Below are 57,671 nucleotides of genomic sequence, written 5' to 3' on the forward strand. Positions count from 1 at the left end.
GAAGTCAACAAAGGCACCACATTTACGATAACATTCAAAAACTAACTCATATGCTCGAGCAAATTTTATGTATTGACGATGACCCAATCACGTTGATGTTATGCAAAAAAGTAATTTCGAAGGCCTCCTTCTCCAATGAAATTATCACAGCTCAAAATGGCGAGGAAGCATTACACCACTTCAACACACTTAAATACACAAACAACAAAAACAAAGCAAACAAAAAACCGGAACTGATTTTTTTAGACTTAAACATGCCCGTAATGGGCGGTTGGGAGTTTCTGGATCACTTTACCTCTCCGGCTTACAAAGAATTCAATACCGCAAGTGTAATTGTACTCTCTTCCACTATCGACCCCGATGATCTGGCCAAAGCTAAAAAATACCCCATTATAATCGATTTCCTCTCAAAACCCATTACCCAGCCTATGCTGGAGTATCTTAAAAAGAAGATAGGAATCTAAATACTTTAAATCTCAAATTCCAAACTCCAATAACCAATCAAGTAACATTGGAATTTGGAATTTAAGATTTGGAATTTTTAAGACAAAGAGTATCCAAAATAGTATAAACAAAAAAAAAAGTCCTCAAAGAGGACTTTTATATTTTTTAGGAAATTGTAATTAATTACAATTTAGCAACATGTTTAGTTAATTTAGACTTCAAGTTAGAAGCTTTATTATCATGAATGATGTTCTTTTTAGCTAATTTATCAATCATAGAGATTACAGTTGATAATTTAGAAGCTGCATCAGTTTTATCAGTAGCTAATCTTAACGCTTTGATAGCATTACGAGTAGTTTTATGCTGATATCTGTTAAGAACTCTTCTTTTTTCGTTACTTCTGATTCTTTTTAATGCTGACTTATGATTTGCCATTTTCTTTTAATTTTAGATGTAATAATTATTATAGATACTAGTTAAAAAAGAAAAACCTCCCACAATTGCTAAGCAATCACTTTGGTTTTAACTAATAAAATAAAAATCGAGACACCAATTTTTATTTTATAAAACTTATTCACAACTAATTTTGTAGTCTGTAAGGGAATCGAACCCCTGTTACCAGGACGAAAGCCTGGAGTCCTAACCCCTAGACGAACAGACCATCATCGTTCTAAGTTTTCTTCAATTTAAATAAAATTGAAATTTGTAGTCCGTGGGGGAATCGAACCCCCCTTACCAGGATGAAAACCTGGCGTCCTAACCGATAGACGAACGGACCATTACATCAAGTTAAATAACTTTGCTCGCAGAAAAAAAAAGTAGTCCGTGGGGGAATCGAACCCCCCTTACCAGGATGAAAACCTGGCGTCCTAACCGATAGACGAACGGACCGTGTATTTCTCTAATGCGGATGCAAAGATACATCTATTTTTTAGTTGCACAATAGCTGATGCAATTTTTTTTATTTTTTTTTAATATGCCTTCGCAAAAAGCACTCTTTTGGTAGATGGATTCCCAGTAAACACGCAGGTTCCCGCCTCCTCAACAGCATCCAAAGGTATACAACGAATCGTTGCTTTTGTCAGGTCTTTTATCTTCTCTTCAGTAGCTGCTGTACCATCCCAATGAGCCGACACAAAACCACCTTTTCCGTCTAAAATTTGCTTAAATTCCTCAAAACTATTTACTTCCGTAATATGAGTATCTCGGTAGTTTAAGGCACGATTGTATAAATCAGTCTGAATCTGCTCTAAAAGATCATTTACATAAGTCACAATTCCTTCAGCAGAAACCACCTCTTTAGTCAGCGTATCACGTCTGGCAACTTCAAAAGTTCCATTTTCTAAATCTTTTGGACCAACAGCAATTCTAACCGGCACCCCTTTCAATTCCCATTCAGCAAATTTGAATCCTGGTTTTTGAGTGGTACGGTCGTCATACTTAACGGAGATTTTTAACTTTCTTAATTTAGCTGTTAGCTCATTAACCGCAGCGGTAATTTCAGCCAATTGCTCATCTGTTTTATAGATTGGAACAATCACAACTTGTATTGGCGCCAAATTTGGAGGCAATACCAATCCCTGATCATCTGAATGCGTCATAATCAACGCTCCCATCAAACGGGTCGAAACTCCCCAGGAAGTTCCCCAAACATGCTCTTGTTTTCCCTCAGCATTCGCAAACTTAACATCAAATGCTTTTGCAAAGTTCTGACCTAAAAAGTGAGACGTTCCAGCCTGTAACGCTTTTCCATCCTGCATTAAAGCCTCAATACAATAGGTTTCATCAGCACCTGCAAAACGCTCCGTTTCGGTTTTAAAACCTTTCACAACCGGAATGGCCATAAAGTTCTGTGCAAAATCAGCATAAACATGCATCATTTTTTCAGACTCTTCTAATGCTTCTGCTTTTGTTGCATGCGCGGTATGCCCTTCCTGCCATAAAAACTCAGCAGTTCTTAAAAACAAACGCGTACGCATTTCCCAGCGCACCACATTGGCCCACTGATTAATTAACAAAGGTAAATCTCTATAAGACTGAACCCATCCTTTATAAGTAGACCAAATAATCGCCTCACTTGTTGGACGAACAATAAGCTCCTCCTCTAATTTAGCATTTGGATCCACCATTAACTTTCCGGGTTTGTCCGGATCATTCTTTAATCTATAATGCGTTACAATCGCACATTCTTTTGCAAATCCTTCAGCATTTTTTTCTTCCGCTTCAAACATGCTCTTAGGCACAAATAAAGGGAAGTACGCATTTTGATGTCCTGTTTCTTTAAACATTCGATCCAATTCCGCCTGCATTTTTTCCCAAATAGCATATCCGTACGGTTTAATAACCATACATCCTCTAACTCCTGAATTTTCGGCTAGATCTGCCTTTACAACCAGCTCGTTATACCATTTTGAATAATCTTCTGATCTTGTAGTGAGGTTCTTACTCATATCGAATAGTTTGGCACAAATTTTGTTTTAATAATTTTAACTAAATAGTTTGACAAAACTAACTATTTTTGTAATGTGCAACAATAAAAAACACCACAGATATGAAAACTTCTATTTATCTCCGCCAAAACTCAAGTCATTTTTACTTAATTGGATTATTGAGTTTTCTACTGGCATCGTGTGGTTCTTACCAAAACACTTCTTATCATGATAATGATGGAATTTACGGAGGTTCACCAAGAACGTATGCTCAAACAAACAGCACAAATAATCAATATAAAGACTATTTCAGATCGTTACAAGACGATAATCAGTCAACTGAAATCTTCACAGATGTTGACAACTACGGAAATTATGCCGTAAACGACAGCACACAAGCTACTAACTCTTACCCTGCTTGGGGAAGTGCCAATACAGAAGTTGCCGTAAACGTTTATTCTGACCCTTCCTGGTCACTTGGATTCGGACTTGGTTTCGGATATCCTTATTATGGATGGGGTTACGGATGGGGTTATGGAGGAGGATACTGGGGCTACCCAAATTATTGGGGATCAGGTTGGGGTTACCCAGGATGGGGATATCCGGGATGGGGTTACCCTGGTTACTGGGGATCTGGTTACCGATACAACAACTACTCTTACAACTACGGAAGAAGAGGATCTGCTGCTTATTATGGAGGAAGAACTTATTCTTCTAACAGAAACTATGCTACAAACAGAGGTTATAACAATACCAACAGAAGCTACAGCACCAACAGAGATTACACAAGTACCAACAGAAGCTTTAACTCAAACAGAACTTATAGCACCAACAGAAGCGATTTCTCTGATACAAGAAGAAATTCATCTGCAAACGGAAGAAACTACAACAACTCTTCAAGCCCAACATTTACAAACAGAGGAAACGCAAGCCAATACAACGGTGCTGATTACAGCAACAGAAGATCAAGCAGCAATACTACACGAAGCTACAATTATAACAATAATAATTCGGCACCATCCAGAAACTACTCTCCTAGCCCATCCCGTTCTATGAATAGCGGCGGAGGCGGAAGCATGAGATCATCTGGCGGCGGAGGTGGCGGCGGCGGAAGATCATACAGCGGCGGTGGAGGCGGTAGAAGATAACCGCTTCTTTCGCTAATCAAAAAAAATCATACTTAAAACTATCCAAATGAAAAAAATATTATTCCTATTTATTACAGGACTAACTGTCAGCGTCTCACATTCTCAGGAAGTATCTGACGCGGTACGTTATGCGCAAGACAATTTAACCGGAACTGCAAGATTCAGAGCCATGAGTGGTGCCTTTGGAGCCGTTGGCGGAGATTTATCTGCAATAAGCGTCAACCCTGCAGGGTCGGCAATATTCTCTAATAATCAGGTTGGAATAAGTTTTAGCAATCAAAGCATCAAAAACAACTCTAATTATTTTGGATCAGAAATTAGCGATAATAAAAATGCTTTTTTAATAAATCAGGCGGGAGCTGTTTTTGTTTTTCACGATCACAACCCAAGCAACAACTGGAAAAAGATTGCTATTGGAGCTTCTTACGAAAACACCAACAATTTTGACAACCGCATTGTTTCAGCCGGAACAAATCCAACAAATTCTATTGACAAATATTTTCTAAAATTTGCAAACGGAATACCTTTAAACGTTATAGACGGCCTTAATTACAAAGACCTTTTTTACAACGAACAACAAGCCTATATGGGATACTGGGGACATGTAATTGACCCTGTAAGCAACAACGGCGACAATACTCAATACATCAGCAACGTTCCTGCAGGTGGCAAGTACTATCAGGAGAATGAAATATTTACCAGTGGCTACAACAGCAAACTGAGTTTTAACCTTGCAACGTCTTACAAAGACAAAATCTATTTTGGAGCCAACCTGAATGTTCACGTTACCGACTTCAGAAGATCAACAAGTTTTTACGAAGACAACGACAATCCGTTAGAAGCAAGAGAAACAATTTCCAGCTTGCGTTTTAATAACGAGTTATATACGTATGGTAACGGTTTCTCTTTCCAACTTGGAGCTATTGCCAAAGTTACTGAGTCATTCCGATTGGGTCTGGCCTACGAATCTAACACCTGGTACGAACTTAACGATGAAACCTCACAAAGCTTATACAGTACACGAAAAGCACAGGGAGGACAAGACATTAATGAAACTGTAAATCCAAAAATTGTAAACGTTTACGATTCTTACACTTTACAAACACCAGGGAAAACAACTTTTAGTGCTGCTTATGTGTTTGGAAAATCAGGATTAATTAGTATTGATTATGCTATTAAAGATTACGGAAACACCAAATACAAACCAACAAACGATGCCGGTTTCAAAGGAGTAAACAGTGACCTTAGCAATCAATTGACAAATGCCGGTGAATTAAGAGTGGGTGCCGAATACAAAATAAAACAATTGAGTTTACGCGGTGGATATCGTTTTGAGCAAAGCCCATACAAAAACGGAACTACAATTGGAGATTTAAACAGCTACTCAGGAGGTCTGGGCTATAATTTTGGTGGTACCAAAGTCGATTTAGCTTATTCTTATTTGGAAAGAAAATCAAATCAGGGATTTTTCGCAACCGGATTCACAGACGGAGCAAACATCACCTCAAAACTAAATAATGTAACACTTACTTTATTATTTGAGTTGTAATAAATACGAAACAGAACAAATTAAAACTTCCGTCAGACCTTTAACTGACGGATTTTTTTTTACCCCGATCGCCGCAATTGCCTCCTCACTATTTTATTAGCAGGAAAAAACAACAAATAACAAAGCTTCACCCCATAAAAAACACCTAAAAAAAAGGGAAACAAGCGGTGTTTGAATAAAAAAGTGTAATTTTGCACTCCAATTTATAAAAGTATGAGAACCAAGTCTTTAAAAAAGAACAAAATTAACGTAATCACTCTTGGGTGTTCGAAAAATGTATATGACAGTGAAGTGTTGATGGGTCAACTTCGTGCTAATGGCAAAGAAGTACAACACGAAGCACCAGCTAAAGAAGAAGGAAACATTATCGTAATCAACACTTGCGGTTTTATCGACAATGCAAAAGCAGAGTCTGTAAACATGATTTTGGAATATGCTGATAAAAAAGACAAAGGATTAGTAGATAAAGTATTTGTGACCGGATGTTTATCTGAACGTTACAGACCGGATTTGGAAAAAGAAATCCCAAATGTAGATCAATACTTTGGAACTACAGAACTACCACAATTATTGAAAGCTCTTGGAGCCGACTATAAACACGAACTGCTTGGAGAGCGTTTGACTACCACTCCAAAAAATTACGCGTACTTAAAAATTGCTGAAGGTTGCGACAGACCTTGTAGTTTTTGTGCAATTCCGTTAATGAGAGGTTCGCATATTTCTCAGCCAATTGAAAAATTAGTGAAGGAAGCACAAGGTTTAGCTAAAAATGGCGTTAAAGAATTAATCCTAATTGCTCAGGACTTAACGTATTACGGTCTTGATCTTTACAAAAAAAGAAATCTTGCAGAGCTTCTGGAAGCCCTTGCTAATGTTGAAGGTATCGAATGGATTCGTCTGCACTATGCCTACCCTACTGGTTTCCCAATGGATGTTTTAGAGTTAATGAAACGTGAGCCTAAAATTTGTAATTATATTGATATACCGCTACAACACATTTCTGATTCTATATTAAAATCGATGCGTCGTGGTACCACTCAGGCAAAAACAACACAATTATTGAAAGATTTCCGTGCTGCTGTTCCTGGAATGGCCATCAGAACTACTCTAATTGTTGGATATCCTGGTGAGACTCAGGAAGATTTTGAGATTCTGAAAGATTTTGTTCAGGAAATGAAATTTGACAGAATGGGTTGTTTCGCTTATTCTCACGAAGAAAATACGCATGCTTATCTTTTGGAAGACAATGTTCCGGACGATGTAAAACAAGCCCGTGCCAATGAAATAATGGAATTACAGTCGCAAATTTCATGGGATTTAAACCAGGAAAAAATTGGACAGGTTTTCAAATGTATTATCGACAGAAAAGAGGGTGCTCACTTTGTAGGGAGAACGGAATTTGACAGCCCGGATGTTGATAACGAAGTTTTGATTGATGCGTCTAAACATTATGTAAAAACCGGAGAGTTTGTTAATATAAGAATAATAGAAGCAACAGAATTTGATTTATACGGAGAACCTACTTAAATTTACGCTAAACATTCTTTAATTTTAGATAAATACATTTTTATGAAACCTATACAATCTTTATTTATTTTGTTTTTTACCTTATTGTGCTTTAACTCTGTTTCAGCTCAATACGGAAACGGCTACAATAATGGTTACGGCGGTGGTGGTTATGGCAATGGCTACGGCGGAAGAGGTGGCGGAATGGGTATGGACAGAAGTATGATGGGAGGTCCTCAGGGAAATACCAGCAAACCAAAAGAAATTCCTGTTGAAGAAACTGTTGCTCAAATTGTAGAGCAAATGAAACCGGAAATAAACCTTGACGAATTACAAGCGATAGCGATTGGAAATGTTTTAGTCGACAGCATGAGAGAGCAGGGTATTTTATTAAAAAATGAAAGCAGTAATCAGGATCAAAAAATCGAACAGATTAAGGCGTTAAGAGAAAGCACTACTAAAAAAATAACCGCTTTCTTAAATCCGGATCAGATCCCGAAGTACACCGCATTTATGGATAACTTTAAAGAGATCAAAAAAACGTCCAAATCAAAAAAGAAAAAAGACTCGAAAGATAAAGATTCAAAAGACGCAAAAGAAGTTAAAGAAGATTCTGAAACAGCAAAAACTCAGGAATAATTGTTTCAACCTCATCTAAAAAATGTAAATACTATTATGACAAAAAAACATTTTTGTTACCTGATCTTAGCAATTGTTATTACTTCTTGCTCTACAAATCCTTATAAAAATACTGAAAAAGCTTACGACCAGCAGCTTAAAACTTTAGAGGGACAAATTACCAGTAAAGAAGCTCAGCCAATTCCGGTTGTAAGCCCTGTAGTTATTGATACTACTTATGCGCAGCAACTTGGTATAGTAAAAGATACGTTATCTAAAACAGGATCAACTGCTTTACTAAATGGTATTAATACAGAATGGATTGGAACTGTAAACTTCAACTTAAGAAAACCAAGTTTCATCATCCTTCATCATACCGCTCAGGATTCTCTTCAGCAAACGATCAATACGTTTACCAAGACACGAACTCAGGTAAGTGCGCATTATATTATTTCTGAAAACGGAAAAGTAGTTCAAATGTTAAACGATTATTTAAGAGCGTGGCATGCAGGAGCATCGACCTGGGGAAAAAATACGGATTTAAACTCTTCTTCGATCGGAATTGAAATTGACAATAACGGTTTTAAACCTTTCACAGAAGCACAGATTAGCAGTTTAGTAGCGCTTTTAACCAAATTAAAGAAAGATTACAACATCCCTACTCAGAATATTATAGGACATTCAGATATTGCTCCGGGAAGAAAACAGGACCCAAGTGCTTTATTTCCGTGGAAAACTCTGGCTGAAAAAGGATTTGGAATCTGGCCCGACGCAGTTCTTGAAGAAGCGCCTTTTGATTTTAAAATTGAACCCGCATTAAGAATTATCGGATACAATACCAAAAATCTTTCAGCCGCGATCATGGCCTTCAAATTACATTATATTCAAACTGATGTAACTTCAACTTTAGATCGAAAAACAATAGATACTATTTACTCGATTTATAAAAAACAGCTTCAGTAGTACAATTAGCAATACCATACAAAAGCGCGTTTCTAAAAATTTAGAAACGCGCTTTTTTCTTATGATAAGAAACCCGACACCACATGAAAGTGAAGCAGTTGCTTTTTAGCAATCAATTCAAAAGACTCCAATAAAAAAGCTGCCAAAACACAAGTAGGTTTCGACAGCTCCAAAAAAAAAAATATCAATCTTTATCTCTAGAAAGAGTATGTTGTAGCGACTAATCCGAAGAATGATCCTCCTGTTGGAGCAGCATCTTTATCTAAAAAGATATCCTTAGAAGCAGCGTCGTATCGTAATTCCGGAATAATTGTTAATTTCCCTACCTTGTAATTTAAAGAAACGGTGTTGGCAAAAACATTCGATCCTGTTAAGGTACCCAAACTGGCTGCAGCATCTTTCGCATCGAAATACTCCATACGGTAAGCCAAACTCAATGATGACTTAAAAGCATAGTTTGCATATCCTACCAAGGCAAACCAATCGCCGTCTAATGCACTGTCAATATCATTCTTTGTTTTGGCATAAGTAGCATTAAATCCTAAAGAAAATGCATCCGTTATTGTTTTAGAGGCCACAAAATCAATTTGTGTTTTATTCTCATCAGAAGCAGGATTGCTGCTGCCTGAAGTAAAATTCAAATAAGCGCTGCCTGTGTCTCCAATGTACCCCACTTGTGCTATGTATGTTTTTTGACTTGAACCTGCATCCATTGCCGACTTAAAGTCGGTTGGGTTTGTGATACCAAACATCGCGGTGAACTTACCTGATGTATATTGCGCTTTTAGTCCGGTATTAAAGAAAGGGCCATAAGAAAAAGCATAAGACATGCTGTAGTTTTTATTCGCGACCGCATCCAGTAGTTCATATCCGATATGAGTTCCGAAACTACCTGCTACAAACTTAAATTTATCGGTAACCTGATAGGTGAAAAATAATTGTTTAATTAAAAATTTTGCATTTATATCTTTATCTGTTGTTTCATTATAGGAGAACTCTCCCGCTCTCTTCCCAAAGCCTAAATCGACAAAAACCGAAGCTTTTCCGAAGGTATGTCCAGCCTGAACAGAGGCCATCCCTAATTCGAACGAATCCTGAGAATTGGTAAAACTTGTCAATCCATTCATTTGTTTTGAAAAATCATATTTATAATACGCATCGGCTGATCCTCCCCAGGTGGTTGCCGGTGAAGTCGCAGTTTCAGTTTCCTCTTGGGCAAAAGCAAAAGAACTCGTTAACATCACGGCTAAAATGTGCAATACTTTTTTCATGTTTTAATTGGTTTTGGTTATTAATTGATTCTGGTTAGTTAATCTTTTATATAGGTAATTGAATACTATAAGCCATTTTTAAAACCTCTTATTCCCTCTAAAACTCCTTCATTTTCAGTAGCGAATTTATTAACTTTTGGATGAGTAAAAGAATCCAAATCTACTTTTCTGCTGTTTTCAAAGAAGAATTACGGATTACAAAAATTAACCTCTCTATAATCGTTATTCGGCATAATTAACTATTCATTTTTAAAAAATCAACAACTTACTTTTTATAAAAATAATTAAATTTTATAGGGTACAAACAAAATAACAAGTAAAAATTAACCAAAAAACACTAAAATTTAAATTTAAAAAACAACATACCCCATAAAAAATATAGGCTATATAAAAAAGTAAACAAAATTAAAGAGCGAATCTAAAAAACCACACCATGTAAAAAAGGACAATTCAAAAAAGTAAAAATTCTTACAAAAATTACAAGCCAAAAAACAAGAAGCAGATCTAAAAACACAACCGCTCTAACCTTAAAACAGCTGTTACCAAAAACAAAAAAAGCCTGTTTCATTTCGAACAGACTTTCTCAAAAAAGTTCCACTACCCTTAACTAAAAATCACTATACTAAACTAAGAGCTTCTATACCCGATCAGCTTAAGACCTATAGAAATTCCTCTTTTAAGAATACTGATAAGTTTGGCGTAAAAAAAAGACGCACAGTTGTGCGTCTTTCTCCGGGTGTCTAAAAGCGACCGGATTATGCTAAAATTTTCTCGATTGCATTTAATTCATCTTGTGTAAAATCAAGATTTTGCAAACACTCAATATTATTATTCAATTGACGCACAGAACTTGCTCCGATCAAAACCGAAGTAATTCGTTTGTCTTTTTGCAGCCATGATAAAGCCATTTGTGCCAAAGACTGGTTTCTGTTTTTAGCAATTTCATTCAACTGAACTAATTTTTGGATGCGCTCCTGTGTAACCTCATCTTCTTTCAAATGTCCGTTTGGATTATGTGCTCTGGAGTTTTCCGGAATTCCGTTTAGGTATTTATCCGTCAACAGCCCCTGTGCCAAAGGAGAAAAAGCAATACACCCCACTCCTTTTTCGTCCAGAACATCAAGCAAACCGTTTTCTACCCAACGCTCCAGCATGGAATATTTTGCCTGATGAATCAAACATGGTGTTCCCAATTGTTTTAAAACATCAACCGCAACGCTGGTTTGCTCTGCCGAATAGTTACTTATTCCCACATACAAAGCTTTTCCGCTTCTCACAGCATAATCTAAAGCCATCATAGTTTCTTCAATTGGAGTTTCCGGATCCGGGCGATGCGAATAAAAAATATCCACATAATCGACCTTCATTCTTTTCAGACTCTGATCCAAACTCGATAACAAATATTTACGGGAACCCCAATCTCCATAAGGTCCATCCCACATTGTATAACCGGCCTTTGTTGAGATAATAATTTCGTCTCTTAAATTTCCCTGAAAATTATGCCAGAGAATCTTTCCAAAATTAGTTTCCGCCGATCCCGGAACTGGTCCGTAATTATTGGCCAGATCATAATGTGTAATTCCTTTATCAAAAGCTTCCACAGCAATACATTCTGCAGTATCAAAATTATCTACTGATCCGAAGTTATGCCACAATCCTAAAGAAATCTGCGGCAGTAACAACCCACTTTTTCCACATCTGTTGTATTTCATTATTATAATTTAAAGGGTGTACATTTTATAGTTTTAAAGATAGAAACAAACCTTATTATTTTAAAACCGAATAGAGCATTATTTTTGTAAATTTGTTTAAATAATAAAATTATGGAAAATAACTGGCAAAACTTAATTTCAATCGATCCGGACATTCGGTTTGGCAAACCTGTGATTATTGGAACCCGAATTTGTGTTGCAGACATTCTTTCCTGGTTGTCTATGGGCATGACTTTCGAAGAAATTACAGAAGATTTTCCCGAATTAAAAAAAGAACATATTCTTGCTGCTTTAGCTTTTGCTGCAAATAGAGAAAACATTACCAAAATAGTTGCAGCGTAATGAAATTGCTTCTGGATGTAAATATCTCATGGAGAGTTATTAAATCTATTGAAAATCAAATCTTATCGTTATTTTCTTCGGAAGTAAAACAGGACGCTGGCAAATTCGCTTCATTAAAAAGATCAGACTGAATTGTGTTTCCCCAGGCAAAACGGATTTTCACCGGATGTAATACTTTTTTACTGGTCAAAATAACCTGATCTTTTAGTATAGAAGCTTCGGCAGAATAAAAGATCCCATCGGCTCCGGCCATTTCGAACTGAGTGGAGTTTTCATTCTTAAAATGCAATCCATCAGCGGCATCGAAAGAAACTATTACTTTATGCTCTTCTACTATAAAATCCTTAAAGAGTGGTCCGTTTACCAAATTCGATTTGATTTTATAGGTTTCAGCTAAAGTCAGATTCGCCAGACGGATTCCCACCGGCTTTTTATCTTTTGGATGAATCTCTTTCACATTTGAAACATCACTGATAACGACCATTCCGGTTTTAGGAACTTTATGGAGCAATTTTCTTTGTGAGTCTCTTAAAATGACATTAAAGAAGTTATTGCCTCTGGTTTTATAAGGCGCAATCTGTACATAATAAAAAGGAAAATCATCTTTCCAGACTTCCCGCCAAGAGGCAATCAAAGCCGCCATAGTCTGATCATAAACCAGAGAACCGACATTCGATTCTCCCTGATACCAAATAGTTCCGGCAATTTTAAACTCAACAATTGGATGAATCATGGCGTTATAGGCCCGTCCAGGTTGGCGTGGCTCGTATTCCTGCTCATTAAATTTTCTGGCATTTTCTGCTAAAACAGGATCATTCTGAACAATTTCTTCCGGCATCCAGATTTCAGCCGTGGTTCCTCCCCAATTGGAAGATATCAATCCGATAGGAACATTTTTCAAATCCTCACGTAAACGTCTTGCAAAGAAATAACCAATTGCACTAAAATTTTTCATGGTTTCCGGAGTCGATTCTTTCCAGTTTCCTAAAAGTGCTGACTGTGGTTTTGAAGCGGTTAATTGAGGAACAGTAAAAAAGCGGATAGCGGCGTCAGTAGCATTTTTTACTTGCTCTTCTTCATTATCGATTCCCCAGCTTGCCGACATTTCCATATTCGACTGTCCGGCACAAACCCACACTTCTCCGATGAGAATATTGCGAAGTACAATTTCCTCGATCCCTTTTATCAAAATAGTATAAGGACCACCTGCTTCGGGAGTTTTGATCGCAATCTCCCATTGCCCCTGCTCGTTTACAGTCGCCTGATACTTTTGATTGTCCCAACCGGAAATTAATGTGATTTCTTCTTTAGGATTCGCCCAACCCCATATTTTTACTTCGGAATTGCGCTGCAAGACCATATTGTCGCCAAAAATATTCGGTAGTGTTACATTTACTGCCATAGTAGAGAAAATCATAAAAAAGAAAACAAACTTAAATCTATTATTTCCTATTTGCTATCTTTTTAAACGCTTCTTTTATTCTTCCGTCAGCAGTTTTATCAAACTTTCGTCTCTCTGATAGATGTCTTTATAAAAATTCAATTGTCCCTTGCGATCTACCCAGGCGGTAAAGTAGCCAATATAAACAGGTACCTTCCTTTTTAAAGTATACCAGTTTTCTTTACCGGCATGCATGGCTTTATCGATTCGTGCCGGAGTCCAGGAAGGGTCTTGTTTCAAGAGTTCGATCGCAAGTTCTCTTGGTTTCCCTACACGCACGCAACCATGGCTGAAGGCTCTGTTTTCTCTTTCGAACAAACTTTTGGCAGGTGTATCGTGCAGGTAAATATTATTTGAGTTTGGAAACAAAAACTTCACTAAACCAAGCGAGTTGTTTTTTCCGGGTAACTGACGAACCGCACCGTTATTCCATTCCAAATTTTTATCTCTCAGATAATTCTTGTTCCTGGCCATTCCGGGTTTGATCTCTTTATTGATGATACTGGTGGGTACATTCCAATATGGACTAAAAACAATGTTGTTCATCAGACCGCTAAAAATAACGGTTTGTGTCATCGCTTTGCCCACCACTACTGGCGACACAAAAGCAATTTCTCCATTTCGGATCAAATACAATCTGAACTCAGGAATATTAACTTCTATATATTCTTTTCCTTTTTCAAGTTCCGGATCAATCCATCGACAGCGTTCCATGTTGACAATAATCGTTTTGATTCTGTCAGAAACAGGTACATTCAGTTCGGCAATATGCTCTGGCAGGATTATATTTTTTGGTGTTAAGCCATGATGTGATTCAAAATTCTTAACCGCTGCAATTAAAACGGAATCACAGACATTACTGTTATTGTTCTCCTTTAAATCACCTGTTGCATATAGTCTCGCTCTTATTTGTCCAATAGCCGCTACAGAATCTCCTGTTTTAAAGCTTTTAAAACCTTCTTCTGTTTCTATGGTTTTCCATCCTCCTTTTTTCTCTATTTCTCTGTATTGATGAAGTGCATCGCGTAGTTTGTAGTACTGACTGAACATTTTACTTTTCTTATCATCGCTAATGGTAGCCTTTTTGTAAATCGAATCAGAAAATACCTGATAGTTTACTTTTTTTCGCGGCAAAAGCCACTCCAAAGACTTTGTGGTTTTCTCGTCTACTCCGGATACTTTTTTGACGTAGTAGAAATACAAATTAGTAATCATCAAATCGGTATCGGCTTTCGATAGTTTGTTGTCAGCAGTGTGCTCAAATATTGGACTGATCATTTCTTTATAAGGGAAATTAGCTTTCAGTCCTTCCTGATCCAGTCCTTTGTATTTGTTGAATAATAAATTTCCAAATTCTACAACTCCTTTATTGTCGAGCCATAACTGAGTAGAATTCTGTTTTTTGTACAAGGCCAGAACGTCCTCCTGAAACTTAATCAACTTGGGATAGGCCTGATAAAAGCCAACAATACCTGAGCTGTCAATTTTAATCTTAAGTTCCGGCACTACGTGCTGTGCTGCTTTTTTGGATTCTTCTCCCTTTTCTTCCGATTTCTTATTACAGGAAACAACGCTAAAAAGAAGGACAACAGCAATAAGGGGATACAAAAACTTCATAACTATTATTTTTACAATAAAAGTAGAAAAGTTTTGTTGAAGATCGACCTACAGTACAAAATATTACTGCTCTTTTAATCCTCTGAAATAAAAGCAAAAAAAACTCCGGACATATGATATCCGGAGTTCCCTGCTTTATAACTAACCTCTAAATTTAAATCACTGTGCCTTTTAGAGTAAGGATTTTTGGAGTGCTTTCGGCACTTGTAGTCACAGTAACTGTTTTTGTAAAACCACCTTTGTTCGCTGCGTTGTAAGTAGCAGTTACTTTAGCTGATTTTCCAGGTAAAACCGGTTCTTTAGTGTAATCTGTCGCTGTACAGCCACAAGATCCTTGTACGTTTGTAATAACAACAGCCGTTTTTCCAGTATTTTTAAATTCGTAAACAATTACTTTTGGAGTTCCCTGAGGAATTTCACCCACATCTATAGTTTCTGCTTTCCATACCACAGCTGAAGCAGCTACTGCAGCAACTTTTGTTTCTGAACTAATCGATTTTAGTGGTGCAATCGCCGAAAAAGACATTAAACATAATGCCAAAGACAACATCGAAATTTTAATCATTTTCATAGCTAAATATTTTATTGGTTAATGATATTTCAAAAGTACTCCCGAACTGAGCAAGACGCTGTTAACCGCTTTCAAATCTTTGTTAACGACTTGTTAATTGGTGTTTTTAACTATAAATTTGATTAATATTACACCATCAAAAACCACTTTCTTCTTGAAACTCAACAAACTCAATAGCATCATCATCTTAGGATTAATCGCCATTATAAGTATACTGGTGGCACAATTGCTTTGGACCAAAGAGGCATTTACTTTAGAGCAAAAAAAACTCAATCAAAAAGCACATATCGCTTTACTCGAAGTAGCCAAAAAATTATACGAAGGAACCAATCATGAGCTGCCTGCACAAAATCCTGTTCAAAAAATTGCCAACGACTATTATATCGTAAATATTGACAATGATTTTGAACCCGATATTTTAGAATTTTATCTGAAAAATGAATTCAAAAAAATGAATATCACCACCGATTTTGAGTACGCCATGTACAATTGCCAAAGTGACGAGATGGTGTACGGGAATTATATTTCTTTATCTGAAAAAACTAAAGTTAAGCAATCGGTTTATTTTCCAAAACATAAAAATTTGGTTTATTATTTTGCCATACGTTTTCCAAATGAAACGACCTATTTGTTTAGTTCGATGCGGTTTTGGTTCATACTTTCGATTGCTTTGATTCTTATTTTGCTGATTTATGTGTATTCTATTTTTACGCTTTTGCAGCACAAAAAATACTCGGAACTGCAGCGTGATTTCATCAACAATATGACGCATGAGTTTAAAACACCCTTATCTTCTATTCTAATTGCCTCGAAATACTTAATTGAGCAAAAACCAATTAAAGACGATAAAAAACTCTATACCTATACTGACATTATCATCAATCAAAGCCACAAACTGAACGGTCATATTGAGAAGATCCTGAATGTTGCCAAGTCAGATTATGCCCCTCTAGAATTACAGAAAGAAACGATTATACTTGTTCCTATTATTGAAGAAATCATCCAGAACATCCTTTTAAAATATCCTGAAGCCAACGTTAAAATTGAGACGGTCTCCAAAGAATATAAAATAGAAACCGACGTTTTTCATTTCTCCAATTTAGTTTATAATTTACTCGATAATGCGGTTAAATATTGCTCCGAAAAGTCGCGGGTTGTAATTGGAATCGCAGTCGAAAACTCTGTTTTAAAACTAACTTTTAAAGACAACGGAATTGGGGTTTCTCCTAAGAACATTTCTTTTATCTTTGATAAATTCTACCGCGCTCCAAACGAAAAAAGCAATGAGGTAAATGGTTTTGGACTTGGCTTGTATTATGTTAAAGAAATTTGCAACTTGCATAACTGGAAAATAAAAGCCGAAAACAATTCGGAGAAAGGCATCACTATAACTTTATCAATTCCCTATAAAAAATGAAACAATTCAAAATACTTTATACTGAAGACGATGAGACCCTCGCGTTCCTGACCAAAGACAATCTGGAACAAAACAACTATGAAGTACATCATTGTAGTGATGGAATAACGGGTCTGCAAAACTTTAAAAAAGAGAATTTTGACATTTGTATCTTTGACATCATGATGCCCAAAATGGATGGTTTTGAGCTGGCCACCGAAATCAGAAAAAGCAACAGCGATATTCCGATTATCTTTCTCTCAGCCAAAACATTAAAAGAAGACCGCATCAAAGGATTGCGTTTAGGCGCCGATGATTATCTCGTAAAGCCTTTTAGCATTGAGGAATTGCTTTTAAAAATTGAAATTTTCCTAAAGCGTTCGCAGAAAAACGTCCCTGTTGAAAAACTCGTTTATGAAATTGGAAAATATCAATTTGATACCAGCAACTTTGTTCTTTTCAATGAAAGCGAAAAAATTAGCCTTACGCAACGTGAAGCCGAATTATTGAAGTTGTTTTTGGACAACAAAAATTCTGTTTTAAAAAGAGAACAGATTCTTACCTCGCTTTGGGGCACTGATGACTATTTTATGGGACGCAGTCTGGACGTTTTTATTTCACGTCTTCGTAAGATTTTAAGCAACGAAAAAGACATCACTATTGAAAATTTACACGGAATTGGATTTCGATTTACCATGTAATTTATCCCTTTTAATTCTTTTATATTTTTTGTATTTTAGTATCTATAATTTTTCCCCGATATGAAATTACATCATTTACGCAACGCCACTTTAGTTATAGAAACTGAAACCGATGTTATATTGGTCGATCCAATGTTAGGGAAAAGAAAAACGATTCCGCCCTTCACCATTTTTCGTTATAAACCTAAAAGAAACCCGTTAGTTGCCCTGCCTAAAAACAGCAGAGATATTTTGAGCAAGGTAACAATTTGCCTCATTACGCATTTGCACCCCGATCATATCGACAAAGCAGGCGAGATTTTTTTAAGACGAAAAAGCATTCCTGTTGTTTGCAGCAGTAAAGACGAAGCTGCTTTATCAAAAAGAGGATTGAACATCATACAGACCTTAAATTATTGGGATCCTCAGGAATTTCTCGGAGGTAAAATCACAGGAATTCCGGCCATTCACGGTTACGGGTTTGTTGCTAAATTAATGGGAAATGTAATGGGTTTTCATATCGAATTACCCGCTCAAAAATCGGTTTACATCAGCTCTGACACCATTTTTACAGAACATGTACAAAAAGTACTGATTGAATTTAAACCCGATATTTCGGTTGTAGCCTGCGGAACGGCAAGGTTAGATATTGGCCAGCCCCTATTGATGCGAATGAACGACATACTAAAATTTGCAGCGCTTGCACCCGGAAAAGTTTTCGCCAATCACTTAGAGGCTTTAAATCATTGCCCTACTACTAGAACCGAATTAAAACAGGCTCTTTCTGACAATGATCTTCTGGACAAAGTTTCGATCCCAAATGACGGAACTAGTGTAGAATACTAATATTATGTTTACCCTTTTTCGAATTATAAAACCAATAACCCGAATTCGCGTAAAGTATTAACTGGCTTAGAATACCAAAACAATTCGAAATCATCCAAATGGGTCTCAAAGTCATTTTTCACTTCCTGAAAAGTGTAATTTTTGCTGTTCGAAATGGCAATTTTACTTAAAATTTCAACCAGCCATTCGCCTTCCTCTTTATTCGTCTGAATGTTGAAACTTTCTTTTTTATCGTGAAAAGTGAACCCCATCATTTCCCAGGTTCTTCCTTTTTTAGATTTGGTAAAAGCCTCCACAAAAGGTTTTCCGCCTAACCAAACTACTTTGGCATTGGGTTTTGTATTAAAATCATTTCCTTCTTCAAGGGCATTAAAAATAAAATCCGGGTCTATTTTTGTTTTCGGAATTTTAAAATCAAACCAATCCTGCAATTCATAATCAAAGCAGATGCCATGCATGAAATTAAAGAGTGACTTCTTTAATCCAAAACTAAATTTATCGTGATTAATCCCTGTAGAATCGGTATAATCGATATCATTATTCGCAAAAGTTCCTATTGCTTCCGTCGTTTTGGTAACACCAAATTTTTCCGGATACAATCCAACCGGACTATGAGCTGTCATGGCAAATTGATGCCAAAATCCCGACTGCAGGATTCCTGCCTCAAACAGCTGACGTACCATTTCGAGACTATCGACCGTTTCCTGAACCGTTTGGGTGGGATAGCCATACATCAAATAAGCATGAACCATAATTCCGGCTTCGGTAAAATTGCGGGTCACTTTTGCCACCTGCTCTACCGTAACTCCTTTATCAATTAATTTTAGCAATCGGTCAGAAGCCACTTCCAGTCCACCGGAAACAGCAATACAGCCTGAGGCTTTGAGCAGCAGACACAGATCTTTCGAAAAACTTTTCTCAAATCGAATATTGGTCCACCAGGTTACCGCCAGTTTTCGACGTAAAATTTCTAACGCCAAAGCACGCATCAAAGCAGGCGGAGCAGCTTCATCGACAAAATGAAAACCATTTTGCCCGGTTTGCTCCATCAAATCTTCCATACGATCGCAGAGCAAATTGGCCGCGACCGGTTCGTAAACCTTTATATAATCAAGTGAAATATCACAAAAAGTACATTTTCCCCAATAACAGCCATGCGCCATGGTCAGTTTATTCCAACGGCCGTCACTCCACATTCTGTGCATTGGATTTACAATTTCGATTACCGAAATGTACTTGTCCAAAGGCAGATCAGAATAATCCGGAGTACCTACGTAGGCTTGTTTATAATCGTGTTTTAACGAATTATTTTTGTAGACTACTTCTCCATTTTCCAGTAGAAAAGTTCTTTTATATAAATTGGAATTTGGATTTTCTAAATTGAATATTAATTCTTCAATTGGAACTTCACCATCATCTAAAGTGATAAAATCAAAGAATTCGAAAACACGGGCATCAGAGAGCGAACGCAATTCGGTATTCGGAAAACCTCCACCCATCGAAATTTTAACTTCTGGATGATGTTGCTTTATCCATTGGGCACAGCGAAAAGCACTGTACAAATTCCCCGGAAAGGGAACAGATATTAGAAAAAAAGTGGGCTTTACCACTTCCATTTTTTCTTTTAAAATAGAAATTAAAATAGAATCAATGTAGGTTGGTTTCTGCTGTAAGGCTTCGTACAATTCGTCAAACGAATTGGCACTTCGGCCTAAACGCTCTGCATATCGGCTAAAACCAAAATTTTCATCGATACATTCTACAATAAAATCAGAGATATCCTCGAGATATAAAGTAGCCAAATGTTTGGCTTTATCCTGCGTCCCCATTGTTCCGAAAGCCCAATCGAGTTCTTCCAGTTGTGCAAAACGAGAAGCTTCGGGTAAAAAATCTTCCTGACAAATCTGTAAAGCCAAAGTTGGATTTTTTCCCTGCAAAAACTGGATTACAGCATCAATTGTTTTGATGTATTCGTCCTGCAAAGCAAAAATACGTTTTGAATTATCGGAAACGTCATCCTTCGACTCCGCTCTGGATGATCTGCTTTCAAAAAGACGCTCCGAATAAAGAAACAAATCAATTAAACCCTTCTTCGAAAACAATTCCAAAATCACATCGATACCCAAATCAGCCTGAACCGATTCGATATTTTTGGTATTCAGAAATCCTTTTATATAGGCTGTTGCCGGATACGGTGTATTCAGCTGCGTAAAAGGCGGAGTAACAATGAAGAGTTTCGTTTTCAAGACGGCATTATTTTTTTTGCAAAAATACAGCATATTTAGAGACTTTTCAGGAAAAGATTCAACTTGCGCTATTAGTTTTATTGTGTAGATAATAAGGGACTCGAAATTTACCTTTCAGACTTTATACTGGTTTACAGCTACACGTTCAAATGGAAAAGAATTCAGAGGACATTTTAGTCTGAAACGATAAATAAAAAAGCCCTTTCACTGAAGGGCTTTTCTATTTTATAATTATTTTATCTGCGACAAAATCCAACTGGAAATTTCGTCTAACGCAATGGGAGAAAATGTTTGTTCTATTTTCTCATATTCATTTGGCGAACCGGTTTTACATTCCTGAAACAAATGATTCATATCGGGCAAAATTTTAGTAGTCACTTTTTTATTCCCTGATTTCAGTAGTGTTTTTTTTATAACTTCTAAATTCACTTCGGCCGGAACCTGTAAATCTTTGCCTCCGTTAAGCGCTAAAACAGGACATTTTACTTTTTCTAAAACAGAAGCCGGATCAATCTTTATAAAATTATAAAACCAAATATTATTGATAAAATCGGCACAGTATTTTGCCATAGCTTCATTTTTGGGACCTGGAAATTTGGACTTGAAATAACTCGTAATTTTATTTTTAAAAGTATCGTCAAAAGCAGAAGAAGCTAATAAAATATCATAAGCACCTCTAAAAATCTCCTGACCTTTTTGAATTTCTTCTTCAGGCATTCCACTTTGTCGTTCAATTAATTCTTTTTGGAGTAAAAGCAACTTGTCCCCTTTAAGTCCGGGACCGGCCAATAAAACAATAAAATCAATATCTCTTGAATTTCCGGCAACGATCGGTGCTATTATTCCGCCTTCACTATGCCCTATCAGGCCAATTTTACTTTTAATAATTTCTTTTCTTGTTTTTAAATACTCCACTCCTGCCTGAACATCTTTTGCAAAATCAAATGTTGTTGCACTCGAAAAATCTCCGGTAGATTCACCAACGCCACGGTCATCAAAACGCAAAACAGCAATTCCTTTTTTAGTCAAATAATCCGACAATACCAAGAATGTTTTATGCCCTAAGCCTTCTACATCTCTATTTTGTGGTCCACTTCCTGTAATTAGAATTACCGCCGGAAAGTTTCCTTCCTTTTTAGGCAGAGATAATGTCCCAGCCAGAGTTACATGGGCCGCCTTATTTTCAAATTTCACATCTTCGCTATAATACGGATATGGTTTTACAGGCTCCTGAGGTTTCCTGGACACTTCTTTCTGAGTTATTTCTTTTGATAAGTTGATGTCAACTGATTTTTCTGCTTGTGTAAGCTTTCCCACAATAACATTATTGCTGTTCAAAATTCCTTCATAAGAACCTCTTATAGCAGCAATTTCCAATTTCAAAACAGCATTCTCAAAAGAGGTTTTTGTAACAGGAATTCCTATTGCTCCCTGATCCGGGCTATCCATTGTAGAAATATATCCCGTTTCTGTTTTAGCAATATGAAAAACAACCCGAAGTTGAGTCCCCTGTATTTTTAAAAGTCCATTCCATTGCCCTGAAATTTCTTGTCCGTTCATTATATAAGAAACTAAAGCTACTATTAAAGTGAGTATTGTTTTTATCATTTTTATTGAAATAAATAAGATTGCTTTGTTAATGATCGGGAATTACAACTTCCCTTGTTTTTTCTCCAATTGTTTGAATTTGATAAAAGAATACGCTACCGGCACGAAAGCTAAAACAATCCCGATTGTGACAAAAGCCTTTGAGAAAACAAAACCTGAAAAAATCAATCCTCCTAAAATGATAATAATCCCACCCACAAACCAAAGTTTACCTGCAAATGCATGTGTAGCCTTCCAAACTTCCTGACTCTCGAGGGTCCATGGTGTGCGAATTCCAATAAAATAATTGGGCTGAATTACTTTAAAATAGTTCCCCAAAACCATAATTAAAATTCCCACCAAAACATAAGTCAAATTTGGATTTGAAACAGACTGATTTTTTGTGACATATAAAAGAAATAAAGCCAGTAAAGACATAAACAGAACCATAAAAAACTTCAATTGATAAAACTTTTTCCCCATTAAAGAAAGTCTTTTTTTAGGGTCAAGTAGTGCCGCTGAAGACATTATTGCATAAGTCAGAACCGGTAATAGAAAAACCAATACAATCAAAAAAGGTTTACTACCCCATCGGTCAATTTCACCGTCCATGTTCCAGTGAATCGGAACTCTTTCCGGAAGGCTGTTCCAGATAAATACTAAGTATGCATACGGAATCATAACAATTCCAATAATTGGAAGCTCTTTTTTCAATTCTAAATTCATTTTTTATTTTTTAAAAGTTAGTATCCATTGCAAAACATCTTCCATAATGGTGGTATTGATGGAGTAGATGATAAATTGCCCTGTTTTTTCAGAAGTAATTAGATCGGCACGTTTTAAAATATCTAAGTGATGCGAAATACTGGGTTTTGATATATTAAAAGCATCAGCAATTTCTCCGGCAGACAGATCCTTATGCTTTAAAAGCTCCAGAATTTCTCTTCGCGTTGCATCGTTAAGGGCTTTAAAAATATCGTTCATCATTTATATATTTAGACAAATATCTAAATACTTTTCTAATTAGCAAAAAAAAGAGGCTATAATTTTAAATCATAGCCTCTTTAGAGATTTTTATATTTTAATCGGATCTTAAAACTGATGTACTTTCTTAGAAACCACTAAAAAGGAAACCAACGAAATTATGGCAGCACCGGTCAGATAAAACCCTACGTAACTCAAGCCGTAGGTACTGGCCAGCCAAATGGCAATCATTGGAGCAAACGCTGCCCCCAGGATTCCCGCCAAATTAAAGGTTAAAGATGCTCCGGAATAACGAACATTTGTTGGAAACAATTCCGAAAGGAAAGTCCCCAGAGGCCCATAAGTAAATCCCATTAAAGCCATCCCGATACAGGCAAATGTGGTAATTAAAACCATATTTGCGGCGCTCAGAAAATAAGAAAACGAAAATCCGAAAAGTGCAATAGCAATCGTAGCAATAATTAGCATTTTACGTCGCCCGATCTTATCTGCCACTACTGCCGAAACCGGAATAAGAAGTGCAAAAAACAAAACGGAGAATAACTGAACCAATAATGCATTTCTTTTGGTAATCCCTAAATCTGAAGTAATCCAGCTTAAAGTAAAAACCGTCATGAGATAAAAAACCAAAAAGGTGGTAACAGCCGCCAATGTCCCAAAAATCAATTGATTTCGATAAGACTTAGTCAAAGTTAAAAAGGGAACTTTAACTTCTTCCTGTTCTTTTTTAGCATTTTCGAATGAAGGAGTTTCTGTAATTTTTGTTCGAATATAAAATCCAACCACAACCAAAAGCGAACTTGCTATAAACGGAATTCTCCAGCCATAATCCATAAAATTTTCATTAGTCATTGTGTCGGTCAGAATTAAAAAAGTTCCTCCCGAAAGCAACAATCCGATGGGAGCACCTAATTGCGGAAACATTCCGTACCAGGCTCGTTTATCCGGTGGAGCGTTTTCAATCGCCAGTAAAACAGCACCACCCCATTCGCCACCTAAACCTACACCTTGCCCAAATCGACAAAGCATTAGTAATAAAGGCGCTGCTACCCCAATACTGGCATAACCTGGTAAAAATCCAATTGCAACTGTTGAAATACCCATCGTTAACAAAGCGGCTACTAAAGTAAATTTGCGTCCGATTTTATCTCCATAGTGTCCAAAAAACGCGGAACCTAAAGGGCGCGATAAAAAGGCAATTGAAAAAGTAGCTAAAGATTCCAGTGTTGCCATAGTCGAATCTGAACCGGGAAAAAATAATTGCGGGAAAACCAACACGGCTGCGTTGGCATAAATATAGAAATCAAAAAATTCAATGGTGGTACCAATCAAGGAACCAAAAAGAACATGTTTTAAAGAGTTCTTCTGCTTAGGGTTATTTTTCATCTGGCTTTGCTATCGTTTTTCTTATAAATACTGCTACAAAAAATGAATCTCCTCATTTTTACACAACAAATATTTGTCTGCAAAAATAGAATTTCATTATTAAAAACTCATTCTTTAGAACAATAGTTTTACATTAGTCCTAAAGTTTTAACAAAAACAACAAATCAAACATTTTACCGCTTCACAAAAAATTTCCTACTCTTTTCAAATCGAAACAAAATTAAAATACTGATTTACAATTACTTAAATCATACTTCAAAAATCAAGTCTTAAGCATTCGTTAAAAAAAGTTTTAAGTATATATTTTGATTAAATTTACAGCTATCAAAAGTAAATCTAAAATTATGCCCACCGACTGTATCAGCTACCAAAACTCAGGATATTTCTCTACATTGATACAAGACTATTTAGGTCAAAAAACCGAATTACAATCCCTATACAATCACTTCCCTACGCTTGAAAATTTTGAAAAGCAAATCAGTGAAAAACAAGCCAATTTTGACCATGCAAACCGCGTACCCCTTGTTGAGACGTTAAAAAAGCAGTATCAGCATATTGAAATTTCAAATTCAACGAAAGAGAATATTGAGCTTTTAGCACTCCCAAATACTTTTACCATTACAACCGGGCATCAGTTAAACCTGTTTAGCGGCCCGCTGTATTTTTTATATAAAATCATTTCGACAATAAACCTGACTACAGAATTAAAATCAAAATACCCCGCTCATAATTTTGTTCCCGTTTATTGGATGGCAACGGAGGATCATGATTTTGAAGAGATTAATTATTTTAATTTTAAAGGAAAGAAGTTTCGATGGAATAAAGAGAGCACAGGACCTGTGGGAAGACTTTCAACAGAAGGTTTAAAAGACTTTTTAGAAATCTATTCCAAAGAATTAGGTTCGAGTACAAACGCCGGTTTCTTAAAAAAGCTCTTTGAAGAAGCTTATTTAAAACATGAAAATCTTGCCGATGCGACACGTTTTCTGGCAAACCGTTTGTTTGACGCTTATGGCCTGGTGATTTTAGATGCCGATGCTGCCGATTTAAAGCGCGCTTTCATTCCTTACATCAAAGAAGAACTGGAGCAGCAAACGTCTTTCAAAGCTGTTCAGGAAACAATAGCAAAATTAAATAATTATACGATTCAGGTAAATCCACGCGAAATCAATTTGTTTTATATTGAAGACCAACTGCGCGAACGAATTATTCTGGAGAAAGACCGTTATTTTGTCAACCATACTAAAATTTCATTTTCGAAAGAGGAAATTTTAAAATTACTGGAAAGTAATCCCGAGAAATTCAGTCCAAATGTAATTATGCGTCCGTTATATCAGGAAATTATTCTGCCTAACTTATGCTACATTGGCGGAGGCGGGGAAATTGCTTACTGGCTTGAGCTAAAATCATTCTTTGATGCTGTAAACATTACTTTCCCGATGTTATTGGTTCGTAATTCAGTGCTTTTAAGCACCGAAAAGCAAGCCAAAAAAGCGGATCAGCTTGGTCTTCAGTGGAAAGATTTGTTTACTAAGCCTGCTGATTTAGTCAATGCCGTTACGCACAAACTATCTGCTTTTCCAATTGATTTAACGCCTCAGAAAGAAACGCTGGTAAAACAATTTGAATATCTTTACGAATTAGCGCAACAAACGGATAAATCCTTTAGCGGAGCTGTAAAAGCTCAGGAAGTTAAACAGAAGAAAGGCCTGGACAATCTGGAAAAAAGATTACTAAAAGCACAAAAACGAAAACTGGATTCTAAAATACAACGTGTTGTTGATTTGCAATGCGAACTATTTCCAAATCAGAGTTTACAGGAACGTCAGACTAATTTTTCAGAATTTTATCTCGAAAAAGGCGACCAATTAATTCCGCTTTTAGTACAAAACTTAAAACCTTTAGAAACTAATTTTAATATTATCACGATATAAAAAACAATCTCCGATTTAAAGTTTTCCGCTTTAAATCGTAACAAAAAAGTAATAGTCATCAGAATAAATAACCGCCTCTTCTGAAATTATTGCGGCTCTAACCAAATAGTAACCTTTTAAAAAAAATTAACCTATTTACCAAAATTATGACCAGAGAGCGCCTGATATCTTTAGATGTCTTTAGAGGATTGACTATTTTATTAATGACTATTGTAAACAATCCCGGAGACTGGGGCCACGTTTACGCTCCTTTGTTACACTCCGAATGGCATGGCTGCACGCCAACCGACTTAGTTTTTCCGTTTTTTATTTTCATTATGGGGGTTGCGGTTCCCCTGGCTATGCCGACCAAATCCTGGGACGGCACTACTTTCAACAAAATTCTGGTTCGTTCACTCCGAATGCTTTGCCTTGGAATTTTCTTTAATTATTTTGGCAAAATACAGCTATTTGGTCTTGAAGGAATCCCGCTTCTTATTGGCCGACTGATTATTACTATTGCTGTTGGTTATGCTTTAATGGGCAATTTCAGTTCCAGAATCAAAAACATACTAGCCTTCTCCATTCTGTTTATTTATCTGTTTCTGGCTTACAGCGGCATAGAAGCTTACCATGATGTGAGATTACCGGGAGTTTTACAACGAATTGCTATTGTTTATTTCGTAGTCTCTTTATTGTACTTAAAAACAACTCAAAAAACACAAATTATAACCGGCGCAGCTTTATTGCTAGGCTATTGGGCGATAATGACATTAGTTCCTGTTCCCGGAATCGGAGCGGCCAATTTAGACAAAGGAACCAATTTAGCATCATGGCTTGATGGCGTTTTATTGGAAGAACACATGTATCGTGGAACGATAACCTGGGATCCTGAAGGGGTTTTAAGTACTATCCCATCCATCGTAAACGGAATCATCGGTTTGTTAATTGGTCAGGTATTACAACGTGAAATTTCCAAAAAACAGAGGGCTGCAAAAATGGCAATTGCAGGTATCGCATTAATTATTGCCAGTTTACTTTGGGATATCATCTTCCCTATCAACAAATCGCTCTGGACCAGCAGTTATGTTTTATACACTACGGGATTAGGAGCAACATGTTTAGCTTTCCTGTACTACATAATTGATATTGCCAAATACAAAAAAGGATTCAAATTGTTCCTGATTTGGGGAGTTAACCCTATGATTGTGTTTTTCTTTTCACAGATTATCCCTCAGGCTTTGGTAATGGTTCAGTTTAAGAATCCGGATCATCCGGAGGAACAGATTAATCTTTTAAATTATCTGTATCATTTTGGAATCGCACCGTTTTTTAGCAATCCAATGACGGCTTCTTTGGCCGGAGCATTAGTATATGTTGGCATCTGGACTTTTATATTGTGGATTTTCTACAAAAACAAACTGATTTTCAAAGTTTAAAAAAATAACACATAAACGACATAAATCCTTATCAACAGAGGCACGCCACAGCGTGTCTCTTTTTTATTGTACAAATGCAAAACGAAGGGACACCGCTATAGACCCTGATAATTTTCATTTTTCTTTACCAAAACATCATTTCTTATAGTTTTAATTATGAATTTATTAAAATCATTTCATAAAAAAAGTATACTTTTGCACAAAATTAAAAATAAGCAATAAAATGGCAACAAATAGAACTTTTACAATGATTAAGCCAGATGCTGTTCAAAACGGACACATCGGAAATATCTTAGCAATGATTACTAATGGAGGTTTCAAAATCGTTTCATTAAAATTAACTCAATTAACTGTAGCTGATGCTCAAGCATTCTACGCAGTTCACGCAGAAAGACCTTTCTACGGAGAATTAGTTGAATTCATGTCTCGCGGACCTATTGTTGCTGCAATTTTAGAAAAAGACAATGCAGTAGAAGATTTCAGAACTTTAATTGGAGCTACAAATCCAGCTGAAGCTGCTGAAGGAACTATTCGTAAAGCATACGCTACTTCTATTGGAGAAAATGCAGTTCACGGTTCTGATAGCGACGAAAACGCAGCTATCGAAGGTGCATTCCACTTTGCTGGTAGAGAGCAATTTTAATTTCAGATTTTCGAATTTAGATTTTAGATTTCTGAATTTCAAACACAAAAAAACCCGTTTCATTCGAAACGGGTTTTCTTTTTATCTTATTTTAAAAGTCTAACAATCTAAGAAGCCTAAGCTAGTCTAAGTGAGTCTAAAAATCTAGCGCAACACTACCTCTTTCACCACTTCACGTCCTAATTCCTCGTTAATCATTTTAACGATTTTAGATTTTCCGTGACTTAGTTCTTCGCGTAAAACTGCCGATCCGAGCTCTACATAGAGTGTACTGCCTTTTAAGACTACATTCTTGGTATAGGTATTCACACCATTCCCCATAAGCTGCCTCCACGCCTCTTTAACGTCGATTTGATCCATTCCGGGCTGCAATTTATTAACCTGAATAATCTGTTGCAAAACTGCCCCAATCGTACTTTGATTATTTAGTCTTTTTGCCATCGTCTAATAAATTTACTGGTCCTGTTTTTTTATAATGATACTCTTTATTCTGGTCGTTTTTCACTACAAAATTCTGATCGGAAAGTGAAATTAGTTCCTCGCTCCATTTGGCGTAAGCTGTTTTATAATCGAGAAAAACCTGATCTCCTTTAAATCGAACCGATACATTCTCGAAAGTATCTGTGGTTAAAAAGGTTCCATCAAGCTGCGCCATAACCTTCGTTCGCGTTCCTTTCGTTCCTTTAATGTTGAAATAATCGAAATTTTCGTTCATTCCGTAATCTTTGTCCTCCCCTTTATCAAAAACTACTTTTTCAATTTCCCAATAACCGTTTAGCTTTGCAATATCTGCTGGTTTAATTTCCTGTTTACAGCTTACCAACAAAAGCGATAAAACCAAAATTATAAAAGTGTTTCTCATAATAGGTGTATTAAATTCAAAAAAAAATAAAAATTTGTAAAATGTCTGTTACGACATTTTACAAATTTCAAATATTAAAGGTAAAAATTAAATCTCAAGGAGATTTTTTAACGTTTTGTCCGGATCCTTTTAAGCATGCCTGCGAAGAACAGCACAAGTCCGAAAACCAATAAAATATAATAAAAAGACAAACTATTGTCTTTTAAAACATTCGCTAAAACAAAACACACCACACTCGCGAAATAAAAAGTTACCGGCGTTATATTTTTTAAAGAAGAAAAACTCATTGAATGATCTAAAAAATATTATTTAAAAAAACTATCGACAAATTCATATTTATTAAAGACCTGTAAATCTTCAATTCCTTCTCCAACACCAATGTATTTTACAGGAATCTGAAATTGATCTGAAATACCGATCACCACACCACCTTTAGCTGTTCCGTCTAATTTAGTTACAGCAAGTGAGGTTACTTCGGTCGCAGCCGTAAATTGCTTGGCCTGCTCAAAAGCATTCTGACCTGTAGAACCATCTAAAACCAAAAGTACGTCATGAGGAGCATCGGCAACTACCTTTTGCATCACACGCTTTACTTTTGTAAGCTCATTCATCAAATTGACTTTATTGTGCAAACGTCCGGCAGTATCAATAATCACTACATCGGCATTTTGAGCTACCGCAGATTGCAGGGTATCAAAAGCAACAGAAGCAGGATCACTCCCCATATTCTGTCTCACAATTGGAACGTCTACGCGATCGGCCCACACCTGTAACTGATCGATAGCAGCGGCACGAAAAGTATCGGCAGCTCCCAGAACCACTTTATAACCGGCTTTTTTAAACTGATACGCCAATTTACCAATTGTAGTAGTCTTACCTACTCCATTAACGCCAACAACCATTAAAACGTATGGTTTTTTATCTTTTGGAATTTCAAATTCCGTTGCTTCACCTGTATTCGTCTCAGACAATAAAGCACCAATTTCTTCGCGAAGAATCTGATTCAGTTCATCTGTTCCCAAATATTTATCTGCGGCAACACGTTTTTCAATTCTGGAGATTACTTTTAGTGTTGTATTTACTCCAACATCAGAAGCTACCAAAATTTCCTCCAGATCATCCAGTACGTCGTCATCGACTTTAGATTTTCCGGCAACGGCTTTGCTTAACTTTGAGAAAAAAGTAGTTTTTGATTTTTCAAGACCTTTGTCTAAAGTCTCTTTTTTATCAGTAGAGAATAATTTTTTAAAAAAACTCATTTTTATAGGTTGTTAGTTTTTTAGATTATATGATTTTACAATCCAAATAATCTTTAATATTTAAAGAAACCTAAAATTAGTCATGTTTCTTTAAATTTTAGACAAATATAAAAAATAAAAAAGCTACTTCCGAATGAAAGTAGCTTTTCTATATACTGTGATTGTTATTATTTCTTTTTCAAGAATTCATCAACTTCTTCAGGAGCCATAATAGATTCTACGAATGTATATGCACCAGTTTTAGGAGATTTAACCATTTTGATGGCTTTTGATAATCTCTTAGAAGATGTTTGTAACGATGCTACGGTTTTCTTTGCCATGATTCAAATGTTATTTGAAATTTTTATTATTACTAAAAATTTCTAATTAATTACTTAATTTCTTTATGAACAGTTACGCGTTTCAAGATTGGATTAAATTTCTTAATCTCTAATCTGTCCGGAGTATTTTTCTTGTTCTTAGTTGTTATATATCTAGAAGTACCTGGAACACCAGAAGTCTTGTGCTCAGTACATTCTAAAATTACCTGGATTCTATTACCTTTCTTTGCCATCTTGCTATATATTTATTTAGGAAAAGATTATTTGATAAATCCTTCTGACTGTGCTTTTTTCAAAACAGCAGTGATTCCATTTTTATTAATTGTTTTTATCGTAGATGCTGCTACTCTAAGAGTAATCCATCTATCTTCTTCTGGAAGATAAAAACGCTTTTTAACTAAGTTTACAGAAAACTTTCTCTTAGTTTTGTTCATAGCGTGAGAAACGTTATTTCCTACCATCGCTCTTTTACCTGTAAGGTCACAAACTCTTGACATTATACTTATCTTTTATCGTTATTCAAAATCAGGGTGCAAAGAAAAGAAAAATAAACCATTGTAGCAAAAAATTATTGCACAAATTTTAAAATTTCTTTCTGTAAAATTTCTAAACTCTTGATAGTTGCTCTATCTATCACTTTTTCACGTGGTTGGCCAAAGTTAAATTCTTCGACAATTATTCCGTTCGGAGTGGCCAAAGCGATAAAAACAGCTCCAATTTCAGCATCGGAGTCTCCTTTTGTCGGTCCGGCGTTCCCGGTTGTCGCAATTGCATAGTCCGTTTTAAGCATCTCTTTCACATTCAAAGCCATAGCCGATGCAACTTCAGCACTTACAACCGAAAATTGACCAATCAAATCCTGTGAAACACCGAGAACATTGACCTTAGCCTCTGTCGCATAGGAAACCACACTGCCTTTAAAATAAGCAGAAGCTCCCGGAATAGACGACAAAAGCGAGGCTATTTTTCCTCCTGTAAAACTTTCGGCCGTCGAAATCGTTTTATGCTGTTTGGCTAAAACCTTCCCGACTACTGATTCAATGGTTTCATTTTCCTCATAACCCACTATGATATCGTTGATTATAGCATCTAAAGATTTTACATTCTCTTCAATTGCTGCTTCCAGCACTTCTTTATCGGTTCCTCTGGCAGACAAACGCAAACGTACCCGTCCCGGATTAGGCAGATAGGCTAACTTGATAAAATCAGGCAAATTGTTCTCCCAATCTTCGATACGTTCCGCAACTAGGCTCTCGCCCTGTCCATAGGTTAAAATTGTTTTATGAATGATGTACGGACGCTTGTATTCGCGAACTATTTTGGGAATTATCTCTTCTTCAACCAAATATTTCATTTCGTACGGAACTCCCGGAAGCGAAACAAAAACGGTGTTTTCTTTCTTCATCCACATCCCCGGAGCTGTTCCCATTTTATTGTGCAAAACGGTACATTTGGACGGCACTAAGGCCTGATCTCTATTTAATTGTGAAATTGGACGCTTATAAAACCCCTCGATCAATTCTGTCACGTGAGCCAGAACTTCAGGGTTTATCACTAACTCATCATTAAAATAATCGCAGAATGTTTTTTTGGTGACGTCGTCTTTTGTCGGGCCTAAACCACCCGTTACAATCACCACGTCAACTTTATTCTGCAATTGGGCAAATGTGTCTAAAATATGCTTTTTATCATCACTAATCGAAATCATTTCATGTACTTCGACACCAATGCGATCCAGTGATTTTGCGATAAAACCTGAGTTTGTATCTACAATCTGACCAATTAAAATTTCATCCCCAATAGTAATGATGGTTGCTTTCATAGCGGTAGAATATTTTCACTTACTTATCGTAAGCCATTATTAAAAAATAAGGTTGTTGTTGCAGCGATTCGCACAAAAGACAGACAGGAGATACTTTTACAAGAATTAAAATAACTCTTAAGCAAAATTTTCAGCACAAAAGATTCAGCGTTCTGATCCGTACTAATTCCTGTCTTCCGGCACCAACAAAAGAAAACAAACAAGATTACCCCAAAAACTTACAAATCAAAGTCTTTTTTAATCTCCTTGATCGCTTCTTTAACCTGCACCTTAATGCTTTTAAAAGTTTCGATAATTTCTTTTTTCTTGCCTTCGGCTTTGGTCCAGGCTTCAACTTGCAGAATTTCTTCAAAAGCGACATTCAACCCCATTAAATCCAATGTAGGTTTTATTTTATGCGCGTATGAATAGGCATACTTATGATCTTTCTTTTTAATTCCTTCTTTGATTTGTTTCAAATCCTCCGGAACTTCAGTAACAAATAATTTAAGAATTTCGTTTACAAATTCCGGATCATTGTCTGAAAGCGCATATACTTTCGAAAGGTTGTATTTTAAAGCCATTACTTTACTTGTATTCTGAATAATTTTTTATCTTCTAAAAAGCCCTCTAAAACGTCATTTGGTTTAACACCAGCTACACCTTCCGGTGTTCCCGTAAAAATGATATCACCAATTTTAAGCGTGAAAAACTGCGAAACATACGAAACCAGCTCGTCAATTTTCCAAAGCATAAAACCGGTATTTCCTTTTTGAACCGTTTTAGCATTATTTGTCAGTTCAAATGTAAGATTTTCCATCGAAACAAAATCAGTCTTTGGCAAAAACTCTCCAATAACTGCAGAACCGTCAAAAGCTTTTGCTTTTTCCCACGGCAATCCTTTTGCTTTTAATTTTTCCTGTAAATCTCTGGCAGTAAAATCGATACCCACACTAATTTCGTCGTAATACTTGTGCGCAAATTTAGGCTCGATATACTTCCCCACTTTACTAATTTTAACAACAATCTCAATTTCGTGATGAATTTCTTCAGAAAATTCCGGAATTACAAACGGATGTTGTTTCAATAAAACTGCCGAATCCGGCTTCATAAAAACCACCGGCTCTGTCGGGCGCTCGTTTTTTAACTCCTCAATGTGATTGGTATAATTTCTACCGATACAAATAATCTTCATTTCTTATATAAGTTACTAAGGCACTGAGTCGCTAAGGTTCTGAGAAACTTTATGCAAAAAAACTTAGCACCTCAGAACCTTAGTATCTCAGAACCTTATTTTGTGTTTAACTTTCTTAATTTAATTGCCGTTAAGACTTTTTTGGTATACAAAGGAAAATCAGCATTTTGAATCCAGCTGAAATAGCCCGGCTCGCTTTCTAAAATCTTATCTACTTTAGCACCTTTGTGTTTTCCGAAGGTAAAGATTTCTTCGTTGTCTTTATCAAACGCAATCATTCCGGCAAAATCAGCGATTTTTTTACGGGTTGTAAATTCAGACAATGCTTTCATATCATTTTCCAACTCCGGATAACGGTCCAGCTGCGCTTTTAAGATTTCGTAGGTAGCCATTGTATCAGCCTCTGCCGAATGCGCGTTCTCCAGACTTTTTCCGCAATAGAATTTTAGTGCCGCACTTAAGGTACGTTCTTCCATTTTATGAAAAATCGTTTGTACGTCTACCGAAACTTTGTTTTTCATATCAAAATCAACTCCGGCACGCAGCAATTCTTCCGCCAATAACGGAATATCAAAACGATCTGAATTAAAACCGCCTAAATCACTGTCTTTAATCATATTGTAAACCTGTGGTGCCAATTCAGCAAAAGTAGGCTCATTGGCCACTTTTTCATCCGTGATACCATGAACAGCAGTTGTTTGTGGCGGAATTGGAATCGTAGGATTCACCAACCAGGTTTTACTTTCTTTATTTCCGTTTGGAAAAACTTTGAATATCGAAATTTCTACAATTCGATCTTTACCGATGTCAATTCCGGTTGTTTCAAGATCAAAAAAGCAAATTGGTTTGTTGAGTTTGAGTTCCATTTTTAATTTTTATAAGATTACAAATGTAATTTTTAAAGCCGAATTTCCTCTTTTATTCTTGACTTTTTTAAACAAAAAGGGCTGTAATTGCTCGATTTTAACTTTTAAATTCATTTGAAAAGCAAGCTTCCGTTCGCTTTCTTAACCTTTTCTTACAAAACAAAAAACCCGGGAAATCATTAAAATTTCCCGGGTTTGAATTTATTTTTAAAGCAGAATTAAAAATCTCTGTTTACATCAAAAGCTTCTAAATATTCTGCTACTCTTTTTACAAAACTTCCACCTAAAGCACCATCTACTACCCTGTGGTCGTACGAGTGTGATAAGAACATTTTTTGACGGATTCCGATAAAATCGCCTTCCGGAGTTTCAATAACCGCAGGTACTTTACGAATAGCTCCCAAAGCCAGAATTCCAACTTGCGGCTGATTGATAATCGGAGTACCGAAAACACTTCCAAAAGTCCCCACATTGGTTACCGTATAAGTTCCGCCTTGTGTATCGTCTGGTTTTAGTTTTCCTGCTTTTGCACGGTTTCCTAAATCGTTAACGGCTTTTGCCATTCCAACTAAATTCAGCTGATCTGCATTTTTAATTACCGGAACAATCAAATTTCCATTTGGCAAAGCTGCCGCCATTCCTAAGTTTATATTTTTCTTTTTGATGATGTAATCACCATCAACAGAAATATTCATTCCCGGGAAATCTTTTAAAGCTTTTGCAACTGCTTCCATCATAATTGGTGTAAAAGTCAGCTTCTCGCCTTCTCTTTTCTCGAAAGCGCTTTTTACTTTATCTCTCCATTTTACAATGTTTGTTACATCTACTTCGATAAACGACTGTACGTGTGCCGAAGTTTGTACCGAAGCGACCATGTATCCGGAGATCAGCTTACGCATTCTGTCCATTTCAACGATTTCATCGCCTCCGTTAACAGATACCGGAACTGCTTGCTGGCTTTTTTGAACAGGAGCCGCAGGCTGAACCGCTTTTGGAGCTTCCGCAACTGCTTTTGGAGCCTGAGCACCCGATTTACGAGCTTCAATATATTTTAAAATATCTTCTTTTGTTACGCGACCGTCTTTACCTGAACCAGCAATACTTTCTAATTCAGCAACAGAAACTCCCTCTTCTTTAGCAATGTTTTTTACTAATGGAGAAAAGAACTTATCCGATCCTGAAAAATCCTGCGGTGCAGTTACTGCATCCTTCGCAACTTCGATTGTTTTTTCGATTTCAGCGACTTCTGCCGGAGCAGCAGTTTCTACTGCCTTTACAGCCGGTGCATCACCTTCTGTCTCGATAATTGCAATAGTTTGCCCTACCTGAACCAAATCGTCTTTACCGAACAATTGCTCAATCAAAACTCCTGATACCTCGCTTGGCACTTCACTGTCAACCTTATCAGTTGCAATTTCCAGTACTGCTTCATCAGCTTCAATTCTGTCTCCAACTTCTTTCAACCAGTTTGTAATAGTTGCTTCAGCGACACTCTCTCCCATTTTAGGAAGTTTCAATTCAAATCTTGCCATATTGTTAATCTAAAAGGTGATTTTGATTTTCAGATTGCGAAATTACTGAATATTTTGAATATAAATTACACTTAATATAATTTTTTACTCGATTTTTACAATTTGCCCCCTGTCATTCCGCGAATTGCTCCCAATAATAAAATTTGCATTTTTGGGGAAAATCTTAAAAGTAATGTTCTTATCTTTAATAGTTTCTATGATTTTGATACATTTTTCGAATGAAACATAGTGATTATCCAAAATAAGTTCAACTCTTTTACTCTTAAAAACCTGGCACGAATTTACCATTTTTTCTTTTTTGAAATCTAAAAAGGTGACTTTATTTTTTAAAATTTGAGGTAATTTTTCAGACAAAATTCGATTTGAAGAGTAAAAAACAACTCTTTCCGGCAGTGGTTTTGATTTTGTTTTTCCCTGAAACATTTTCACAAATGAAAAGAACCAGATTCCGATTTGAATGAAAAATTCAAAAAACCATGATTTCCTGAAATGCTTCTGATAGAAAAAACTCATGGCTTCCTGAAAGCGTTTCATGTATTTTTCATCTTTTATTGTGCTTTCGCCTTTGTAATGCAAAACGGTGGTTTCATGAAAATAATAATTCGATTTCTTCTTTTGCAATGCCCTATACGACAAATCAATATCATCTGCATACATGAAGCATTTTTCATCAAAACCTTCCAATTCTAAATACAAATCACGCGTCATCAACATAAAGGCCCCCACCAAAATATCAACCTTTCCGCTTTCGTTTGTTCCTAAATGCTGCGCGTAGTACTGATTGAAAAGTTTCCATTTTGGAAAAACTTTATACAATCCGAAAATTTTAGTAAAAGCCACCCATGGTGTCGGGATCCCGCGTTTGCTTTCGGGTAAAAAAGCTCCGGTACCATCGATTAATTTGCAACCGACAATTCCTAAATTGATTTGTCTTTCGGCGAAAGCGATAATTTTCTTAAACGTACTTTCGCCAACAACGGTATCCGGATTCAAGATGCAAACATACTTTCCTTTAGCCTCTGCAACTCCAATATTATTGCCTTTTGGAAAACCAAAATTGGTATCGTTTTGAATCAATTTTACCGTTGGAAACTTTGTTTTCATCATCAAACAGCTCTCGTCTGATGAATTATTATCCACTACAATAATTTCGGCATCAAGCGACGCAATGGCATCCTGAACACTTAAAACACATTGTTCCAGAAAGTAACGAACATTATAATTCAGAATAATTACCGATAGTTGCATGAAAAATAAGGGAATAGATTTTTGGGAAAGTTAGAAATTTTCAGCCAAATCTGGCCGTAATGACCCATCGTTTTTACCGACCCTAAAATCCAGTACCCAATTACTGTTCTTTTGCTCGTTTCAACAGGAAATTTCATTTCCTGAAATTGCAAGTCTCTAATTTGAATACCAGGTAAAAAAGTCTATTTTTGAGTTGAAAAAAACTGCCGTATGAAAATCAAAACCCAGATTGAGATTTATTCTTTACTTGTATTACTAAGTTTTGGATTTTTACTATCAGGTTTCACTTTCGTTAAAGATCCGGGTAAAGACTTAGTCAAAACCTCAGTCTGGTACATTGCTGGTCCCGCTATAGAAAATCAGGAAACGATTAATAAGGTTCGTGAAGAAAAAGGGATTATAAAAGTCACTGCAAAAGACAATCCTTTGGGTGAAATTGAACTGAATGTCCTGATTACGTCTTCTGACTCAAATGACGGTGCTCCTGTTAATTTACCGGATGATTCCCGATTTGTGCGTATTACTTATAAGTCTTCACAACTAATCAAACTCCAGGCCCGTGAAGGAAACGAAGAAGGAACGGGTTGTGTGCATGGAGGATCTCATCCAAGAGTTGATCTGGCGCCTTCTCCAAATCAATTTAAAACCATCAAAATTCCATGGACCGCTTTCAGACAGGATGGTTTGCCCAACGGAAAGCTTCTCAACATTCATAATTTATGCAAATTCAACTTTGTGAATTACAATCCGGTTTCAGGAGCTTTTTTAGAAATAAAATCAGTTACTCTTTAATTTTAAGAAATATGAAAATAAGGCTTTATCTTTTACTACTGACCGCGCTATTCTTTTCAAACAACGGCTACAGCCAGAAAAAAATCGACATTAATGGTGTTTGGGAAGACATCAATCCAGGCGTACAAAACGCTGTCGCAATTGTATCAGAGCAAAACGGAAAGGTTATTTTCTCGCATTACCTGGAATGGAAAGGACAGAAATTTGTGGAAAGCGGCACGGGAAAAAGAACCGGAAACACTATTGTTTATACGGTAGGCGTCACATTACCCATTGAAGGCTGGGCAACACAGGGAACACATACTTTGACATTGTCTGAAGACGGAAATACGCTCGAAGGTACTTTTATCGACAACAAGAAAAGAACCGGACCGATTGCGTTTAAAAGAGTACGTTGAGTGTTTGTTCTTGTTGAAAAGTTTCAGGTTTCAAGTTTCAAGTTCTTAGCGCACCTAAAACCTGAAACTTGAAACCTGAAACTTACCACCTCTCTACAGATGCAACTGAATCTTATACTTGTTACAAATTTTCATCACATAAAGCATGATCGTCGAAAAAACTAAGGACCAGATGATTCCCGGAACTCCTTCGCGGAAATAACCCGGAATAATATGAATATTAATGGTCTTGCAGAAATAATAGATCACGCCCGGCAGTATATAAATCAATAACGGATTTGCGGCGGCGGGCATAAAGAAATTACTCCATTTGGTTTGTTTTTTAAGTTCCATGAGCCAGTACAGAAAATAGAACAGTACCGTACAAATCGCAGCTGAAAACATGGTCCAGGAAGGCGTTCCTTTTATTTTTGAAATTCCAAAATACGGTCGTAATAAATATCCCGTTACAAAAAACAAGACGATAAAACCTAGTACTCCCCAATTGATTTTAGCAGGTACTTTTCGATCAAAAAACAATAACGAAATTACTACTCCGGCAGCAACTAAGGAAGCGTGCGTTAAATGTCCCGCAATAAAACTCAACCATGGTGTTTGATGTAAAACCGATCCTTCTATCAGATTTACAGAATTTGCAACCACACACACCACTAAAAAAACAATCATTGCCGCTAATTTCCCGGAAACCAGCCAATAATACACCACTGTAAAAAGGTAAGCCCAGCCTATCAGCCCCAGAATGCCCCACCATTTTGGCGTGATCCCAATGTTGCCGGTATCCTGAACATATAAAAAGTAAAGTGCTATTAAAACTGCCATTCCACCATATTGAAGAATATTTTTTAATCCTGTCGGAAAATCTTTGGCATATTTATTCCAAATTGGAATTGGCATCAAAAAGGCCAAAAATCCCCAAAATGCAGGTGAAATAATCATTTTAGCCGCATCGTAACCTTCAGAAGCATTGACCATAAAAACGCCAATAATTATAAGCGCCAAAGCTCTTTTTAAAGTATGTGTCCAAATCGTTTTTACGCTGTCTCCTTTGATTAATCGGGCATTAAAAGCAAACGGAACAGACATTCCTACAATAAATAAAAAGGCGGGAAAAACCAGGTCTACAAAAGTCATGGCATCAGCATCTGCGGGCATATGTTTCATCCATTGTGGTACATTGGTGATACTGGCCAGCTCATTTACAAAAATCATAACAAAAATTGTGATTCCGCGTAAAGCGTCTATCGAAATAATTCTTTGATTGTATAAATTTTCTTTTATTTTCATAAATGATTCGATTTTTAGGAATCTCAAATATAATATATTTATGAAATGACCAATTGCATTCCTTACATTAAAATTAAAGCATCACAAATTCTTCTTATTTACATACTTTTGCAACATGTTATCCTTTTTAAAACCAAAACCTCTGCTAAAAGATCTGTTGTCGGATCATTATGTTGATATCCATTCGCATGTATTGCCGGGAATCGACGATGGCGCCAAAACTATTACGGACACAATAAAACTTGTCAATGCGTTTCGCGAAATAGGAGTATCACAATTTACTACTACACCCCACATCCATCATTATGTGTGGAATAATTCGGCTCAGCTTATTACAACAAAACAGCAGGAGACTCAGCTTTTGTTAGAAGAAAATCAGCTTAAAGTTCCTTTTCGGGCTGCTGCAGAATATTTTATAGACGATTGGTTTGAGAATCATTTTAAAAATGAAAAACTTTTAACGCTAAAAGACAATTATGTGCTGGTAGAAATCTCCTATCAAAACGCCCCTCTCCAGCTGTACAAAACTCTTTTTGAATTACAGGTAGCCGGGTACATTCCGGTTCTGGCACATCCGGAGCGTTATTTGTATTATCGAAAAGATTTTAATGAATATGAAAAGCTAAAAAAAGCTGGCTGCTTGTTTCAGCTCAATTTATTGGCTGTTGTGGGTTACTATGGAGAACGAATTGGCAAAACGGCAGAAGAACTTCTTAAAAAAGGAATGTATGATTTTACCGGAACCGATGTTCATCATATGAACCACATCAGGGCTTTTGATCAGAAGATAAAAATCAACAGTATTTCCAACCTAAAAGAAGTTATTGCCAACAATCAGTTTTTTAAATTTTAAGCGATATCAGTACGCATTTTCTTCACCTTTTACGATGTTGATGATCGTTTTTATAATGATCTTAATATCTAACATCAGGCTCCAGTTTTCGATGTACCAAATATCATATTCCACCCTATTCTCCATATCAACTAGTTCTTTGGTCTCGCCACGGTAACCGTTTACCTGCGCCCAGCCCGTAATTCCGGGTTTAGCATACTGGCGCACTAAGTAATTATCTATTAAATCGCTATATTCTTTAACTACATTTATCATATGCGGTCTTGGCCCTACTACTGACATATCTCCCCAAAAGACATTAAAAAACTGAGGCAGTTCATCAATACTTGTTTTGCGAATAAAAGCCCCAAATTTAGTAACACGACTGTCACCTCTTTCAGCAATTTTATCGTTTGCTAAATCATTGATGTACATACTTCTAAATTTCAAACAAGTAAACGATTTTTTATCACGACCAGCTCTTTCTTGTTTAAAAAAAACTGGCCCTGGCGATTCTATTTTAATAATCAACATTATAATAAGAAACAACCATGGAAATATCAATAAGATTACTAATCCCGAAAAGCAAAGATCAAATACTTTTTTAAGAAGCCTGTTACCCGAAAACTCTAGCGGCTCAGTTCGAAACATTAGAACAGGTGTGTTTTCATAAAAATTTACTTCAACCTTACTTGCTTTTGTGTACAGCTGAAAGTCCGGAATAAACTTAATACGAATCATGTTTTGTTCACAAATTAAAGTCAGCTGATTAATTATCTCGATCTTATCAATATGTAAAGACACATACATTTCATCTACGGTATGCTGCATAACAAATGCTCTAATTGCATCAAAATCTCCTAAAACGGCTGTGTGATTGTCTATTGACAAATCTATTTTTTCATCAAAAAAACCTAAAAATTTATAACCAAAGGTTAGATCTTTAGCTAATATTTTGCGAATTTTTTCTCCGGATTCATTTGCTCCTACTACAATAAATGTTTTAAAATTATAACCTTGTGCTCTAATGTATTTTAAAAGTTTCATTGATAAATATCTGGAAATCATCAACAAACTAAAAAAGATCAAATAGAATGAAAACAATCTTAATCTGGAAATATCGTAGTATTGTAAATACACTACAAATACCGAAATGAGAGCAGCATGTATTATTAACTTCCGAATTGTTCTGACCAATATCGATTCGATAGGTTCAACCCTTATACTTCTGTTCGAATCATTTTGAAATAATAATGCTACCCAAATTAAAATCGACAATAATGCAACGGTTCGTTCTTCTTTTGATAAAAGTTTGTCTATGCTGCCAAATCTGGTGAGTGCAGACAGTACCGTTGCTAAATTTAGCAATACAACATCAACGCAAACAAATAAAAGCTTGAAATAGCGCGAAAAACGATAATGCGACAGTTTCTGTAAAATTTCCATATTATGGGTATATACTTCTTCTAAGCGAAATAAAAACTGATTAAAAATCCGTGAAAATTAGTAGTGCAAAATAGTACTTTAATTATATTTTTGGGCATTATTTAAAATCTATCTTTAAAAGTTTACTTTTATGTTATGCAAATTTAATATTGCAGACCATGATTAAGACTATTTTACTCTTTTGCCTCACTATTTCTTTTGCAAATGCGCAGGTTTTGGGCTGTACCGACCCTCTTTCTAAAAATTACAATCCCAGTGCAACAGTCAATGACGGAAGCTGTAACTACAAAAAGATTTCTCTAAAACCTGTATATTCTAACCCCCTAAGTGATTCGATCAAAGAAACCTCGGGATTAATAGCTTTCGATAATTTGTTGTGGACGCACAATGACGATCACGATCAAACTATCTACGGCTTAGATACATTGGGGAAAATTCGAAAAAAAGTTGTTCTGGAGCAAGCCGTAAATCACGACTGGGAAGAGATTTCGCAAGACAGCTCTTTTATATATGTTGGAGATTTTGGAAATAACCTGTCAGACAACAGAAGTGATCTGCACATTTTAAAAATAGAAAAAAAGTCGTTTTTAGAAGGAAGTCCAACGATTGAAACCATTTCGTTTCGATATGCCGATCAAACGGATTTCTCCTCTAAAAAACCAAACACTGCCCGTTTTGATTGTGAGGCCTTTATAGTATCTAAAGATAGCATTTATTTGTTTACCAAACAATGGAAAACAGCCAGAACAAATGTCTATGTTTTGCCCAACCAATCGGGCAGTCACGTTGCACAGCTAAAACATAGCCTGAATACAAAAGGCCTGGTAACCGGAGCTTCTTATTTCGCTTCCGAAAAACGAATTGTGCTTTGTGGGTATTCCAGGTTAGGCAAACCGTTCTTGTACCTTTTATACGATTTCAAAAACACTGATTTTGTATCGGGAAACAAACGAAGAATCAATTTAAAACTTCCTTTTCATCAAATAGAAGGAATCGCAACATCAGATGGGCGACATTATTATCTGACAAATGAAGCACTGGTTCGAAAACCGCTCATCAATGTACCTCAGCAGATTCATTGTTTTGATTTAAGTCCTGTATTGAATTCCCATCTTCATAAATAATCTGCCGATAGCCCTATTGAAATCATAAAAATTACAATATTTACTTTTCTATTCAATACGGGCAGCCGAAACATTTTGCATAGGAATCAAATTGATAGGTTAATAAAACTTCGTAAACGCCCCCTGTTCTTCCTATTTTGGAAGTATTCAGGTCATAAGAAACACCCAATTTCAGATTTTTGTACTGTAATCCTGTAAACAAATTTAATGAAGTAAGCAATTGATTTCCGGCATTGTTTTTTGACGGGTTCGTAGCCGCCGTTACTCCAAAGTATATTTTTTCGAATAGAATTGATGCACCTATGTCCAATCGATTGTAACGCCCCTGTTGCATATAGTTTGATGTTACAAGCATGGTGGTTTCATACGGCAGGAATAATACATCGACATAATCAGCCAATAGAAACTTGTAACCTGTACTCAACGAAAAGAAAGAATCTAAACGTGCATTCCCGTCTGTTGCAAAAGAAATACCAGGTCTGTTAAGATGTTTCATTGCTAAACTAATCCATAAACTTTCGGTATTGAAAACCATTCCTGCTGATACATCAAAAAAATTGACTTTATCATTTTTTAGTATCGGATCAATTGAAGTCGGATTTATTGTGCCGGTTTGTATGTTTATCTGATCGCCAAGCAGCAAGTTTTGAAAAGCAAATGATTTTAACCCGAAACCAGCTTCGATTGCCGGTCTAAAAGACCAGGTATCATTCAATTCTACTCTATAGGCATAATTGGCGTTGATTTGTGTAAAATTATAGTGATTTAAATTTTGTCTGTGATTTAAAACACTCAATCCATAACCGCTGTTAATATTTTCGTTCCAGGTATTAACGAAGGCATAATCGGTATCTATTTTTAGATCTAAATCTGGCCATTGTTCTCTGTGAATAATACCCGCATAAGTAGTTTCCATAAACCCTGAAAAACCGGGATTTAGTGTTTCCGGAATTAAGAAATACTGTGTAAAAATGGGATCCTGCGCTCTTGTTTCTGAAAAAAAACAACCTGTAAGGATTAGGATAAAAAGTTTTAATCTCATACTTTGCTTTATTTAATTAATGTAAATCCTCCTTTTTCGGTTACGGTGTGATTGTAAAAAGTTTTTGCAGTGAGCGTAAAATAATAATTCCCATTTTGGGCATCCAGATCTTTTATCTTTCCATTCCATCCCCTAATATTTTTCCCCGTTTCGGTATATATAACACCTCCCCAGGTATCAAAAATAGTCAGGCTAATATTCTCTAAACCTAGAAATACCGGTGCGAATATATCATTGTAACCGTCATTGTTTGGAGTAAAGGAGTTCGGCATCATTATGCTATATCCTTTTTTGATTATCAATGTTGATGTGTATTTATACTGGCATCCAAAAGGATAAGTAACGGTCTGTGTAGTGGCATACGTTCCTTCTCTTGTATAGATGTGTTTTGGATTTTCTTCATTAGAAAAAGTACCATCACCAAAGTCCCAGGAGGTGTTTACAACATCTCCGGTAGCTAAATTGGTGAATAAAATGGGGTCATAAACCGAATATATATCATAAACATCTTTAGCATATGAACCCGTAGTATAATTGGCGATACCCAAAACCGTTTTTTTTACTTTATACGGGATAGCAGCAGTACAGCCAAAACTGTCCGTTACACTAAACAGAATCAATCCGTCTTTATTTGTAGTCATTATTTCGTTATGGTCTCCTGTTACTACCCCATCAGACCAACTTAGTTTATACGGTGGAACTCCTCCTTTTACATGCCCTGTAAATGTTTGATTTACAAATTTGGTTTCGCAATTAAAATCTGTTTTAAGCTCGACAGTAGGTGTTAGCTGTTCGAATCGGGTAATTTTCCATTCGCCAGTTTTTTTACAACCATTAACATCTGTAACGGTAACCTGATAGGTTCCAGGTGGAAGTTTATTTAAATCTTCGCTTTTGGCACCATTGGACCAGGAGTATGTAAATGGAGCTTTGCCGCCTGTTACAATTAAATTAATTATTCCTGTGTTTGCATCTGCACAATCTAACGGGTTCGAAACATCAGCATTTAGTTCCAGTACTAAAGGTTCTGAAATAATAAAGGTTTGTTTTATCACACATGATTTGGAATCTGTAATGGTAACAATATATTTTCCCGGTCCTATATTATTACGCTCTATTCCGGCTGATGGATTATCATCCCAAACCAAAGTAAGCGGTGCTTTACCTCCTAAAAGATTCAAATGAATATAACCATCATTGGCACCAAAACAAGAAACGTCTTTAACATCCGGTTTTATGCTAAAAACAGGAGCGCTTTCGATGCTTATTGTAGCTTCTTTTGAGCAGCCTAATGCATCTGTTACTGTAACGATATACGTTCCCGGTGATAAATTATTTTGTACAAGTCCTGTACCCAGATTATTCCACTTTATGATATAGGGATCTCTGGTTGTAAAGGGAACTCCTCCTTTTATATTATTTATAACAATTGAAGCATTTGCAGAATTAAAACACGTCATTTCGGTTTTAGTGTAGTTAAAAACTATTTCTGTGTTTTGGGTTAACACAACTTGTAATTGATCGGTACAGCCGGAACGATCCGTAACGGTCAATTTATAAGTTCCTGCTGCTAAATTTTTTAAGTTTTGAAGATTACTAGTAAAACCATTTGGCCCTGTCCAGCTGTATTTGTAATTAAAGACTCCCGAAGAGGTTTCAATAAGTCTGCCACCGGTTACCTTCATTTCGATTTCACCAGTTGCATAGCCATAACATAAAACATTCATTTGTTGTATCAGGCTTGCTTTTAACACAGGAGGTTCTTCTATGGTATAACTTCCTTTGAGTGTATTACAGCCGTTTACTTCTGTAATTGTTACCTCATAGGTTCCGGGTTTGAGATTATCTGTATATTCAGCAGTTGCAGGATAAGGCTTTCCGTTTTTTGTCCATACATAGGTATAAGGTTGTGTTCCTCCTTTGACGGACAGTCTGATATTTCCATCATTTAATCCAAAACAGCTTATATCATTTTTAACTGCTGAAAATTGAAATAATTCCGGTTCCGTAATTTTGTACGTTTTTATAAATGGGCAATTGCCATTGTCTTTTACCGTTAAAGTATAGTCTCCGGGTTTTAGGCCGGAAATATCCTCATTAGTGCTTGCAAAACCATCAGGTCCTGTCCATAAAAAGGTATACGGATTTACTTTTCCAAAAGGAATACCTCCTTCTACGTCCAAAGCAATAGCACCGTCATTTGCCCCGAAACAAGTACCGTTTTTCACCATTTCTTTTACTTCTATTAAGGGATCGACGGTAACTGTTATTGTAAAATCTGCTCCGGTGCAAGCCTTTGATACAGGTGTTACCGTATAAGTTACTGTTGCCGGACTGTCGGTATTATTTACTAAAGTCTGGCTGATATCGGATTTTGGCGAAGATTGTGCACTTGCACCACTTACAGCTCCGGCGGGGGAAATTACAGGGGCCGACCAAACATAAGTCGTTCCTGTTGGTACATTCTCCGTTGTATTGGTTACCGGTGCAACCTGAAAGCTGTTCTTGCTGCATACCTTTATTGCCTTTGCCTTTATACTAGGCTTCAGAGTTAAAGCTACCGCAAAAGGAGTTGTCTTTGTAGTAGTTCCACAACTATTGGTTACACTAAAGGTAACGGTATAGTTACCACTGTTTGCGTAAGTTATGGGTCCGGGATTAAGCGCTGTAGAGGAAGCCGGTGTAGCTCCGGGGAAACTCCAGAGATAGCTGATTTCTGATTCCGGAGAGCAGCTTTGATCTACAGTTCCCACAGGGTTGATCGTTGTAGCATTACAATAATCAGGAATAGGATTCAGCGTAATGACAGGTGGATTTTTCACCTGTATCATTTCGGTTACCGATTGGGAAATTCCGCAGGCATTTTTGGCCGTTAGCTGTACATAGTAGGTTCCGGGATTTGCAAAATTAAAAACCGGATTCTTAGAGGATTCATTTGTTCCGTTTACAAAACTCCATTCTTCCGATTCTCCGCAAAATCCTTCAGTATATCTGATAACTTTCCAATTATAACTTTCAACATCACATCCCTGAGTCGCATTGGTTGTATTAGTAATGGTAACATCTTTCAAAGCACATGCTTTACTGTAGGTAAATTGAGGTTGTAATACCGGTTCAACACAAACTGTTTTTGTGACTTCGTTGCCGACACCACAAGGTGTTCTTGCTATTAATTTAATGGTATACGTACCCGATGTCGTATAGATATGTATTGGATTAACATCATTTGATATGGTTCCGTCTCCAAAATCCCAGGTGTAAATATTTGCAGTACTGCAATTATTACCATAGCCTGCAGTCGATTTATTGACGAAATTTATAGCTGTATTCGAACATAAGATTTTATTAACCTCGAAGTCTACCTGAGGAATCCCTAATATAATAATAGGACCTGCTGTCAGGTTACTGAGTCCGCATGCTGTTGTTATATTTAAGCTGACCGTATTTCCTCCAGGACAATTTGTCTTTTTGAATTCATGCAATACCGGAAAATTTAGAGAAGCCGCAGGATTTGCAGCATTATATTGTTTGGAACTTTCTAAATCTTTTTGACTGTATCGTTCAATGGTACCATCTCCAAAATTAAGTTCATATTTTGTATCGGATGGATTAGAACCCCAGGCTGCAATCGAGAATTCCATTGTATCCACCGGAAGACATAAATTGGTCGTATTTCCCGGAGTGATCAAAGCTCCTTTTGGATTAGTCGAATTACTAACTATAGAGGTAACTGAATTACTGCAGCCATTAACTCCAATTCCGGTAATCACCATTTTATAGGCCCCTAATTTTAGGTAATCATGTTTTTTGGGAAAAGTAATATTAGTTTCCGAACTTCCATCACCCCAATCCACATTATAGGATGAAACACATGAGGCTGAATTCGATATATTGCCAACATTAATAGTGTACTTGGGATTCAGGTTATCTCCGCATTTTTCAAAAGAGGTGCCTGAGTTATCTAAATTGGTGAACCTTAGATTTGGTTTCTGTTTTACTGTAATCGTCTTTGCAACGGTACTTGTTTCACTATTGGCATCTGTAACCGTCAATTTTATGGTGAAATTTTGAGTTCCGCAACCCACAGCATCAAAAGTATGAACAGGATTACTACTCGTTGCACCTCTTCCGTCTCCAAAATCCCAAGAATATTGAAAAGGACCACTACCACTTACCGTTGAAACAAAGGTAATAAGAGTCCCTGAACAGGAATTGTCATTGGTGAAGTTAAAATCGACAGTGGGAGATACTGACAGTCGATTATAATTACTATCTGAAAGACTATCTCTAACTGGATTGGCATTATTAAAACTATACCCAAAAGAAGTAACCAATGAAAAACAGAGTACTAAAAAATAGAGTTTTTTCATTAAAATTTTTAGATTAGGGAGATATCATTAAAGCTGTGATTAGCCCTATTTATCTGGCCATCAAAAAATAAATTTAACCAAAGCGTTAGTATCCTTTTTTTAAATGTAACAACCGTTATCTTTTAATGCATAACTGTGATAAAGCGGCCTCTTAAAAAAAATGATTTCGCACACACCTCCGTTTTAGGTGTAAAAAAAGAGAACCGGAACAGGGTAATTTCATGGTATTTCATACGAGCTGCAACCGTGTCATAACGACTCCCGATTGGCCGTCTTAAACTTCTTGCTCACAAAGAGTATCTATTCAAAAATTGATCTCTAACGTTGTTGCGTCTTTTATGTCTGAACGCTAATGTTAAGCTATTTTTTTGTTTGACTCAAAAAGGTATCTTTGCACCGTCAAAATTAAATTCCTATTAAAAATTTAGAGATCTAATTAAAGACCTCGTTACAATTTTTAATACATAAAAAAGCCTTATTTCAGGCACTTTTACAACATGAATTACTTATCAGTCGAAAATATATCGAAATCCTTTGGTGAAAGAACCTTGTTTGACAACATTTCTTTCGGAATCAATAAAGATCAAAAAATTGCCTTTATTGCAAAAAATGGTTCAGGAAAAACAACCATTATGAGCATTATCAATGGTTTGGACGAACCTGATACCGGACAGGTTGTTTTGAGAAAAGGAATTAGAATGGCTTTTCTTTCACAGGATAACAACTTACAGGAGGAGCTAACCATTGAAGAGAGTATTTTTGCTTCCGACAATGAGACGCTTAAAATTATTGAGGCTTATGAAAAAGCACTTGAAAATCCGGACGATGAAGAAGCCTACCAAAAAGCTTTTGACGGTATGGACCAACATAACGCCTGGGATTTTGAAACGCAATACAAACAAATTCTCTTCAAATTAAAACTGGAGGATTTCAAACTGAAGGTTAAGAATCTTTCGGGAGGGCAAAAGAAACGTCTTTCATTGGCGATCATTTTGATCAATCGTCCTGATTTGTTAATTCTGGATGAGCCAACCAACCACTTAGATCTCGAGATGATCGAATGGCTGGAAAGCTATTTTGCCAAAGAAAACATTACCTTGTTTATGGTAACGCACGACCGTTTCTTTTTAGAGCGTGTTTGTAACGAAATCATCGAACTAGACAACGGAAAACTATACCAGTACAAAGGAAATTATTCGTACTATTTAGAGAAAAAAGAAGAACGAATTACCTCTGAAAACGCCAGTGTTGACAAAGCCAAAAACTTGTTTGTAAAAGAACTGGAATGGATGCGCCGTCAGCCAAAAGCAAGAACTACAAAGTCAAAATCCCGTCAGGATGATTTTTATGTAATCAAAGAAAAAGCACAAAGCCGTCGTCGTGAAAATAAAGTTGAACTTGAAATCAACATGGAACGTATGGGAAGCAAAATTATCGAGCTTCACAAAATTTCCAAAAAATTCAAGGATCATGTGATTCTGGATAATTTTAGTTTCGATTTTCAACGTGGAGAACGTATTGGAATTATTGGTAAAAACGGAACCGGAAAATCAACTTTCCTGAATCTGCTTACCGGAACACTTCCATTAGACAGCGGACGTGTCGTAAAAGGAGATACCATCAAAATTGGTTATTACACGCAAACAGGAATCAACCCGAAACCCAACCAACGTGTAATTGACATCATTAAAGAATACGGGGAATTTATTCCGTTGGCAAAAGGACGAATGATCTCGGCCTCGCAATTATTGGAACGTTTTCTTTTTGATGCTAAAAAACAATATGATTTTGTTGAAAAATTAAGTGGTGGAGAATTAAAGCGTTTGTATTTATGTACCGTTTTGATTCAGAATCCCAACTTTTTAATTTTAGATGAGCCTACCAACGATTTAGATATTGTAACGCTAAACGTTTTAGAAAGCTTCCTTTTAGATTATCCGGGATGTTTATTGGTGGTTTCGCACGACCGTTATTTCATGGACAAAATTGTCGATCATTTATTTGTCTTCAGAGGGAATGGCGAGATTGAAAACTTCCCTGGAAACTATTCTGATTTCAGAGCATATGAAGATAGTGCCGATGTGGCTCAAAAGGAAGAAAACAAAGCCGAAAAGAAAGACTGGAAACAAAATAATCCAACCGGAAATCTAACTTTCAACGAGCAAAAAGAATATCAAAAACTGGAAAGAGAAATTAAAGATCTCGAACTTGATAAAACCAAAATCGAACAATTGTTCTCTGATGGAAAAGTTGCCGATGCCGATATCGAAAAGAAAGCAAACGAATTACAAAACATCATCAATAAAATAGATCAGAAAGAAGAACGCTGGTTTGAGCTTTCGGCGAAGATTGAGGGATAGGTTTTAGTTTTCAGTCGCAGTTTTCAGTCGCAGTTTTCAGATTTGTTTAAATTGAAAGAAAATTCTTAATTTAGTAGAAAAAACTAGTTATGGATTTTAAAGAATTATTGGCTTATAAGAAATCATTTGAGCTTGCGATGGAAATTTTTGAATTATCAAAAACATTTCCCAAAGAAGAGAAGTTTTCTTTAACAGATCAAATACGCCGATCTTCGAGAAGTGTTAGTGCTAATATTGCTGAATCCTATAGAAAAAGAAGATATACAAATCATTTTATAAGTAAATTAACGGATAGCGATGCTGAAAACTCAGAAACAAATACCTGGCTCGAATTTTCGCTGGAATGCCAATACATTACAAAAGAAACATTTGACAAACTAAATAGTAAAAATCTCGAAATTGGACGATTGATAAATTATATGATCAACAATCCAACTAAGTTTGGATGCGGACAAAACTGAAAACCGCGACTGAGACTGAGACTAATTTTATTATATTTATTTAAACAAAAAAATACCACATGAAATACCTTTTATCTGCCCTATTCGTATTCACTTTATTTACCTCTTGTATTAGCAATGACAAAGAACAAGAACAACCAATAGCAAAAGACTATACTGTTGAGAATGAAAAAGAAATCACAGATTATATTGCGCAAAACAAATTAAACGCGATAAAAAGCAGTACAGGTTTATATTATATTATAAAAGAAGAAGGAACAGGTAAGAGACCTACCGCTTCATCGTCTGTTACAGTTGCTTACACGGGGGCTTTTACTAGTGGAAAAACATTTGACCAAAGCAGTAGTGCCGGTCTTACATTTCCTTTAAACGAAGTAATTAAAGGATGGACAGAAGGAATTCAATTGTTTAAAGAAGGCGGTAGCGGATCATTGCTAATTCCATCACATTTAGGTTATGGAAGTTCTGGACGTCCCGGAATACCTGCTGGTTCAGTACTTATTTTTGATGTAAAACTGATCAAAGTAAATTAATTACCTATTGTAAATTCATAAATGTTGTTTCAAATAAAATCTTATTTAAAATTTCTTTGGAATTCAAAAAACGAACACGGAGTGCATTCGCCCTTCGTGTTTCATTTATTGACGAAATGTTTTTATGATAAGAAACCTAAACCCGAGTATCTGATTCTTAAGAATTACAGAAAATCGCTTTTAGAAAATAAAAATTTCATTGAAGTAACTGATTTTGGAGCCGGTTCAAAAGTTTTTAAATCCAATAGAAGACAAATTTCTAAAATTGCTTCTACTGCCGGAATTTCCCCAAAACGAGCGGAATTACTCTTTAGGGTTACCCAATATTTCAAACCTAACAACATCCTGGAAATAGGAACTTCATTAGGTTTAGCCACTTCTGCCCTCGCCTTAGGAGATACAAATGTAAAAGTAACCACTTTAGAAGGCTGTCCGGAAACTGCCAAACAAGCGCAATTGCAATTGCAAAAATTCGATTGCAACGAAGTAGAAAATGTCATAGGTGAATTTGAATCTTTCTTAGTTCCTGAAAATCTAAGATCTAAAACCTATGATCTGATATACTTTGACGGCAATCATTCCAAGAAAGCAACTTTGGCCTATTTTGAGCTTTTGCTCTCCACAATTCACAATGATACTGTTTGGATTTTTGATGATATCCATTGGTCACAAGAAATGGAAGAAGCCTGGGAGATTATAAAAAATCATCCTAAAGTAACCGTTACCATCGATACTTTTCAATGGGGATTTGTCTTTTTCAGATACGAACAGGAAAAAGAACATTTTGTAATACGTACATAAAAAAAGCCAATCATCGCTGATTGGCTTTTTCATATACCTTTACTTTTTACGTATTACTTTTTGGCTGCTGCCGTTTCTTCAGACTTCGCTCCCATTCGGTTTAGCGTATACATTGGGGCAAATTTAAGCTTCAACCCGGCAATTTTTCGATTGTCTTCACCTGTTAGTCCTTCTTTTTCTACTGTATTTTTTCGACTGTCAAGTGCTTCATACATCAGTTTAATTTCGTCCCAGTCTTCACGAGAGTAACTGTCTTTATTTTTCTCTACCGTATGCACAAACTGTTGGTAAACACTATGAATGTTTTTAGCATTCACCCAGGCAAAACTCATATCTTCTCCAATTTTTCCTTCACCGAATAAAGCATTACGCAATTGCTGTTTCGGACTTGGCGCTGGAGGAGCCAGAATAGTTACCATATTATTTCGAAATTCTTCGTACTTAATCTTACTCGTATTTATTTTCTCTGTCGCGGCACTATTTTCTTTGATATCAGCTAGTGCCAATTGAGCGTTGGCAGCTCTTTTTTCATACTCGGCTTCAACAGCTTTCCAATCGGCTTTTAAATCGTCAGCCTTAACTTTTTTAACGGAGTCGACATAAGTAACATAAGAGTCAATTGTTTTTTCAGCCTGTTCCTGTTTTTCATCTTTACAGGATACAAAACCTAATGCGATTACCGCAATTCCGGATAATAATACTATATTTTTCATAATCTGATCTTTTAAAGTTAGATTTCAAATATAGCCCTAAAAACATTCAAAAAATAAATATTTATAAATATTTTAACATTTAAATTAAAAATAAAACAACAAAATAATATTAAAAATGATAATTATATAAATTTACCTCAAAATTATATAACAAATTTTCAGTCCTTACTCTTTTAATCAAATAGAAACGATGCGACAACTGAATGCATTTGCAGAAACGGCAATTGGTGTAACAAAAATCAATTTCAGGCTACTTATCGTTTATTGAAAAGTGTTTTGTACTTTTAAATCCAAAATTGTAAATCGAAATGGCAAATCCATTAATTAAAATAACCAAGATCAAACGAGATTTTGTGCTAGGCAACGAAATTGTTTATGTTTTGAAAGGAATCAATTTAGAAATCAACAAAGGTGAATATGTGGCTTTAATGGGGCCATCTGGATCCGGAAAATCTACTTTAATGAATCTGTTGGGATGTTTGGACACGCCAACTTCGGGACATTACATTCTGAACGGAAAAGATGTCAGCCAAATGGGAGACGATGAATTGGCGGGAATTCGAAACAAAGAGATTGGCTTTGTATTTCAGACTTTTAATCTGCTGCCGAGAACTACTGCCCTAGACAATGTTGCCTTACCTATGATTTATGCGGGGTACTCAAAGGCTGATCGCACCAAACGTGCCGAAGAAGTTTTAAAACAGGTAAATCTGGCAGACCGAATGGATCATCAGCCGAATCAGTTATCGGGAGGACAACGCCAGCGTGTTGCCATTGCAAGAGCTTTAGTAAACAAACCTTCTATTATTTTGGCCGATGAGCCAACCGGAAACTTAGACAGTAAAACTTCGGTAGAAATCATGAAGCTTTTTGGCGACATTCACGCACAAGGAAATACCGTAATTCTGGTAACTCACGAAGAGGATATTGCCGCTTACGCACATCGCGTGATCCGACTGCGAGACGGTTTGATTGAAAGTGACACCACGAAGTAATTTTAGATTTTAGATTTTTTTCCAAATCTAAAATAAAGCCTCACAATCTCAGTACCTCAGAACCTTAGCCCCTTTAAAAAAATGAAAGTATATACAAAAACAGGAGATAAAGGAACAACCGCTCTTTTTGGTGGTACACGTGTTCCTAAAGATCACATTCGAATTGACAGTTATGGTACTGTCGACGAACTAAACTCTTATATAGGACTTATTCGTGATCAGGAAATGGATGCCCATTATAAAACCATTTTAATCGAAATTCAGGATCGTTTGTTTACCGTTGGTGCGATACTGGCCACTCCGGCAGAAAAAGAAGTATTAAAAAACGGGGAACTTCGCCTCAAAAATCTCGGAATCATTGATAGTGATATCGAATTATTAGAGAATGAAATTGACAAAATGGAAGAAAGTCTTCCACAAATGACTCATTTTGTTTTACCTGGCGGACATCCCACTGTGTCACATTGTCATATAGCTCGTTGTATTTGCCGTCGTGCCGAGCGTTTGGCAGTACATTTAAGCCATAATGAACCCGTTCCTGAAATCGCAATCCGATACTTAAACCGACTTTCTGACTACCTTTTTGTATTGGCACGGAAGTTGACCTCTGATTTAAAGGCGGAGGAAGTAAAATGGATCCCGAGAAAGTAAACTTTCTTAAATTTCTATTTGCAACTCCCGAATTCGAGAGAAATAATTAAAAATTCTGCGGATTTAAATAGTATACAAAGTTCCTCATAGTGGTAATTTCAGGCTCTTTTTGGGGAATTTGGAATTTCATTTTTGGAATTTTAAAGAGGACGTTCTTAAATTTTATTAAAATAAATCAAATTTTACTTGTCTTTTTCAGTAAAAAATTTATTTTTGCACAAACTAAACAGATAACAGATGTATTGGACATTAGAATTAGCATCTTATTTAAGTGATGCGCCATGGCCTGCTAACAAAGATGAACTTATTGACTACGCTATTAGAGCTGGTGCTCCATTAGAAGTAGTAGAAAACCTTCAGTCAATTGAAGACGAAGGGGAGATATATGAATCAATGGAAGAAATTTGGCCTGATTATCCAACAGACGAAGATTATCTTTGGAATGAGGATGAATATTAAAAAATAAACCAAAGGAAAAAGTCTCATCACCGAGGCTTTTTTTTTGGTTCAAATACACATTTACATAAAATAGAAATACAATAAATCATGAGTTTCATAAACAGTATTATAAAGGTCTTTGTAGGTGATAAATCACAGAAAGATGTCAAAGCTTTACAGCCTTACTTAAACAAAATTAAAACATTCGAAACTAGCTTAATGAGTTTGTCTCACGACGAATTAAGAGGCAGAACCGTATTTTTTAAGGAGAGAATAAAAGAAGCTAGAGCTGATAAAGATGCTAAAATTGCTTCGCTTAAAGCAGAAGTAGAAAACATCGAAGACATCGACAAAAGAGAAGATCTTTATGATGCAATTGATGCTCTTGAAAAAGAAGCTTACGAAATCTCAGAAAAAACTTTACTGGAAATCCTTCCGGAAGCTTTCTCTGTAGTAAAAGAAACTGCACGTCGTTTTAAAGACAATTCGTTTATCGAAGTTAGTGCAACTGCAAGAGACCGTGAATTTTCGGCTACCAAACCTTATATTGTTATTGAGGGTGAAAAAGCAGTTTGGGCAAACAAATGGAATGCTGCCGGAAAAGATATTACCTGGGACATGATTCACTATGATGTTCAATTAATTGGTGGTATGGTTTTACACGAAGGTAAAGTTGCCGAGATGCAAACAGGGGAAGGTAAAACTTTAGTGGCTACACTTCCGCTTTACTTAAATGCTTTAACCGGAAACGGAGTTCACTTAGTAACCGTGAATGATTACCTTGCAAAACGTGATAGTACCTGGAAAGCACCTTTATTCGAATTCCACGGTTTAACAGTTGATTGTATCGACAATCACCAGCCAAGTACAGAACAAAGAAAAAAAGCATACGACGCTGATATAACTTACGGAACCAATAACGAATTTGGTTTTGACTACTTGAGAGATAACATGGCACATTCGCCAAGCGATTTAGTACAAAGAAAACACAATTATGCCATTGTCGATGAGGTCGATTCTGTATTAATTGATGACGCCAGAACTCCTCTTATTATTTCAGGACCGGTTCCACAAGGAGACCGTCATGAATTTAATGAATTGAAACCAAAAATTGAAAACTTAGTAGCACAGCAACGTCAGTTAGCAAATGGTTTCCTGGCAGAAGCTAAGAAATTAATCAAAGAAGGAAACACTAAAGAAGGTGGATTCTTATTGTTAAGAGCTTACAGAAGTTTACCTAAAAATAAAGCATTAATTAAATTTTTGAGTGAAGAAGGAATCAAACAATTGCTTCAAAAAACCGAAAATCAATACATGCAGGATAACAATCGCGAAATGCACAAAGTAGACGAAGCTTTGTATTTTGTAATTGAAGAAAAAAACAATCAGGTTGAATTAACCGATAATGGTATCCAATACCTTTCAGGAGATACTGATCCGGACTTTTTCGTACTTCCGGATATTGGAACTGAAATTGCCGCTATCGAAAAACAAAAACTGGACAAAGACGGTGAAGCGGAAGCTAAAGAAAGATTATTCCAGGATTTCGGAGTAAAAAGCGAGCGTATTCATACCCTTACCCAGCTTTTAAAAGCATACGCTCTTTTTGAAAAAGAT

55 protein-coding genes and 3 tRNA genes (2 of these 58 only partly in view) are annotated in these 57,671 nt (G+C 36.3%); 26 read left to right on the forward strand and 32 right to left on the reverse strand.

The genetic code is table 11. From position 1 onward, the window contains the following. Together OLM61_RS02490 and OLM61_RS02495 are read left to right on the forward strand one after the other, a co-directional pair. Positions 1-45, forward strand: partial view of a PAS domain-containing sensor histidine kinase gene (locus OLM61_RS02490; RefSeq protein WP_264524956.1) — the final stretch only. 1,665 nt of this gene lie to the left of the window's left edge; 45 of the gene's 1,710 nt are visible here — the last part of the coding sequence; the start codon falls outside the window, past its left edge; its stop codon occupies positions 43-45. Positions 46-50: 5 nt separating this feature from the next. Then, positions 51-464: a response regulator gene (locus OLM61_RS02495; protein WP_264524957.1), complete on the forward strand. Its 414-nt coding sequence runs from the start codon at positions 51-53 to the stop codon at positions 462-464. 163 nt (positions 465-627) lie between these two features. Here the strand turns inward: OLM61_RS02495 and rpsT are convergent, their stop codons facing one another. The 5 genes from rpsT to proS all read right to left on the reverse strand — a co-directional run bounded on the left by rpsT (position 628) and on the right by proS (position 2,894). Then, positions 628-879 carry a 30S ribosomal protein S20 gene (gene rpsT / locus OLM61_RS02500; RefSeq protein ID WP_264524958.1) on the reverse strand — a complete coding sequence of 84 codons (252 nt, stop codon included), beginning with the start codon at positions 877-879 and terminating at the stop codon, positions 628-630. A gap of 154 nt (positions 880-1,033) precedes the next feature. After that, positions 1,034-1,105: transfer RNA gene (locus tag OLM61_RS02505), tRNA-Glu, on the reverse strand. A gap of 45 nt (positions 1,106-1,150) precedes the next feature. Next, positions 1,151-1,222, reverse strand: a tRNA-Glu gene (locus tag OLM61_RS02510). Between the two features lie 41 nt (positions 1,223-1,263). After that, positions 1,264-1,335 (reverse strand) — tRNA-Glu (locus OLM61_RS02515). Between the two features lie 80 nt (positions 1,336-1,415). Then, positions 1,416-2,894, reverse strand: coding sequence for a proline--tRNA ligase (proS, locus tag OLM61_RS02520; protein ID WP_264524959.1), 1,479 nt, complete (start codon positions 2,892-2,894; stop codon positions 1,416-1,418). 101 nt (positions 2,895-2,995) lie between these two features. Here proS and OLM61_RS02525 point away from each other — a divergent pair, with 101 nt between their 5' ends. From OLM61_RS02525 to OLM61_RS02545, 5 genes are all read left to right on the forward strand, one after another. Further along, positions 2,996-4,021 carry a hypothetical protein gene (locus OLM61_RS02525; RefSeq protein WP_264524960.1) on the forward strand — a complete coding sequence of 342 codons (1,026 nt, stop codon included), beginning with the start codon at positions 2,996-2,998 and terminating at the stop codon, positions 4,019-4,021. A 46-nt stretch (positions 4,022-4,067) separates the two neighbouring features. Further along, positions 4,068-5,570, forward strand: a complete 1,503-nt coding sequence (locus OLM61_RS02530; RefSeq protein ID WP_264524961.1) for an OmpP1/FadL family transporter — start codon at positions 4,068-4,070, stop codon at positions 5,568-5,570. A gap of 213 nt (positions 5,571-5,783) precedes the next feature. Next, the gene (gene rimO, locus OLM61_RS02535; RefSeq protein WP_264524962.1) at positions 5,784-7,097 is read left to right on the forward strand and encodes a 30S ribosomal protein S12 methylthiotransferase RimO; all 1,314 of its coding nucleotides are present in this window, start codon (positions 5,784-5,786) and stop codon (positions 7,095-7,097) included. Positions 7,098-7,139: 42 nt separating this feature from the next. Then, positions 7,140-7,715 carry a hypothetical protein gene (locus tag OLM61_RS02540; protein WP_264524963.1) on the forward strand — a complete coding sequence of 192 codons (576 nt, stop codon included), beginning with the start codon at positions 7,140-7,142 and terminating at the stop codon, positions 7,713-7,715. A gap of 36 nt (positions 7,716-7,751) precedes the next feature. Then, positions 7,752-8,657, forward strand: coding sequence for an N-acetylmuramoyl-L-alanine amidase (locus OLM61_RS02545; protein WP_264524964.1), 906 nt, complete (start codon positions 7,752-7,754; stop codon positions 8,655-8,657). Positions 8,658-8,854: 197 nt separating this feature from the next. Here OLM61_RS02545 and OLM61_RS02550 read toward each other — a convergent pair whose 3' ends face one another. Further along, positions 8,855-9,928 (reverse strand): porin, encoded by a 1,074-nt coding sequence (locus tag OLM61_RS02550; protein ID WP_264524965.1) that lies wholly within the window; start codon positions 9,926-9,928, stop codon positions 8,855-8,857. Positions 9,929-10,683: 755 nt separating this feature from the next. Next, positions 10,684-11,640, reverse strand: a complete 957-nt coding sequence (mgrA, locus tag OLM61_RS02555) for an L-glyceraldehyde 3-phosphate reductase (RefSeq protein WP_264524966.1) — start codon at positions 11,638-11,640, stop codon at positions 10,684-10,686. Positions 11,641-11,751: 111 nt separating this feature from the next. On the opposite strand from mgrA, the gene OLM61_RS02560 reads away from it, so the two are divergent. Continuing rightward, positions 11,752-11,982 carry a DUF433 domain-containing protein gene (locus OLM61_RS02560; protein WP_264524967.1) on the forward strand — a complete coding sequence of 77 codons (231 nt, stop codon included), beginning with the start codon at positions 11,752-11,754 and terminating at the stop codon, positions 11,980-11,982. Between the two features lie 55 nt (positions 11,983-12,037). Here the strand turns inward: OLM61_RS02560 and OLM61_RS02565 are convergent, their stop codons facing one another. The 3 genes from OLM61_RS02565 to OLM61_RS02575 all read right to left on the reverse strand — a co-directional run bounded on the left by OLM61_RS02565 (position 12,038) and on the right by OLM61_RS02575 (position 15,611). Further along, positions 12,038-13,384: a sialate O-acetylesterase gene (locus tag OLM61_RS02565; protein WP_264524968.1), complete on the reverse strand. Its 1,347-nt coding sequence runs from the start codon at positions 13,382-13,384 to the stop codon at positions 12,038-12,040. Positions 13,385-13,459: 75 nt separating this feature from the next. Further along, positions 13,460-15,040, reverse strand: coding sequence for a L,D-transpeptidase family protein (locus OLM61_RS02570; protein ID WP_264524969.1), 1,581 nt, complete (start codon positions 15,038-15,040; stop codon positions 13,460-13,462). Positions 15,041-15,194: 154 nt separating this feature from the next. Then, a complete protein-coding gene (locus OLM61_RS02575) occupies positions 15,195-15,611 on the reverse strand; it encodes a DUF1573 domain-containing protein (protein ID WP_264524970.1) in 417 nt (138 codons plus the stop codon). A gap of 154 nt (positions 15,612-15,765) precedes the next feature. Here OLM61_RS02575 and OLM61_RS02580 point away from each other — a divergent pair, with 154 nt between their 5' ends. Genes OLM61_RS02580 through OLM61_RS02590 form a run of 3 tightly spaced genes read left to right on the forward strand, consistent with a single transcriptional unit; the run spans position 15,766 to position 18,533 of the window. Further along, the gene (locus tag OLM61_RS02580; RefSeq protein WP_264524971.1) at positions 15,766-17,028 is read left to right on the forward strand and encodes a sensor histidine kinase; all 1,263 of its coding nucleotides are present in this window, start codon (positions 15,766-15,768) and stop codon (positions 17,026-17,028) included. Beyond that, positions 17,025-17,708: a response regulator transcription factor gene (locus OLM61_RS02585; protein WP_264524972.1), complete on the forward strand. Its 684-nt coding sequence runs from the start codon at positions 17,025-17,027 to the stop codon at positions 17,706-17,708. Before OLM61_RS02580 ends, OLM61_RS02585 begins: the two co-directional genes overlap by 4 nt. Positions 17,709-17,768: 60 nt before the next feature. After that, on the forward strand, positions 17,769-18,533 hold the full coding sequence (locus OLM61_RS02590; protein ID WP_264524973.1) for an MBL fold metallo-hydrolase: 765 nt from the start codon (positions 17,769-17,771) through the stop codon (positions 18,531-18,533). Between the two features lie 23 nt (positions 18,534-18,556). On the opposite strand, the gene OLM61_RS02595 is transcribed toward OLM61_RS02590, so the two are convergent. From OLM61_RS02595 to OLM61_RS02615, 5 genes are all read right to left on the reverse strand, one after another. After that, positions 18,557-20,779 carry a B12-binding domain-containing radical SAM protein gene (locus OLM61_RS02595; protein WP_264524974.1) on the reverse strand — a complete coding sequence of 741 codons (2,223 nt, stop codon included), beginning with the start codon at positions 20,777-20,779 and terminating at the stop codon, positions 18,557-18,559. Between the two features lie 231 nt (positions 20,780-21,010). Beyond that, entirely contained in the window at positions 21,011-22,387 is a 1,377-nt protein-coding gene (locus OLM61_RS02600; protein ID WP_264524975.1) for an alpha/beta hydrolase family protein, read from the reverse strand. Positions 22,388-22,429: 42 nt separating this feature from the next. Then, positions 22,430-23,092 carry an SdpI family protein gene (locus OLM61_RS02605; protein WP_264524976.1) on the reverse strand — a complete coding sequence of 221 codons (663 nt, stop codon included), beginning with the start codon at positions 23,090-23,092 and terminating at the stop codon, positions 22,430-22,432. Positions 23,093-23,095: 3 nt separating this feature from the next. Then, on the reverse strand, positions 23,096-23,350 hold the full coding sequence (locus OLM61_RS02610; RefSeq protein WP_263361736.1) for an autorepressor SdpR family transcription factor: 255 nt from the start codon (positions 23,348-23,350) through the stop codon (positions 23,096-23,098). Between the two features lie 108 nt (positions 23,351-23,458). After that, positions 23,459-24,736, reverse strand: coding sequence for an MFS transporter (locus OLM61_RS02615; RefSeq protein WP_264524977.1), 1,278 nt, complete (start codon positions 24,734-24,736; stop codon positions 23,459-23,461). Between the two features lie 344 nt (positions 24,737-25,080). Here OLM61_RS02615 and bshC point away from each other — a divergent pair, with 344 nt between their 5' ends. From bshC to OLM61_RS02630, 3 genes are all read left to right on the forward strand, one after another. Continuing rightward, the gene (bshC, locus tag OLM61_RS02620; protein WP_264524978.1) at positions 25,081-26,670 is read left to right on the forward strand and encodes a bacillithiol biosynthesis cysteine-adding enzyme BshC; all 1,590 of its coding nucleotides are present in this window, start codon (positions 25,081-25,083) and stop codon (positions 26,668-26,670) included. A gap of 146 nt (positions 26,671-26,816) precedes the next feature. Continuing rightward, entirely contained in the window at positions 26,817-28,088 is a 1,272-nt protein-coding gene (locus OLM61_RS02625) for an acyltransferase family protein (protein ID WP_264524979.1), read from the forward strand. Positions 28,089-28,311: 223 nt separating this feature from the next. Continuing rightward, positions 28,312-28,731 carry a nucleoside-diphosphate kinase gene (locus tag OLM61_RS02630; RefSeq protein WP_017495185.1) on the forward strand — a complete coding sequence of 140 codons (420 nt, stop codon included), beginning with the start codon at positions 28,312-28,314 and terminating at the stop codon, positions 28,729-28,731. A 144-nt stretch (positions 28,732-28,875) separates the two neighbouring features. Here OLM61_RS02630 and OLM61_RS02635 read toward each other — a convergent pair whose 3' ends face one another. The 12 genes from OLM61_RS02635 to OLM61_RS02690 form a co-directional block, all read right to left on the reverse strand. Continuing rightward, positions 28,876-29,172 (reverse strand): DUF721 domain-containing protein, encoded by a 297-nt coding sequence (locus OLM61_RS02635; RefSeq protein WP_173966107.1) that lies wholly within the window; start codon positions 29,170-29,172, stop codon positions 28,876-28,878. Beyond that, positions 29,153-29,593, reverse strand: coding sequence for a hypothetical protein (locus OLM61_RS02640; protein ID WP_264524980.1), 441 nt, complete (start codon positions 29,591-29,593; stop codon positions 29,153-29,155). The genes OLM61_RS02635 and OLM61_RS02640 overlap by 20 nt, the downstream gene beginning before the upstream one ends. Positions 29,594-29,898: 305 nt before the next feature. Further along, positions 29,899-30,852, reverse strand: a complete 954-nt coding sequence (gene ftsY / locus OLM61_RS02645) for a signal recognition particle-docking protein FtsY (protein WP_264524981.1) — start codon at positions 30,850-30,852, stop codon at positions 29,899-29,901. Between the two features lie 167 nt (positions 30,853-31,019). Beyond that, the gene (locus OLM61_RS02650) at positions 31,020-31,172 is read right to left on the reverse strand and encodes a DUF4295 domain-containing protein (protein WP_008468081.1); all 153 of its coding nucleotides are present in this window, start codon (positions 31,170-31,172) and stop codon (positions 31,020-31,022) included. Between the two features lie 50 nt (positions 31,173-31,222). Then, on the reverse strand, positions 31,223-31,405 hold the full coding sequence (gene rpmG / locus OLM61_RS02655; RefSeq protein ID WP_008253902.1) for a 50S ribosomal protein L33: 183 nt from the start codon (positions 31,403-31,405) through the stop codon (positions 31,223-31,225). Between the two features lie 27 nt (positions 31,406-31,432). Further along, positions 31,433-31,669, reverse strand: a complete 237-nt coding sequence (rpmB, locus tag OLM61_RS02660) for a 50S ribosomal protein L28 (RefSeq protein WP_008468080.1) — start codon at positions 31,667-31,669, stop codon at positions 31,433-31,435. A 71-nt stretch (positions 31,670-31,740) separates the two neighbouring features. Then, on the reverse strand, positions 31,741-32,994 hold the full coding sequence (locus tag OLM61_RS02665; protein ID WP_264524982.1) for a CinA family nicotinamide mononucleotide deamidase-related protein: 1,254 nt from the start codon (positions 32,992-32,994) through the stop codon (positions 31,741-31,743). Positions 32,995-33,212: 218 nt separating this feature from the next. Continuing rightward, positions 33,213-33,557 (reverse strand): Hpt domain-containing protein, encoded by a 345-nt coding sequence (locus OLM61_RS02670; RefSeq protein ID WP_173966111.1) that lies wholly within the window; start codon positions 33,555-33,557, stop codon positions 33,213-33,215. Next, positions 33,557-34,168 carry a fumarylacetoacetate hydrolase family protein gene (locus OLM61_RS02675; RefSeq protein ID WP_264524983.1) on the reverse strand — a complete coding sequence of 204 codons (612 nt, stop codon included), beginning with the start codon at positions 34,166-34,168 and terminating at the stop codon, positions 33,557-33,559. Before OLM61_RS02675 ends, OLM61_RS02670 begins: the two co-directional genes overlap by 1 nt. Positions 34,169-34,263: 95 nt before the next feature. Further along, positions 34,264-35,034 (reverse strand): 3'-5' exonuclease, encoded by a 771-nt coding sequence (locus tag OLM61_RS02680; protein WP_264524984.1) that lies wholly within the window; start codon positions 35,032-35,034, stop codon positions 34,264-34,266. A gap of 218 nt (positions 35,035-35,252) precedes the next feature. Then, the gene (locus OLM61_RS02685) at positions 35,253-36,566 is read right to left on the reverse strand and encodes a dihydrolipoamide acetyltransferase family protein (RefSeq protein ID WP_264524985.1); all 1,314 of its coding nucleotides are present in this window, start codon (positions 36,564-36,566) and stop codon (positions 35,253-35,255) included. Between the two features lie 84 nt (positions 36,567-36,650). Next, the gene (locus OLM61_RS02690) at positions 36,651-37,814 is read right to left on the reverse strand and encodes a glycosyltransferase family 2 protein (protein ID WP_264524986.1); all 1,164 of its coding nucleotides are present in this window, start codon (positions 37,812-37,814) and stop codon (positions 36,651-36,653) included. A gap of 210 nt (positions 37,815-38,024) precedes the next feature. Here OLM61_RS02690 and OLM61_RS02695 point away from each other — a divergent pair, with 210 nt between their 5' ends. Both OLM61_RS02695 and OLM61_RS02700 read left to right on the forward strand, forming a co-directional pair. Continuing rightward, a complete protein-coding gene (locus OLM61_RS02695) occupies positions 38,025-38,606 on the forward strand; it encodes a hypothetical protein (protein ID WP_264524987.1) in 582 nt (193 codons plus the stop codon). An 11-nt stretch (positions 38,607-38,617) separates the two neighbouring features. Beyond that, positions 38,618-39,004, forward strand: a complete 387-nt coding sequence (locus tag OLM61_RS02700) for a hypothetical protein (protein ID WP_264524988.1) — start codon at positions 38,618-38,620, stop codon at positions 39,002-39,004. A gap of 93 nt (positions 39,005-39,097) precedes the next feature. Here the strand turns inward: OLM61_RS02700 and OLM61_RS02705 are convergent, their stop codons facing one another. Next, positions 39,098-40,288: a DUF5009 domain-containing protein gene (locus OLM61_RS02705; RefSeq protein ID WP_264524989.1), complete on the reverse strand. Its 1,191-nt coding sequence runs from the start codon at positions 40,286-40,288 to the stop codon at positions 39,098-39,100. Positions 40,289-40,403: 115 nt separating this feature from the next. Between OLM61_RS02705 and OLM61_RS02710 the strand changes: the two genes are divergently transcribed. Beyond that, positions 40,404-41,141, forward strand: a complete 738-nt coding sequence (locus OLM61_RS02710; RefSeq protein WP_264524990.1) for a tyrosine-protein phosphatase — start codon at positions 40,404-40,406, stop codon at positions 41,139-41,141. 6 nt (positions 41,142-41,147) lie between these two features. Here the strand turns inward: OLM61_RS02710 and OLM61_RS02715 are convergent, their stop codons facing one another. After that, the gene (locus OLM61_RS02715) at positions 41,148-42,566 is read right to left on the reverse strand and encodes an undecaprenyl-phosphate glucose phosphotransferase (protein ID WP_264524991.1); all 1,419 of its coding nucleotides are present in this window, start codon (positions 42,564-42,566) and stop codon (positions 41,148-41,150) included. A 158-nt stretch (positions 42,567-42,724) separates the two neighbouring features. Between OLM61_RS02715 and OLM61_RS02720 the strand changes: the two genes are divergently transcribed. Then, on the forward strand, positions 42,725-43,690 hold the full coding sequence (locus OLM61_RS02720; protein WP_264524992.1) for a T9SS C-terminal target domain-containing protein: 966 nt from the start codon (positions 42,725-42,727) through the stop codon (positions 43,688-43,690). 52 nt (positions 43,691-43,742) lie between these two features. Here OLM61_RS02720 and OLM61_RS02725 read toward each other — a convergent pair whose 3' ends face one another. Further along, on the reverse strand, positions 43,743-44,732 hold the full coding sequence (locus tag OLM61_RS02725) for a PorP/SprF family type IX secretion system membrane protein (RefSeq protein ID WP_264524993.1): 990 nt from the start codon (positions 44,730-44,732) through the stop codon (positions 43,743-43,745). An 8-nt stretch (positions 44,733-44,740) separates the two neighbouring features. Further along, positions 44,741-49,102, reverse strand: coding sequence for a PKD domain-containing protein (locus OLM61_RS02730; RefSeq protein WP_264524994.1), 4,362 nt, complete (start codon positions 49,100-49,102; stop codon positions 44,741-44,743). A 497-nt stretch (positions 49,103-49,599) separates the two neighbouring features. Here OLM61_RS02730 and OLM61_RS02735 point away from each other — a divergent pair, with 497 nt between their 5' ends. The 4 genes from OLM61_RS02735 (at position 49,600) to OLM61_RS02750 (ending at position 53,257) form a co-directional block, all read left to right on the forward strand. Continuing rightward, positions 49,600-51,462, forward strand: a complete 1,863-nt coding sequence (locus tag OLM61_RS02735) for an ABC-F family ATP-binding cassette domain-containing protein (RefSeq protein ID WP_264524995.1) — start codon at positions 49,600-49,602, stop codon at positions 51,460-51,462. An 89-nt stretch (positions 51,463-51,551) separates the two neighbouring features. Next, positions 51,552-51,923, forward strand: coding sequence for a four helix bundle protein (locus tag OLM61_RS02740; protein WP_264524996.1), 372 nt, complete (start codon positions 51,552-51,554; stop codon positions 51,921-51,923). 59 nt (positions 51,924-51,982) lie between these two features. Then, positions 51,983-52,456, forward strand: coding sequence for an FKBP-type peptidyl-prolyl cis-trans isomerase (locus tag OLM61_RS02745; RefSeq protein ID WP_264524997.1), 474 nt, complete (start codon positions 51,983-51,985; stop codon positions 52,454-52,456). Positions 52,457-52,477: 21 nt separating this feature from the next. Continuing rightward, on the forward strand, positions 52,478-53,257 hold the full coding sequence (locus OLM61_RS02750; RefSeq protein WP_264524998.1) for an O-methyltransferase: 780 nt from the start codon (positions 52,478-52,480) through the stop codon (positions 53,255-53,257). A gap of 53 nt (positions 53,258-53,310) precedes the next feature. Here OLM61_RS02750 and OLM61_RS02755 read toward each other — a convergent pair whose 3' ends face one another. Next, positions 53,311-53,970, reverse strand: a complete 660-nt coding sequence (locus OLM61_RS02755) for a DUF6565 domain-containing protein (protein ID WP_264524999.1) — start codon at positions 53,968-53,970, stop codon at positions 53,311-53,313. Positions 53,971-54,278: 308 nt separating this feature from the next. On the opposite strand from OLM61_RS02755, the gene OLM61_RS02760 reads away from it, so the two are divergent. From OLM61_RS02760 to secA, 4 genes are all read left to right on the forward strand, one after another. Beyond that, the gene (locus OLM61_RS02760) at positions 54,279-54,965 is read left to right on the forward strand and encodes an ABC transporter ATP-binding protein (protein ID WP_264525000.1); all 687 of its coding nucleotides are present in this window, start codon (positions 54,279-54,281) and stop codon (positions 54,963-54,965) included. 81 nt (positions 54,966-55,046) lie between these two features. Next, on the forward strand, positions 55,047-55,616 hold the full coding sequence (locus tag OLM61_RS02765; protein WP_264525001.1) for a cob(I)yrinic acid a,c-diamide adenosyltransferase: 570 nt from the start codon (positions 55,047-55,049) through the stop codon (positions 55,614-55,616). A 237-nt stretch (positions 55,617-55,853) separates the two neighbouring features. Then, the gene (locus OLM61_RS02770; protein WP_007138072.1) at positions 55,854-56,075 is read left to right on the forward strand and encodes a DUF2795 domain-containing protein; all 222 of its coding nucleotides are present in this window, start codon (positions 55,854-55,856) and stop codon (positions 56,073-56,075) included. An 87-nt stretch (positions 56,076-56,162) separates the two neighbouring features. Continuing rightward, positions 56,163-57,671: the 5' end (the start) of a preprotein translocase subunit SecA gene (gene secA / locus OLM61_RS02775; protein WP_264525002.1), read on the forward strand. Its footprint extends 1,833 nt past the window's final position; only the first 1,509 of its 3,342 coding nucleotides appear in the window; the start codon lies at positions 56,163-56,165; the stop codon falls past the right edge of the window.

It is taken from the genome of Flavobacterium sp. N502536 (genome assembly GCF_025947345.1).
Taxonomy (GTDB): Bacteria; Bacteroidota; Bacteroidia; order Flavobacteriales; family Flavobacteriaceae; genus Flavobacterium.

What these genes read in the sequence shown, in the direction of transcription:
- OLM61_RS02495 (WP_264524957.1), top strand. Translation starts at nt 51, where the DNA reads ATGCTCGAGCAAATTTTATGTATTGACGATGACCCAATCACGTTGATG.
- rpsT (WP_264524958.1), bottom strand. Translation starts at nt 879, where the DNA reads ATGGCAAATCATAAGTCAGCATTAAAAAGAATCAGAAGTAACGAAAAA.
- proS (WP_264524959.1), bottom strand. Translation starts at nt 2,894, where the DNA reads ATGAGTAAGAACCTCACTACAAGATCAGAAGATTATTCAAAATGGTAT.
- OLM61_RS02525 (WP_264524960.1), top strand. Translation starts at nt 2,996, where the DNA reads ATGAAAACTTCTATTTATCTCCGCCAAAACTCAAGTCATTTTTACTTA.
- OLM61_RS02530 (WP_264524961.1), top strand. Translation starts at nt 4,068, where the DNA reads ATGAAAAAAATATTATTCCTATTTATTACAGGACTAACTGTCAGCGTC.
- rimO (WP_264524962.1), top strand. Translation starts at nt 5,784, where the DNA reads ATGAGAACCAAGTCTTTAAAAAAGAACAAAATTAACGTAATCACTCTT.
- OLM61_RS02540 (WP_264524963.1), top strand. Translation starts at nt 7,140, where the DNA reads ATGAAACCTATACAATCTTTATTTATTTTGTTTTTTACCTTATTGTGC.
- OLM61_RS02545 (WP_264524964.1), top strand. Translation starts at nt 7,752, where the DNA reads ATGACAAAAAAACATTTTTGTTACCTGATCTTAGCAATTGTTATTACT.
- OLM61_RS02550 (WP_264524965.1), bottom strand. Translation starts at nt 9,928, where the DNA reads ATGAAAAAAGTATTGCACATTTTAGCCGTGATGTTAACGAGTTCTTTT.
- mgrA (WP_264524966.1), bottom strand. Translation starts at nt 11,640, where the DNA reads ATGAAATACAACAGATGTGGAAAAAGTGGGTTGTTACTGCCGCAGATT.
- OLM61_RS02560 (WP_264524967.1), top strand. Translation starts at nt 11,752, where the DNA reads ATGGAAAATAACTGGCAAAACTTAATTTCAATCGATCCGGACATTCGG.
- OLM61_RS02565 (WP_264524968.1), bottom strand. Translation starts at nt 13,384, where the DNA reads ATGGCAGTAAATGTAACACTACCGAATATTTTTGGCGACAATATGGTC.
- OLM61_RS02570 (WP_264524969.1), bottom strand. Translation starts at nt 15,040, where the DNA reads ATGAAGTTTTTGTATCCCCTTATTGCTGTTGTCCTTCTTTTTAGCGTT.
- OLM61_RS02575 (WP_264524970.1), bottom strand. Translation starts at nt 15,611, where the DNA reads ATGAAAATGATTAAAATTTCGATGTTGTCTTTGGCATTATGTTTAATG.
- OLM61_RS02585 (WP_264524972.1), top strand. Translation starts at nt 17,025, where the DNA reads ATGAAACAATTCAAAATACTTTATACTGAAGACGATGAGACCCTCGCG.
- OLM61_RS02590 (WP_264524973.1), top strand. Translation starts at nt 17,769, where the DNA reads ATGAAATTACATCATTTACGCAACGCCACTTTAGTTATAGAAACTGAA.
- OLM61_RS02600 (WP_264524975.1), bottom strand. Translation starts at nt 22,387, where the DNA reads ATGATAAAAACAATACTCACTTTAATAGTAGCTTTAGTTTCTTATATA.
- OLM61_RS02605 (WP_264524976.1), bottom strand. Translation starts at nt 23,092, where the DNA reads ATGAATTTAGAATTGAAAAAAGAGCTTCCAATTATTGGAATTGTTATG.
- OLM61_RS02610 (WP_263361736.1), bottom strand. Translation starts at nt 23,350, where the DNA reads ATGAACGATATTTTTAAAGCCCTTAACGATGCAACGCGAAGAGAAATT.
- OLM61_RS02615 (WP_264524977.1), bottom strand. Translation starts at nt 24,736, where the DNA reads ATGAAAAATAACCCTAAGCAGAAGAACTCTTTAAAACATGTTCTTTTT.
- bshC (WP_264524978.1), top strand. Translation starts at nt 25,081, where the DNA reads ATGCCCACCGACTGTATCAGCTACCAAAACTCAGGATATTTCTCTACA.
- OLM61_RS02625 (WP_264524979.1), top strand. Translation starts at nt 26,817, where the DNA reads ATGACCAGAGAGCGCCTGATATCTTTAGATGTCTTTAGAGGATTGACT.
- OLM61_RS02630 (WP_017495185.1), top strand. Translation starts at nt 28,312, where the DNA reads ATGGCAACAAATAGAACTTTTACAATGATTAAGCCAGATGCTGTTCAA.
- OLM61_RS02635 (WP_173966107.1), bottom strand. Translation starts at nt 29,172, where the DNA reads ATGGCAAAAAGACTAAATAATCAAAGTACGATTGGGGCAGTTTTGCAA.
- OLM61_RS02640 (WP_264524980.1), bottom strand. Translation starts at nt 29,593, where the DNA reads ATGAGAAACACTTTTATAATTTTGGTTTTATCGCTTTTGTTGGTAAGC.
- ftsY (WP_264524981.1), bottom strand. Translation starts at nt 30,852, where the DNA reads ATGAGTTTTTTTAAAAAATTATTCTCTACTGATAAAAAAGAGACTTTA.
- OLM61_RS02650 (WP_008468081.1), bottom strand. Translation starts at nt 31,172, where the DNA reads ATGGCAAAGAAAACCGTAGCATCGTTACAAACATCTTCTAAGAGATTA.
- rpmG (WP_008253902.1), bottom strand. Translation starts at nt 31,405, where the DNA reads ATGGCAAAGAAAGGTAATAGAATCCAGGTAATTTTAGAATGTACTGAG.
- rpmB (WP_008468080.1), bottom strand. Translation starts at nt 31,669, where the DNA reads ATGTCAAGAGTTTGTGACCTTACAGGTAAAAGAGCGATGGTAGGAAAT.
- OLM61_RS02665 (WP_264524982.1), bottom strand. Translation starts at nt 32,994, where the DNA reads ATGAAAGCAACCATCATTACTATTGGGGATGAAATTTTAATTGGTCAG.
- OLM61_RS02670 (WP_173966111.1), bottom strand. Translation starts at nt 33,557, where the DNA reads ATGGCTTTAAAATACAACCTTTCGAAAGTATATGCGCTTTCAGACAAT.
- OLM61_RS02675 (WP_264524983.1), bottom strand. Translation starts at nt 34,168, where the DNA reads ATGAAGATTATTTGTATCGGTAGAAATTATACCAATCACATTGAGGAG.
- OLM61_RS02680 (WP_264524984.1), bottom strand. Translation starts at nt 35,034, where the DNA reads ATGGAACTCAAACTCAACAAACCAATTTGCTTTTTTGATCTTGAAACA.
- OLM61_RS02685 (WP_264524985.1), bottom strand. Translation starts at nt 36,566, where the DNA reads ATGGCAAGATTTGAATTGAAACTTCCTAAAATGGGAGAGAGTGTCGCT.
- OLM61_RS02690 (WP_264524986.1), bottom strand. Translation starts at nt 37,814, where the DNA reads ATGCAACTATCGGTAATTATTCTGAATTATAATGTTCGTTACTTTCTG.
- OLM61_RS02695 (WP_264524987.1), top strand. Translation starts at nt 38,025, where the DNA reads ATGAAAATCAAAACCCAGATTGAGATTTATTCTTTACTTGTATTACTA.
- OLM61_RS02700 (WP_264524988.1), top strand. Translation starts at nt 38,618, where the DNA reads ATGAAAATAAGGCTTTATCTTTTACTACTGACCGCGCTATTCTTTTCA.
- OLM61_RS02705 (WP_264524989.1), bottom strand. Translation starts at nt 40,288, where the DNA reads ATGAAAATAAAAGAAAATTTATACAATCAAAGAATTATTTCGATAGAC.
- OLM61_RS02710 (WP_264524990.1), top strand. Translation starts at nt 40,404, where the DNA reads ATGTTATCCTTTTTAAAACCAAAACCTCTGCTAAAAGATCTGTTGTCG.
- OLM61_RS02715 (WP_264524991.1), bottom strand. Translation starts at nt 42,566, where the DNA reads ATGGAAATTTTACAGAAACTGTCGCATTATCGTTTTTCGCGCTATTTC.
- OLM61_RS02720 (WP_264524992.1), top strand. Translation starts at nt 42,725, where the DNA reads ATGATTAAGACTATTTTACTCTTTTGCCTCACTATTTCTTTTGCAAAT.
- OLM61_RS02725 (WP_264524993.1), bottom strand. Translation starts at nt 44,732, where the DNA reads ATGAGATTAAAACTTTTTATCCTAATCCTTACAGGTTGTTTTTTTTCA.
- OLM61_RS02730 (WP_264524994.1), bottom strand. Translation starts at nt 49,102, where the DNA reads ATGAAAAAACTCTATTTTTTAGTACTCTGTTTTTCATTGGTTACTTCT.
- OLM61_RS02735 (WP_264524995.1), top strand. Translation starts at nt 49,600, where the DNA reads ATGAATTACTTATCAGTCGAAAATATATCGAAATCCTTTGGTGAAAGA.
- OLM61_RS02740 (WP_264524996.1), top strand. Translation starts at nt 51,552, where the DNA reads ATGGATTTTAAAGAATTATTGGCTTATAAGAAATCATTTGAGCTTGCG.
- OLM61_RS02745 (WP_264524997.1), top strand. Translation starts at nt 51,983, where the DNA reads ATGAAATACCTTTTATCTGCCCTATTCGTATTCACTTTATTTACCTCT.
- OLM61_RS02750 (WP_264524998.1), top strand. Translation starts at nt 52,478, where the DNA reads ATGTTGTTTCAAATAAAATCTTATTTAAAATTTCTTTGGAATTCAAAA.
- OLM61_RS02755 (WP_264524999.1), bottom strand. Translation starts at nt 53,970, where the DNA reads ATGAAAAATATAGTATTATTATCCGGAATTGCGGTAATCGCATTAGGT.
- OLM61_RS02760 (WP_264525000.1), top strand. Translation starts at nt 54,279, where the DNA reads ATGGCAAATCCATTAATTAAAATAACCAAGATCAAACGAGATTTTGTG.
- OLM61_RS02765 (WP_264525001.1), top strand. Translation starts at nt 55,047, where the DNA reads ATGAAAGTATATACAAAAACAGGAGATAAAGGAACAACCGCTCTTTTT.
- OLM61_RS02770 (WP_007138072.1), top strand. Translation starts at nt 55,854, where the DNA reads ATGTATTGGACATTAGAATTAGCATCTTATTTAAGTGATGCGCCATGG.